The organism is Microbacterium sp., from assembly GCF_031178445.1.
Classification (GTDB): Bacteria; Actinomycetota; Actinomycetes; order Actinomycetales; family Microbacteriaceae; genus Microbacterium.
In genome coordinates this window covers 227,297-282,160 of record NZ_JAPSIY010000004.1, presented here as the reverse complement: position 1 = coordinate 282,160, position 54,864 = coordinate 227,297, and the positions used below count along the sequence as shown (strand labels likewise).

General features: G+C 69.4%; 57 protein-coding genes (2 of these 57 only partly in view). 29 read left to right on the top strand and 28 right to left on the bottom strand.

Annotation, left to right across the window (positions count from 1 at the left end):
* A protein-coding gene (locus RIN43_RS08035; RefSeq protein ID WP_309128382.1) for an MFS transporter crosses the window boundary here: on the bottom strand, window positions 1-641 show its 5' portion. It extends 880 nt beyond the left edge of the window; 641 of the gene's 1,521 nt are visible here — the first part of the coding sequence; it begins with the start codon at window positions 639-641; its stop codon lies beyond the left edge, outside the window.
* A gap of 65 nt (window positions 642-706) precedes the next feature.
* Here RIN43_RS08035 and RIN43_RS08030 point away from each other — a divergent pair, with 65 nt between their 5' ends.
* Window positions 707-1,774 carry a low specificity L-threonine aldolase gene (locus RIN43_RS08030; protein WP_309128381.1) on the top strand — a complete coding sequence of 356 codons (1,068 nt, stop codon included), beginning with the start codon at window positions 707-709 and terminating at the stop codon, window positions 1,772-1,774.
* 46 nt (window positions 1,775-1,820) lie between these two features.
* On the opposite strand, the gene RIN43_RS08025 is transcribed toward RIN43_RS08030, so the two are convergent.
* Together RIN43_RS08025 and RIN43_RS08020 are read right to left on the bottom strand one after the other, a co-directional pair.
* On the bottom strand, window positions 1,821-3,734 hold the full coding sequence (locus RIN43_RS08025; RefSeq protein WP_309128380.1) for a M3 family metallopeptidase: 1,914 nt from the start codon (window positions 3,732-3,734) through the stop codon (window positions 1,821-1,823).
* Window positions 3,735-3,777: 43 nt separating this feature from the next.
* Window positions 3,778-4,365 carry an NUDIX hydrolase family protein gene (locus RIN43_RS08020; RefSeq protein ID WP_309128379.1) on the bottom strand — a complete coding sequence of 196 codons (588 nt, stop codon included), beginning with the start codon at window positions 4,363-4,365 and terminating at the stop codon, window positions 3,778-3,780.
* 81 nt (window positions 4,366-4,446) lie between these two features.
* Here RIN43_RS08020 and RIN43_RS08015 point away from each other — a divergent pair, with 81 nt between their 5' ends.
* On the top strand, window positions 4,447-5,091 hold the full coding sequence (locus RIN43_RS08015; RefSeq protein WP_309128378.1) for an alpha/beta fold hydrolase: 645 nt from the start codon (window positions 4,447-4,449) through the stop codon (window positions 5,089-5,091).
* Window positions 5,092-5,104: 13 nt separating this feature from the next.
* Here RIN43_RS08015 and RIN43_RS08010 read toward each other — a convergent pair whose 3' ends face one another.
* On the bottom strand, window positions 5,105-5,398 hold the full coding sequence (locus RIN43_RS08010; RefSeq protein WP_309128377.1) for a hypothetical protein: 294 nt from the start codon (window positions 5,396-5,398) through the stop codon (window positions 5,105-5,107).
* A 269-nt stretch (window positions 5,399-5,667) separates the two neighbouring features.
* Here RIN43_RS08010 and RIN43_RS08005 point away from each other — a divergent pair, with 269 nt between their 5' ends.
* Both RIN43_RS08005 and RIN43_RS08000 read left to right on the top strand, forming a co-directional pair.
* Window positions 5,668-7,350: an ABC-F family ATP-binding cassette domain-containing protein gene (locus RIN43_RS08005; protein WP_309128376.1), complete on the top strand. Its 1,683-nt coding sequence runs from the start codon at window positions 5,668-5,670 to the stop codon at window positions 7,348-7,350.
* A gap of 38 nt (window positions 7,351-7,388) precedes the next feature.
* A complete protein-coding gene (locus RIN43_RS08000) occupies window positions 7,389-7,571 on the top strand; it encodes a PspC domain-containing protein (protein WP_309128375.1) in 183 nt (60 codons plus the stop codon).
* Between the two features lie 8 nt (window positions 7,572-7,579).
* On the opposite strand, the gene RIN43_RS07995 is transcribed toward RIN43_RS08000, so the two are convergent.
* Genes RIN43_RS07995 through RIN43_RS07985 form a run of 3 tightly spaced genes read right to left on the bottom strand, consistent with a single transcriptional unit; the run spans window position 7,580 to window position 9,375 of the window.
* Window positions 7,580-8,332 carry a hypothetical protein gene (locus RIN43_RS07995; protein WP_309128374.1) on the bottom strand — a complete coding sequence of 251 codons (753 nt, stop codon included), beginning with the start codon at window positions 8,330-8,332 and terminating at the stop codon, window positions 7,580-7,582.
* Window positions 8,329-8,922 carry an RNA polymerase sigma factor gene (locus RIN43_RS07990; protein WP_309128373.1) on the bottom strand — a complete coding sequence of 198 codons (594 nt, stop codon included), beginning with the start codon at window positions 8,920-8,922 and terminating at the stop codon, window positions 8,329-8,331. Before RIN43_RS07990 ends, RIN43_RS07995 begins: the two co-directional genes overlap by 4 nt.
* Before the next feature lie 39 nt (window positions 8,923-8,961).
* Window positions 8,962-9,375 (bottom strand): DUF6157 family protein, encoded by a 414-nt coding sequence (locus tag RIN43_RS07985; RefSeq protein ID WP_309128372.1) that lies wholly within the window; start codon window positions 9,373-9,375, stop codon window positions 8,962-8,964.
* A 76-nt stretch (window positions 9,376-9,451) separates the two neighbouring features.
* On the opposite strand from RIN43_RS07985, the gene RIN43_RS07980 reads away from it, so the two are divergent.
* The 6 genes from RIN43_RS07980 (at window position 9,452) to RIN43_RS07955 (ending at window position 18,111) form a co-directional block, all read left to right on the top strand.
* Window positions 9,452-14,032, top strand: coding sequence for an ATP-dependent helicase (locus RIN43_RS07980; protein WP_309128371.1), 4,581 nt, complete (start codon window positions 9,452-9,454; stop codon window positions 14,030-14,032).
* A gap of 26 nt (window positions 14,033-14,058) precedes the next feature.
* Complete coding sequence (locus tag RIN43_RS07975) at window positions 14,059-14,814, top strand: EI24 domain-containing protein (RefSeq protein ID WP_309128370.1); 756 nt, start codon at window positions 14,059-14,061, stop codon at window positions 14,812-14,814.
* Window positions 14,807-15,580: a DNA-formamidopyrimidine glycosylase family protein gene (locus tag RIN43_RS07970; protein ID WP_309128369.1), complete on the top strand. Its 774-nt coding sequence runs from the start codon at window positions 14,807-14,809 to the stop codon at window positions 15,578-15,580. The genes RIN43_RS07975 and RIN43_RS07970 overlap by 8 nt, the downstream gene beginning before the upstream one ends.
* A 94-nt stretch (window positions 15,581-15,674) precedes the next feature.
* Complete coding sequence (locus RIN43_RS07965; protein ID WP_309128368.1) at window positions 15,675-16,082, top strand: transferase; 408 nt, start codon at window positions 15,675-15,677, stop codon at window positions 16,080-16,082.
* 124 nt (window positions 16,083-16,206) lie between these two features.
* Window positions 16,207-16,887, top strand: a complete 681-nt coding sequence (locus RIN43_RS07960; RefSeq protein WP_309128367.1) for a helix-turn-helix domain-containing protein — start codon at window positions 16,207-16,209, stop codon at window positions 16,885-16,887.
* Between the two features lie 498 nt (window positions 16,888-17,385).
* Window positions 17,386-18,111, top strand: coding sequence for a LysR substrate-binding domain-containing protein (locus tag RIN43_RS07955; RefSeq protein WP_309128366.1), 726 nt, complete (start codon window positions 17,386-17,388; stop codon window positions 18,109-18,111).
* A 45-nt stretch (window positions 18,112-18,156) separates the two neighbouring features.
* Here the strand turns inward: RIN43_RS07955 and RIN43_RS07950 are convergent, their stop codons facing one another.
* The gene (locus RIN43_RS07950) at window positions 18,157-20,709 is read right to left on the bottom strand and encodes an ATP-dependent Clp protease ATP-binding subunit (RefSeq protein ID WP_309128365.1); all 2,553 of its coding nucleotides are present in this window, start codon (window positions 20,707-20,709) and stop codon (window positions 18,157-18,159) included.
* Between the two features lie 100 nt (window positions 20,710-20,809).
* Between RIN43_RS07950 and RIN43_RS07945 the strand changes: the two genes are divergently transcribed.
* Window positions 20,810-21,526: a GMP synthase gene (locus tag RIN43_RS07945; RefSeq protein WP_309128364.1), complete on the top strand. Its 717-nt coding sequence runs from the start codon at window positions 20,810-20,812 to the stop codon at window positions 21,524-21,526.
* Window position 21,527: 1 nt separating this feature from the next.
* Here the strand turns inward: RIN43_RS07945 and RIN43_RS07940 are convergent, their stop codons facing one another.
* Window positions 21,528-21,986: a glutaminase gene (locus RIN43_RS07940; protein ID WP_309128363.1), complete on the bottom strand. Its 459-nt coding sequence runs from the start codon at window positions 21,984-21,986 to the stop codon at window positions 21,528-21,530.
* 73 nt (window positions 21,987-22,059) lie between these two features.
* On the opposite strand from RIN43_RS07940, the gene purU reads away from it, so the two are divergent.
* A complete protein-coding gene (gene purU, locus RIN43_RS07935; protein WP_309128362.1) occupies window positions 22,060-22,923 on the top strand; it encodes a formyltetrahydrofolate deformylase in 864 nt (287 codons plus the stop codon).
* Between the two features lie 7 nt (window positions 22,924-22,930).
* Here the strand turns inward: purU and RIN43_RS07930 are convergent, their stop codons facing one another.
* The 3 genes from RIN43_RS07930 to RIN43_RS07920 all read right to left on the bottom strand — a co-directional run bounded on the left by RIN43_RS07930 (window position 22,931) and on the right by RIN43_RS07920 (window position 25,282).
* On the bottom strand, window positions 22,931-23,971 hold the full coding sequence (locus tag RIN43_RS07930) for a nitronate monooxygenase (protein WP_309128361.1): 1,041 nt from the start codon (window positions 23,969-23,971) through the stop codon (window positions 22,931-22,933).
* A gap of 118 nt (window positions 23,972-24,089) precedes the next feature.
* Window positions 24,090-24,401, bottom strand: coding sequence for a hypothetical protein (locus RIN43_RS07925; protein ID WP_309128360.1), 312 nt, complete (start codon window positions 24,399-24,401; stop codon window positions 24,090-24,092).
* Window positions 24,398-25,282, bottom strand: a complete 885-nt coding sequence (locus tag RIN43_RS07920) for an SDR family oxidoreductase (RefSeq protein WP_309128359.1) — start codon at window positions 25,280-25,282, stop codon at window positions 24,398-24,400. The genes RIN43_RS07925 and RIN43_RS07920 overlap by 4 nt, the downstream gene beginning before the upstream one ends.
* Window positions 25,283-25,512: 230 nt before the next feature.
* On the opposite strand from RIN43_RS07920, the gene RIN43_RS07915 reads away from it, so the two are divergent.
* Together RIN43_RS07915 and RIN43_RS07910 are read left to right on the top strand one after the other, a co-directional pair.
* Entirely contained in the window at window positions 25,513-25,752 is a 240-nt protein-coding gene (locus tag RIN43_RS07915) for a hypothetical protein (protein ID WP_309128358.1), read from the top strand.
* On the top strand, window positions 25,749-26,048 hold the full coding sequence (locus RIN43_RS07910) for a hypothetical protein (protein WP_309128357.1): 300 nt from the start codon (window positions 25,749-25,751) through the stop codon (window positions 26,046-26,048). Before RIN43_RS07915 ends, RIN43_RS07910 begins: the two co-directional genes overlap by 4 nt.
* On the opposite strand, the gene RIN43_RS07905 is transcribed toward RIN43_RS07910, so the two are convergent.
* From RIN43_RS07905 to RIN43_RS07890, 4 genes are all read right to left on the bottom strand, one after another.
* Window positions 26,006-27,643 carry an alpha-amylase family protein gene (locus tag RIN43_RS07905; RefSeq protein ID WP_309128356.1) on the bottom strand — a complete coding sequence of 546 codons (1,638 nt, stop codon included), beginning with the start codon at window positions 27,641-27,643 and terminating at the stop codon, window positions 26,006-26,008. The genes RIN43_RS07910 and RIN43_RS07905 overlap by 43 nt on opposite strands.
* Entirely contained in the window at window positions 27,640-28,599 is a 960-nt protein-coding gene (locus RIN43_RS07900) for a TIGR03885 family FMN-dependent LLM class oxidoreductase (RefSeq protein ID WP_309128355.1), read from the bottom strand. The genes RIN43_RS07905 and RIN43_RS07900 overlap by 4 nt, the downstream gene beginning before the upstream one ends.
* Before the next feature lie 23 nt (window positions 28,600-28,622).
* On the bottom strand, window positions 28,623-29,078 hold the full coding sequence (locus RIN43_RS07895) for an SRPBCC family protein (protein WP_309128354.1): 456 nt from the start codon (window positions 29,076-29,078) through the stop codon (window positions 28,623-28,625).
* Between the two features lie 135 nt (window positions 29,079-29,213).
* Window positions 29,214-29,555, bottom strand: coding sequence for an ATP-dependent DNA ligase (locus RIN43_RS07890; RefSeq protein ID WP_309128353.1), 342 nt, complete (start codon window positions 29,553-29,555; stop codon window positions 29,214-29,216).
* Window positions 29,556-29,639: 84 nt separating this feature from the next.
* On the opposite strand from RIN43_RS07890, the gene RIN43_RS07885 reads away from it, so the two are divergent.
* Window positions 29,640-29,951, top strand: coding sequence for a hypothetical protein (locus RIN43_RS07885; protein ID WP_309128352.1), 312 nt, complete (start codon window positions 29,640-29,642; stop codon window positions 29,949-29,951).
* 19 nt (window positions 29,952-29,970) lie between these two features.
* Here RIN43_RS07885 and RIN43_RS07880 read toward each other — a convergent pair whose 3' ends face one another.
* On the bottom strand, window positions 29,971-30,663 hold the full coding sequence (locus RIN43_RS07880; RefSeq protein WP_309128351.1) for a DUF6766 family protein: 693 nt from the start codon (window positions 30,661-30,663) through the stop codon (window positions 29,971-29,973).
* A 279-nt stretch (window positions 30,664-30,942) separates the two neighbouring features.
* On the opposite strand from RIN43_RS07880, the gene RIN43_RS07875 reads away from it, so the two are divergent.
* The 4 genes from RIN43_RS07875 (at window position 30,943) to RIN43_RS07860 (ending at window position 33,008) form a co-directional block, all read left to right on the top strand.
* On the top strand, window positions 30,943-31,356 hold the full coding sequence (locus RIN43_RS07875; RefSeq protein ID WP_309128350.1) for a CBS domain-containing protein: 414 nt from the start codon (window positions 30,943-30,945) through the stop codon (window positions 31,354-31,356).
* 26 nt (window positions 31,357-31,382) lie between these two features.
* On the top strand, window positions 31,383-31,880 hold the full coding sequence (locus RIN43_RS07870; RefSeq protein ID WP_309128349.1) for an FHA domain-containing protein: 498 nt from the start codon (window positions 31,383-31,385) through the stop codon (window positions 31,878-31,880).
* 54 nt (window positions 31,881-31,934) lie between these two features.
* Window positions 31,935-32,204: a DUF6412 domain-containing protein gene (locus tag RIN43_RS07865; protein ID WP_309128348.1), complete on the top strand. Its 270-nt coding sequence runs from the start codon at window positions 31,935-31,937 to the stop codon at window positions 32,202-32,204.
* Window positions 32,205-32,270: 66 nt separating this feature from the next.
* Window positions 32,271-33,008: a membrane protein insertase YidC gene (locus RIN43_RS07860; protein ID WP_309128347.1), complete on the top strand. Its 738-nt coding sequence runs from the start codon at window positions 32,271-32,273 to the stop codon at window positions 33,006-33,008.
* A 48-nt stretch (window positions 33,009-33,056) separates the two neighbouring features.
* Here the strand turns inward: RIN43_RS07860 and RIN43_RS07855 are convergent, their stop codons facing one another.
* Genes RIN43_RS07855 through RIN43_RS07830 form a run of 6 tightly spaced genes read right to left on the bottom strand, consistent with a single transcriptional unit; the run spans window position 33,057 to window position 39,519 of the window.
* Window positions 33,057-34,172, bottom strand: coding sequence for an alcohol dehydrogenase catalytic domain-containing protein (locus RIN43_RS07855; RefSeq protein ID WP_309128346.1), 1,116 nt, complete (start codon window positions 34,170-34,172; stop codon window positions 33,057-33,059).
* A 1-nt stretch (window position 34,173) separates the two neighbouring features.
* Entirely contained in the window at window positions 34,174-34,878 is a 705-nt protein-coding gene (locus RIN43_RS07850; RefSeq protein WP_309128345.1) for a phosphonatase-like hydrolase, read from the bottom strand.
* Window positions 34,875-36,002 (bottom strand): TIGR03364 family FAD-dependent oxidoreductase, encoded by a 1,128-nt coding sequence (locus RIN43_RS07845; protein ID WP_309128344.1) that lies wholly within the window; start codon window positions 36,000-36,002, stop codon window positions 34,875-34,877. The genes RIN43_RS07850 and RIN43_RS07845 overlap by 4 nt, the downstream gene beginning before the upstream one ends.
* Window positions 35,999-37,726, bottom strand: coding sequence for an ABC transporter permease subunit (locus RIN43_RS07840; RefSeq protein WP_309128343.1), 1,728 nt, complete (start codon window positions 37,724-37,726; stop codon window positions 35,999-36,001). The genes RIN43_RS07845 and RIN43_RS07840 overlap by 4 nt, the downstream gene beginning before the upstream one ends.
* The gene (gene phnC, locus RIN43_RS07835) at window positions 37,723-38,565 is read right to left on the bottom strand and encodes a phosphonate ABC transporter ATP-binding protein (RefSeq protein ID WP_309128342.1); all 843 of its coding nucleotides are present in this window, start codon (window positions 38,563-38,565) and stop codon (window positions 37,723-37,725) included. Before phnC ends, RIN43_RS07840 begins: the two co-directional genes overlap by 4 nt.
* A gap of 30 nt (window positions 38,566-38,595) precedes the next feature.
* A complete protein-coding gene (locus RIN43_RS07830) occupies window positions 38,596-39,519 on the bottom strand; it encodes a phosphate/phosphite/phosphonate ABC transporter substrate-binding protein (protein WP_309128341.1) in 924 nt (307 codons plus the stop codon).
* Window positions 39,520-39,690: 171 nt separating this feature from the next.
* On the opposite strand from RIN43_RS07830, the gene RIN43_RS07825 reads away from it, so the two are divergent.
* The gene (locus RIN43_RS07825) at window positions 39,691-40,437 is read left to right on the top strand and encodes a GntR family transcriptional regulator (protein WP_309128340.1); all 747 of its coding nucleotides are present in this window, start codon (window positions 39,691-39,693) and stop codon (window positions 40,435-40,437) included.
* Window positions 40,438-40,526: 89 nt separating this feature from the next.
* On the opposite strand, the gene RIN43_RS07820 is transcribed toward RIN43_RS07825, so the two are convergent.
* Together RIN43_RS07820 and RIN43_RS07815 are read right to left on the bottom strand one after the other, a co-directional pair.
* The gene (locus tag RIN43_RS07820) at window positions 40,527-41,876 is read right to left on the bottom strand and encodes a DUF222 domain-containing protein (RefSeq protein WP_309128339.1); all 1,350 of its coding nucleotides are present in this window, start codon (window positions 41,874-41,876) and stop codon (window positions 40,527-40,529) included.
* Window positions 41,877-42,004: 128 nt separating this feature from the next.
* Window positions 42,005-42,868 (bottom strand): EamA family transporter, encoded by an 864-nt coding sequence (locus tag RIN43_RS07815; RefSeq protein ID WP_309128338.1) that lies wholly within the window; start codon window positions 42,866-42,868, stop codon window positions 42,005-42,007.
* Window positions 42,869-43,097: 229 nt separating this feature from the next.
* On the opposite strand from RIN43_RS07815, the gene RIN43_RS07810 reads away from it, so the two are divergent.
* The 4 genes from RIN43_RS07810 (at window position 43,098) to RIN43_RS07795 (ending at window position 46,957) form a co-directional block, all read left to right on the top strand.
* Entirely contained in the window at window positions 43,098-44,381 is a 1,284-nt protein-coding gene (locus tag RIN43_RS07810) for a M18 family aminopeptidase (protein WP_309128337.1), read from the top strand.
* Between the two features lie 198 nt (window positions 44,382-44,579).
* On the top strand, window positions 44,580-44,912 hold the full coding sequence (locus tag RIN43_RS07805) for a metalloregulator ArsR/SmtB family transcription factor (protein WP_309128426.1): 333 nt from the start codon (window positions 44,580-44,582) through the stop codon (window positions 44,910-44,912).
* Between the two features lie 39 nt (window positions 44,913-44,951).
* Window positions 44,952-46,403, top strand: coding sequence for a cytosine permease (locus tag RIN43_RS07800; protein ID WP_309128336.1), 1,452 nt, complete (start codon window positions 44,952-44,954; stop codon window positions 46,401-46,403).
* The gene (locus RIN43_RS07795) at window positions 46,400-46,957 is read left to right on the top strand and encodes an isochorismatase family protein (protein WP_309128335.1); all 558 of its coding nucleotides are present in this window, start codon (window positions 46,400-46,402) and stop codon (window positions 46,955-46,957) included. Before RIN43_RS07800 ends, RIN43_RS07795 begins: the two co-directional genes overlap by 4 nt.
* 21 nt (window positions 46,958-46,978) lie before the next feature.
* Here RIN43_RS07795 and RIN43_RS07790 read toward each other — a convergent pair whose 3' ends face one another.
* On the bottom strand, window positions 46,979-48,472 hold the full coding sequence (locus RIN43_RS07790; RefSeq protein ID WP_309128334.1) for a glutamate-cysteine ligase family protein: 1,494 nt from the start codon (window positions 48,470-48,472) through the stop codon (window positions 46,979-46,981).
* A 94-nt stretch (window positions 48,473-48,566) separates the two neighbouring features.
* Here RIN43_RS07790 and kynA point away from each other — a divergent pair, with 94 nt between their 5' ends.
* Genes kynA through RIN43_RS07770 form a run of 4 tightly spaced genes read left to right on the top strand, consistent with a single transcriptional unit; the run spans window position 48,567 to window position 52,512 of the window.
* Complete coding sequence (kynA, locus tag RIN43_RS07785; protein ID WP_309128333.1) at window positions 48,567-49,424, top strand: tryptophan 2,3-dioxygenase; 858 nt, start codon at window positions 48,567-48,569, stop codon at window positions 49,422-49,424.
* Window positions 49,421-50,413 (top strand): hydrolase, encoded by a 993-nt coding sequence (locus RIN43_RS07780; RefSeq protein ID WP_309128332.1) that lies wholly within the window; start codon window positions 49,421-49,423, stop codon window positions 50,411-50,413. The genes kynA and RIN43_RS07780 overlap by 4 nt, the downstream gene beginning before the upstream one ends.
* A 3-nt stretch (window positions 50,414-50,416) precedes the next feature.
* Window positions 50,417-51,676: an aminotransferase class V-fold PLP-dependent enzyme gene (locus RIN43_RS07775; RefSeq protein ID WP_309128331.1), complete on the top strand. Its 1,260-nt coding sequence runs from the start codon at window positions 50,417-50,419 to the stop codon at window positions 51,674-51,676.
* Window positions 51,673-52,512: a PaaX family transcriptional regulator C-terminal domain-containing protein gene (locus tag RIN43_RS07770; protein ID WP_309128330.1), complete on the top strand. Its 840-nt coding sequence runs from the start codon at window positions 51,673-51,675 to the stop codon at window positions 52,510-52,512. Before RIN43_RS07775 ends, RIN43_RS07770 begins: the two co-directional genes overlap by 4 nt.
* Before the next feature lie 27 nt (window positions 52,513-52,539).
* Here RIN43_RS07770 and RIN43_RS07765 read toward each other — a convergent pair whose 3' ends face one another.
* Window positions 52,540-53,022, bottom strand: coding sequence for an FBP domain-containing protein (locus tag RIN43_RS07765; RefSeq protein ID WP_309128329.1), 483 nt, complete (start codon window positions 53,020-53,022; stop codon window positions 52,540-52,542).
* Between the two features lie 295 nt (window positions 53,023-53,317).
* On the opposite strand from RIN43_RS07765, the gene RIN43_RS07760 reads away from it, so the two are divergent.
* Window positions 53,318-54,715 (top strand): MFS transporter, encoded by a 1,398-nt coding sequence (locus RIN43_RS07760; RefSeq protein ID WP_309128328.1) that lies wholly within the window; start codon window positions 53,318-53,320, stop codon window positions 54,713-54,715.
* Here the strand turns inward: RIN43_RS07760 and RIN43_RS07755 are convergent.
* Window positions 54,712-54,864: the 3' end of a hypothetical protein gene (locus RIN43_RS07755; RefSeq protein ID WP_309128327.1), read on the bottom strand. 369 nt of this gene lie beyond the right edge of the window; only the last 153 of its 522 coding nucleotides appear in the window; its start codon lies beyond the right edge, outside the window — the gene reads right to left on this strand; the stop codon is at window positions 54,712-54,714. The genes RIN43_RS07760 and RIN43_RS07755 overlap by 4 nt on opposite strands.

The following is a 54,864-nucleotide window of genomic DNA, read 5'->3' as shown; positions in this document are numbered from 1 at the left end:
ACCGGCTGCTCTTCCGGGATGCGCACGAAGAGCAGGTGGACGAAGGTGAGGATCATCGCGGCGATCGCGATGACGAGCGTCCACCCCATGCCGAGGAAGCCGATCGACAGGCCGGAGAACACACTGGTCACCAGGAACGCGATGCCCTGCACCGTGCCGACCAGCCCGTTGGCGTTGGCGTGGCGCTCCTCGGGGATCAACAGCGTGACGGTGGTCGAGAGCGCGATGTTGCGCAGCTGCTCGATGACGCCGCCGAAGAGGATGATCCCGGAGAACAGCCAGAACCACGGCCCGCCGAGATCGAGCAGGGCGCTCTCCGGGTGCCAGAGGTAGAGGATGCCGGCGATCGCGAAGGCGACCGCGGACACGACGCTGGACAGCACCATCACGGTGTGCTTGCGGTGCCGGTCGACGATGGTGCCGAACACCATCGAGAAGAACGCGATGAACAGCATGTAGGCGCCGCCGATGACACCGGTGGCGAGCACCGACTGCGTCTCGATGTACACCCAGAAGGTCAGCGCGAACCACAGGAAGCTCGTCGTCACGTTGGCGATGAGCGTGTTCACCAGGACGTTCGCGAAGGCCCTGGTCTCTACGGTGCGTTCCACGAGGTCGAGCGTAATCAGGGTCGCCGACATCCGACAGTGCACTTCGTCACTCCGAGGCGATGCTGCACCACCTGCGCAGACAATAGGCTGGTTCGGTGAGCGTTCTGCATGACACCGCCGTTCGCGGCTTCGCGTCCGACAACTATTCCGGCATCCACCCCGAGGTCCTCGCCGCCATCGCGGCTGCCAACGACGGGCACCAGATCGCCTACGGCGAGGACGAGTACACCGAACGCCTGCAGCAGGTGTTCGCGCAGCACTTCGGCGAGGGCGTGCAGGCGTTCCCCGTGTTCAACGGCACCGGCGCCAACGTCACCGGCCTGCAGTCGATGCTGCCGCGCTGGGGCGCCGTCATCTCGGCATCCACCGCCCACATCAACGTCGACGAAGGCGGGGCCCCCGAGCGCATCGGCGGGTTCAAGCTCCTGACGGTCCCCGCCGACGACGGCAAGCTCACCCCCGAGCTGGTCGACCGCGAGGCCTGGGGCTGGGGAGACGAACATCGCGCGCAGCCGCTGGTCGTCTCGATCACACAGTCCACCGAGCTGGGCACCCTGTACACGGTCGAGGAGATCAAGGCGCTCGCCGATCACGCGCACGAGCGCGGTATGAAGCTGCATCTGGACGGCGCACGGATCTCCAACGCCGCCGCAGCCCTCGACCTGCCCCTGCGCGCCTTCACGCGCGACGCCGGCGTCGACGTGCTGAGCTTCGGGGGCACGAAGAACGGCGCCATGCTCGGCGAGGCGATCGTCGTCCTGAACCCCGAGGCGTCGGACGGGCTGATCTACGGCCGCAAGTACAACATGCAGCTCTCGTCGAAGATGCGGTTCGTGTCGGCGCAGCTGATCGCCCTGCTCGAGGGTGACCTGTGGCTGCGCAACGCACGCCACTCCAACTCGATGGCGCAGCGCCTGCGGTCCGAGGTCGAGCAGGGGCTCGCCGACGGCAGCATCCGCGGTGTGGAGTTCACCCAGCCCACCCAGTCGAACGGCGTCTTCGCGACCCTGCCCGACGGGGTCGCCGATCGCCTGCGCGAGACGTTCCGCTTCTACGACTGGGACGCATCGCGCAACGAAGTGCGCTGGATGTGCAGCTTCGACACCCACGAGTCCGACGTCGACGCCTTCGTCGCAGAGCTGGGCCGCCTCACCACGGCCTGACGACCGGCCGGATCAGCCGGCGCGCCCGTCGGCGGGCGAGCGCACGTCAGGCGGCAGGAGCGCCCAGGAACTCCCGGTACGCGTCCACCGTGAACGGCCGGCCCAGGAAGGACTGCACCAGCTCAGCCGCATCGCGGCTACCGCCCGGCTCGAGGATCTCGCGGCGGTAACGGGTGGCTGATGCGGCATCCATGAGGCCGCTGAAGCCGGTGAGCAGGTCGCGCGCGATCACCAGGCTCCACTGGTACGTGTAATAGCAGGAGCCGTACTCGGTGAGGTGCCCGAACGACGCGTACGTGTGCGTTCCAGGCAGCGTGCGCACCCTGTTCGACACCTCGTACCAGTGATCAGTCGCCGCGGCGAGATCGGCCGGCCGGTCCATGTGCAGGTGGTACGAGACCCTCGCGTGGCCCAGCTGCATCCGCACGTGAGTGGCACGACCGAACGCGTCGGCCGCCCGCATCCGCTCCACCAGGGCTGCGGAGATCGGAGTGCCCGTCTCGTCAGTCGCGAAGGCGCCCAGCACCTCGGCGTCCCACACCCACTCCTCGAGCATCTGGCTCGGCGCCTCGACGAAGTCCCACTCCGTCGCCACACCCGAGAACGCCGCCCACCGCTGGTCCCCGCCGAGGATGTCGTGCACCAGGTGACCGAACTCGTGGAAGAACGTCTGCACCTCCCGGTGCTCCATCAGGCCGCGAGGGAAGTTGCACGCCAGCACGGCCTCCGCGAGCACCCGATCGCGCACGCCCGGCGCGAGGGGGAAGCAAGCGGCATGGTTGAACTTTCCCTCTCGCGGATGCAGATCGAGGTGGATGCGCCCGAGCCTGTCACCCGCGCGGACCACATCGTAGGAGTGCACGTCCTCGTGCCACGCGGCATCCGCCGTCGGCACGTACTCGATGTCGAAGAGCCTCCCGGTGATGTCGAGCAGGCCTGCGAGCACGCGGTCGAAGTGCAGGTGGCGGCGCACCTCCTGCGCGTCGACGGCGAAGCGCTCCTCATGCAGTCGTGTGAGCAGGTACTGGTGGTCGGCGCCGGTGACCTCCGAGGCGTCGGGAACGTCCTGCCTCAATCGGGCGAGCAGCAGCTCGTACTCCTCGTCGGCGACCGACCGGGAGGCGTCGTCGACCTCGTCGAGGAACGAGGCGATCCGTGCGGCGGAGCCGGCCATGCGCGTCTCGGTCTCGTAGTCGGCCCAGCTCGCATAGCCCAGCAGCTCGGCACGATGCCGGCGTACCTCGAGCAGTTCGGCGAGCACGGCGTCGTTCTCCGGCCAGGCGAGGTCGGCCCGCGCCCTTCGCAGCGCGATGCGGGTCTCTCGGTCGTGGGCGTAGTTGATCACCGCCATGACATCGAGATTGTCGGTGGAGAGCGCGACCAGCCCGTCATCGCCGGTCGGATGCCGTTCGATGAAGTCCTTCGGAAGGCCGGCGAGCGACTCCGGGGCCACCCGGATCTCCCGGCGCCCTTCGCGGATGTTTCGCGCGAACGCGAGACTGAGCTCGCTGTCGCGGGCGGCCAGCTGCCGCACCCTCTCGCGGGTGGCATCGTCCCGATCCGCGCCGCCGCGACGGAAGTCCCGCAGCAGATGCTCCCACACGCGCGCCGCGTCTGCTTCGAGACCAGCCGGGTCGGCCGCCGCGAAGACGGCCGCGAGCTCGGCATCCGCCATCAGCGCCGCCTCTGCGGCCTGCGCGGCGGCGACGCCCTTCTCCGCGGCCGCCCGCACGTCGGGGTCCGGGTGCACCTCGCACAGCACGTCCGACTCGCTGCGAGCCCGCCGGAGCGAGATCTGCAGGTCGTTCCAGAGTTCGAGGGTCTCGAGTGCGGTGCGGGAGGCGCCGTCCTTGAGGCGGCCCGCCAGGTCGGCGACCTCGGCGAGCCGGTCCTCGGTGCGGTTGGACACGAACGCGAGCCAGTCGCCGGATGCGGTGGGGAAGACGATGTGTGCGGTCACCCGCCCGAGCCTATCCGTGCGCGTCCCGCGGTGCGAGAAGCGCTCAGCGCAGCAGGCCGAGGTGGGCCAGCGCCTGGCGGATCAGCGTGCCGCGACCGCCTTCCATCTCGGCCGACAGCGCATCGGAAGCCGCCTCTTCCGGCGAGAACCAGGTGACCTCGAGCGCGTCCTGCCGGGGTTCGCACGTGCCGGTGACCGGCACGACGAAGGCCAGCGAGACAGCGTGCTGCCGATCGTCGTGGAAGGCGCTGACACCGGGGATCGGGAAGTACTCGGCCACCGCGAAGGGAGCGGGCGAGGCAGGCAGCAGCGGGAAGGCCATGGGACCGAGGTCGTTCTCGACATGCCGGAAAAGCGCATCGCGTATCGTCTCGCCGTAGCGCACGCGGCCGGAGACGATCGAGCGGGTCATCTCACCCAACGGGGTGGAACGCAGCAACACGCCGACGGACGTCACCTGACCGGACCCGTCGCTTCGCACCGGGATCGCCTCGACGTAGAGCATCGGCAGCCGGCGCCTGGCCCGTTCGAGCTCGATGTCGCTCAGCCAGGCCGGGTTCGCACCGGCCGACGGCACGTCGTCGAACCCGAAGCCGTCATCGGGGTCTGGATCAGGGGTGCGCACCGCCATGTCTCCTTTCTACCAGCCGGTCCCGCCGGGTGGTCCGGCGTCTGCCTGCGGCATGTCGGCGCAGGCGGGCATGATTGATGCGTGAGCCTCTCGATCGACCCCGCCGCCACGCTCTGGGCGCCAGGTGAGCGCGCCGGGAAAGCGCTGCTCGTGATGCTGCACGGGTACGGCGCCGATGAGCACGATCTGTTCGGCCTGGTGCCCTTCCTCCCCGACGGGCTGGCGGTCGCGTCGGTCGCCGCTCCCCTGTCTCCGCCGTGGCCCATGCCCGGACGCTCGTGGTTCCCCGTCGACTCGCTGGACACCAGGGATTCCGCAGGCATCACCCTGGCTGCCGAATCGCTGCTGCGCTGGCTCGACGCCGAAGCGGCCGATGCCGCCTCCGTGGCTCTGCTCGGCTTCTCGCAGGGGGCCGCCGTGTCGCTGCAGGCGCTGCGCCTCGCGCCCGACCGCATCGACGCGGTGGCGGTGCTGAGCGGGTACGCGGCTCCAGGCGACCTGCCGGGTGACCTCAGGCTGCGAGAGCAACGGCCGCCGGTATTCTGGGGCCGCGGCACGCACGACGACGTCATCCCCGCCCAGCTGATCGACCACACCGCCCAGTGGCTGCCGGATCACGGCGAGCTCTCCGGCCGCGTCTATCAGGGCCTGACGCACTCGATCTCGGAGCAGGAGCTCTCGGATGTGCGCGTGTTCCTCTCGCAGTGGAAGGATGCCGTCGCCTGACGGCGTCTGTCGCCTATCGGTGCTCGTCGTCCCGATCGTCAGGCGCCTCTGGCGCATCGTCCTGCTCTGCATCGGCATCCGGCTCGTCCGAAGCCGGCTGCCGCTGCGATGTCCGCCCTGATCTCGCCCCAGCGACCAGGAAGGCGCTCATCACGGCGATGCCGATCGTCAGGCCGATGGCAAGGCCGACTCCCATGTTGTCGAGAGCCGATCCGAGTGCGACACCGACCCCCATGCCGATCGCGATGCCCGCGCCCCAGCCCAGGCGCGTGAAGGTCTCGTGAGAGCTCGGCGGTCTGTCGTCCATGATTCAAGGCTACGGACGCCGGGCACGCGCGGCATCCACCCCTCGACGGATACGACACGCCCGGGTTGCGTGAACGCCCGACCGCCGGTATAGTCGTCAGGTCCTGTCCGCCGTGTCTGGAAGTCCATTGATCTGAATCGTCGCCTCCGCGTACACATCCACGCGTTGATCCGACGATCCTTCCTGCCACCGGCATCGAGTCTTTCCACGTCTTCCACGACGTGATGTGACCGTCGGCATCCGCGCACCCGCACACCCGGGAGTCGCCCATGTCATCACCAACCACCTCACCTTCCACCGCCGCCGTCACGCTCGACCGGCTCACGTTCACCTGGCCCGACGGAACGGTCGCCCTCGACTCCGTATCGGGGTCGTTCGGATCCGGACGCACCGGCCTGGTCGGCCGCAACGGCACGGGCAAATCGACGCTGCTTCGCCTGATCGCAGGCTCGCTGACACCCACCAGCGGGCAGGTCGTCGGCAACGACGAGGTCGCGTATCTTCCGCAGCGCCTGACGCTCGACACCACCAGGCGGGTCGCAGAGCTGCTCGGCATCGCCGCCCCGCTCGATGCCGTGCGTGCCATCGCCTCGGGCGATGTCGATCCCGCGCACTTCGACTCGGTCGGCGACGACTGGGACATCGAGGCGCGTGCCGAGGCGTCCCTCGCCGAGGCCGGTCTCGACCCGTCGTTCCTCGATCGAACGGTCGGCGAGCTGTCGGGCGGCGAGGCCGTGCTGGTCGCGATCGCCGGCATCCGACTTCGTCGCGCGCCGATCACGCTGCTCGACGAGCCGACGAACAACCTCGACCGCGAGGCGCGGGCACGATTGGCCGAGATGGTGCGCTCCTGGAAGGGCACCCTCATCGTCGTCAGTCACGATGTCGCGCTGCTCGAGTTGATGGACGACACGGCCGAGCTGTACTCCCGCCGGTTGAGCGTCTTCGGCGGCCCCTACTCGGAGTGGCGATCGTGGCTGGACGCCGAGCAGGATGCCGCCCGGCAGGCCGAACGCGATGCGGCGCAGAACCTCAAGAAGGAGAAGCGCCAGCGCATCGAGGCGGAGACGAAGCTGGCGCACCGCGCGCGCACCGCACGGAAAGCCGAGATCGAGAAGCGCGTGCCGAAGATCGTGGCGCACGGCCGCAAGATGGCCGCGCAGGTGTCGGCAGGCAGGCTGCGCGTCGAGGTCGGTGCGAAGGAGGATGCCGCGAGACAGGCGCTCGACCAGGCGGGCCGGCGCGTGCGCGATGAGGACAGCATGAGCATCGAGCTACCCGATCCTGGTGTATCGACGTCACGTCGCATCGCGAGCGTCGGCGACGAGGACCGCTCCTGGGTCATCCAGGGGCCGGAGCGCGTCGCACTGATCGGTCGCAACGGCGTCGGCAAGACGACCCTGCTGCGACGCCTCCTCGCCTCCGCATCCGACACTTCCGCCGTCGACTCCGAAGGAGGCTCGCAGGAGTTCAGGACGGACGCAGCGGATGCGTCCTTCGAAGTCGCATCCCTGCTGCGGATCGAAGCGCACACCGACCGGATCGGGTATCTGTCCCAGCGTGTGGACGGACTCGATGAGACGGCATCGGTCGTCGAGAACATCGCGGCCGCTGCACCGCACGTACCCGACAAGGAGCTGCGCAACCGACTGGCCAGGTTCCTGATCCGCGGCGGAGCGATGGACCGCCCGGTGGGCGCCCTCTCCGGAGGCGAGCGCTTCCGCGTCGCACTCGCGAAGCTGCTGCTCGCCGAGCCCGCCCCGCACCTCGTGGTGCTCGACGAGCCGACGAACAACCTCGACCTCGATACGGTCGATCAGCTCGTCGAGGCGCTGCGCGCCTACCGCGGAGCGGTGCTCGTCGTCAGTCACGACGATGTGTTCCTCGGCCGGCTGGGGCTTGACCTCACCCTCGAGCTCGGGGCGGACGGGCGGCTGACGCAGATCGGCTGAGGGTTCCGCATCGCGGTCCCGGCGGGCAGGATGAAGGTATGAACCCCCTCGTCCGGCCCCGCCGGGATCGCGTGATCGCAGGAGTGTGCTCGGCCGTCGCGCGGCGTTTCGACGTCAGTCCCACGATCGTGCGCGTCATCACCGTGCTCGCCGTGCTGTTCGCGGGCCTCTCGCTCTGGGCGTACGTGCTGCTGTGGATCGTGATCCCGAAGGAGGAATGAGGGTCGGGTCACTCCCCCAGTGCGGGCGGGTCGCCCAGTTGAGCCGGGTCCCCGATCGGGAACCATCCGATGACGGTCTCTCCGTCCGCCTCGTAGACCCTGATGTACCCCTCGCCCTCGAAGGCTCTCTGCTCCGACTCGCGGGTGTAGCCGATCTCGCCGTTGGTCGCCTGTGCTGAGACCAGGTCGGGGATGCCGTTGTCGTTGGGCACCCCGTAGCTCTCGCCGCGGGCGTTCACGCCCCAGGGCGTCGTCCTCGAGGTGCCGTACCGGGCGACGACCGACCAGCGCGTCCCGGGATCGGCCGTGATCGTGATCGTGCCATCCGCGCGCAGGAGCCCGTCGTCGATATGAGTGGTGTCCCTCACCCGGATGGGGTCGGAGCAGTCCCAGGTGACGGAGCCGCCTGCGGCTCCGGGCCCTGGATTCGTCGGGACCTCGATGCGGCCGCCATCGGCGCAGGTGACATCGAGGATGACTCGGTCGGCATCAGCGGGAGCAGGCCCGAGCGCGATCGAGGCGGTGCCCGTGTACGCGCCGCTCACCTTTTCTGCGAAGGGAGTCACCGTGACGGCCCCCGGCAGGCCACTGAAGACGGCGGCCGCTCCGGTGAGGGCGCCGACGACCGCGAGCGACCCGCCCAGGAGGGATGCCGTCCGCACCCTACGCTGATGGCGCTGCAGACGGCTGCGGCTCGTGCCGATCGCCATCAGCTCGCGTTCGACACCAGCGGCGAAGACAGGATCGAGTGTGGGGTTCATGCGCGTTCTCCTTCGGTGAGGAACCAGGTGACAGGCAGCGGATCCGTCCGCAGCTGATGTTGCAGACGACGGCGCGCCCGCATCAACCGCGTCCGCGCCGCTCCGGGCTTGAGTCCGACCACCGCTGCCGCATCGACGATGGTGAGGCCGTCGAGTGCCGTGAGCGTCAGGAGCGCAGCATCCTTCGGATCAAGCTCGGCAAGCGCGTCGCGCAGCCGGACGCCGAGGATGTCGGCCTCGGCCGCGGCCAACGCCTCCTGCTCGGCGTCCCTGTGATCCGCGTGAGGCAACGCTGCAAGCAGCCGTCGGTAGCGGACGCCGCCGCGACGCTGGTTCCTCGCAGTGTTGGCGACGGTCACCAGCAGCCAGGGCAGGACCGTGCCGTCGACGAGGGTGACCGATCTCCTCTTCCGCCAGAGTTCGAAGAACGCAACCGCCGTGGCGTCCTCCGCGTCCTGGGTGCGTTCGACCAGCGCGGCAGCGCGTCGGAACACGGCATGCCGGTGTCCGCGGAACAGTTCGGCGAAGGCCTCACCGCTGCCCGCGAGGGCCCGCTCCCAGATCGCGGTCTCGTCCGTATTGTCGCTCATACCTTGTCATGTCCGGCAGGAGCGCGAGCGTCACAGAGGTCAGGCACGCTTCGAGCGCATCGCCCTCGTGTGCGCCAGCGCAGGGTCGGCGGCGAGGCGGGCGTACTCCTCTGATTCACGAGCGACGAGCGAGACTCTTCCCTCGGCGTCGTGCAGGATGCCCCAGCCGTAGCGCTTGCCGAGCGGGGACGACCGAAGGCACGGCTGGCCCTTGCTGAAGAACGCCTCGCGGGCGGCGACCCGATCGGCGTCGTCGATGCCCCGCCGGACGGCATGGGTCTCGAAGATCACGTCGTCGGATGTGTGCGCGAAGGGCTGCTCGGCGATCAGCCGATAGTGCAGCGCTGCGATCGTCGGCTTCTCGCCGATGGGCGGTTCCTGCGCATGGTCCGTGGGGCAGTCCTCGGCCACTTCGATGAAGGTGGCGGTGTAGTTCGTGGTGTGCGCGGCCATTCCGCAAGACTGCCCCGCCCCACCGACGTCGGCAACCCCGGAGCCCGATGTCGGCGGCCTCCCGCATGATGGAGGGGTGAGCGACGTGCTCGACCGATTCACCCCCGCGACGCAGGACTGGTTCCGTGGGGCGTTCGACGCGCCTACGGACGCTCAGGCCGGAGCGTGGGAGGCGATCTCTGCCGGCCGCAACGCGCTCGTCGTCGCTCCGACAGGATCGGGCAAGACGCTCTCGGCCTTCCTCTGGGCGATCGACAGCGTGTTCCGCGAGCGGTCGGAGGCTGCGTCGACCGACGACGGCGCACGCACGCGCATCCTCTACATCTCACCGTTGAAGGCTCTCGGCGTCGACGTCGAGCGCAACCTGCGCTCGCCACTGATCGGCATCGGCCAGTCCGCCCGCCGCCTGGACGTGCCCGTGCCGCAGGTCACGGTGGGCGTGCGCTCGGGCGACACGACGTCGAGTGATCGACGCAAACTGGTCAGCGACCCGCCCGACATCCTCATCACGACACCCGAATCGCTGTACCTCATGCTCACCAGCCGTGCGGGTGAGACACTGCGCGGGGTGCACACCGTCATCATCGACGAGGTGCACGCCGTGGCCGCGACGAAGCGCGGCGCCCACCTCGCCGTGAGCCTGGAGCGCCTCGACGCACTCCGCAGAGCGCGGGGGGCGGATGCTCCCGCACAACGCATCGGCCTGTCGGCCACCGTGCGCCCGATCGACGAGGTCGCCCGGTTCCTCGGCGGCTCGGCGCCGGTCGACATCGTCGCACCACGGGCGGTCAAGACCTTCGAGCTCGGCGTCGTCGTGCCCATCGAGGACATGCGCAACCCTCCCCCTCCACCCGGCGCCGCCGCTTCGACCGATGAGCCGGCCGAATACACCGAGGTGACCGGGTCGGTGTGGCCGCACGTCGAAGAGGCGATCGTCGACAAGGTGCTCGAGAACCGTTCGACGATCGTCTTCGCCAACTCGCGCCGTCTCGCCGAACGGCTCACCGGGCGGCTGAACGAGATCTATTCGGAGCGCATCGGGGTCGCAGTGCCCGAGCAGGCCGCACCACCGGCCGCCATGATGGCGCAGGCGGGCGCCACCGCCGGAGCGGACCCCGTGCTGGCGAAGGCGCACCACGGCTCGGTGTCGAAGGAGCAGCGCGCGATCGTCGAGGAAGAGCTGAAGTCGGGCGCCCTCCGCTGCGTCGTCGCGACCAGCAGCCTCGAGCTCGGCATCGACATGGGCGCGGTCGACATGGTCATCCAGGTCGAGGCGCCGCCTTCGGCGGCGTCGGGACTGCAGCGCGTCGGGCGTGCAGGGCACCAGGTCGGCGAGGTGAGCCGCGCCTCTCTGTTCCCCAAGCATCGCGGCGACGTGCTGCACACCGCGATCGTCACGGAGCGGATGCTGGCCGGGCAGATCGAGGCGATCGCCGTGCCGCGGAACCCGCTCGACATCCTCGCCCAGCAGACGGTCGCCGCATGCGCGCTGGACGCGATCTCGGTCGAGGAATGGTACGAGACGGTCAGGCGCAGCGCCCCGTTCCAGACGCTGCCCCGCTCGGCCTACGAAGCGACACTCGACCTCCTCGCGGGCAAGTACCCCTCCGACGAGTTCGCCGAGCTTCGCCCGCGAGTGGTGTGGGATCGGGATGCCGGCACGCTCACAGGACGTCCAGGTGCCCAGCGCATCGCCGTGACCAGCGGCGGCACGATCCCGGACCGCGGGCTGTTCGGGGTCTTCGTCGCCGGCGAGTCGACCGGAGCTCGCGTCGGCGAGCTCGACGAGGAGATGGTCTACGAGTCGCGGGTGGGAGACGTGTTCACCCTCGGCACGACCAGCTGGCGGATCGCCGAGATCACCCATGATCGAGTGAATGTGCTCCCCGCGTACGGACAGCCGGGCAAAGTCCCCTTCTGGCACGGCGATGGCATCGGGCGCCCCTTCGAGCTCGGCGAGGCGCTGGGACGCTTTTCGCGGGAGGTGTCGGCCGCGACACCGGCGAAGGCGCAGCAGCGGCTGATCGACGCCGGGCTCGACGAGATGGCCCGTGAGAACCTGCTCGGCTACCTCGCCGAGCAGCGCGAGGCCACAGGCACGCTTCCGACCGATCGCACCCTGACCGTGGAGCGCGGGCACGACGAGGTCGGCGACTGGCGACTCATCCTGCATTCCCCTTACGGCATGAAGGTGCACGCACCATGGGCGCTGGCGATCAACGCCCGCGTGCGCGAGCGCCTCGGGGTGGAGGGATCGGCGGTCGCGAGCGACGACGGCATCATCGTGCGCATCCCGGATGCCGACGCAGAGCCGCCGGGGGCCGAACTGTTCGTGTTCGATGCCGACGAGCTCGAGCAGATCGTCACGGCAGAGGTGGGCGGGTCAGCGTTGTTCGCTTCTCGCTTCCGCGAATGCGCGGCCAGAGCGCTGCTCATGCCCCGGATGAACCCGAACAAGCGCACCCCCCTGTGGCAGCAGCGTCAGCGCTCGGCTCAGCTGCTCGAGGTGGCCAGGCGGCATCCGACCTTCCCCGTGATCCTCGAGACGCTGCGCGAAGTCCTGCAGGACGTCTACGATCTGCCCTCCCTGCGTCGCCTCATCATCGACGTCTCCGAGCGCCGCATCCGTCTCGTCGAGACCGAGCCTTCGCAACCCTCGCCGTATGCGCGCGACCTGCTCTTCGGCTACGTGGGCGCGTTCATGTACGAGGGCGACTCGCCGCTCGCCGAGCGCAGAGCCGCGGCACTCTCGGTCGATCCCGCGCTGCTGGGCGAGCTGCTCGGCACGGTCGAGATGCGCGAGCTCCTCGACCCCGACGTGATCGCGCAGTTCGAACGCGAGGTGCAGCGGCTCGACGCCCAGCGCAGGGCGCACGGCGTCGAGGGCGTCGCCGACCTGCTGCGCATGCTCGGCCCGATGGACGCAGCGGAGATCGCCGAACGACTCGAAGAGGGCGAGGCCCTCAGCGCATCCTCGCTTCTCGACGAGCTGGTCACCGCTCGCCGCGCCATCCCGGTCACCGTCGCCGGCCACCCCCGCTTCGCCGCGATCGAGGACGCCGGGCGGCTGCGGGACGCGCTGGGCGCCGCCCTTCCGACGGGTATCCCGGTCGCCTTCCTCGAGCCTGTCGCCGACCCGCTCGGTGATCTGCTCTCGCGTCACGCCCGCACCCACGGTCCGTTCACCACCGAATCCGTCGCCGCGCGGTACGGCATCGGCGCGGCCGTGGCGCGGCACACCCTCCAACGGCTCGAGTCGGCGGGACGACTCGCCAGCGGCTACTTCCTGCCCGCGGCCGACGCCGACCCGAACGGAAGCAAGGAGTGGTGCGATTCCGAGGTGCTGCGGCGGCTGCGGATGCGCTCCCTCGCGGCGATCCGCGGCAGCGTCGAGCCGGTCAGCCCGCAGGCGTACGCGCGGTTCCTGCCCGACTGGCAGCATCTGACCCGTCCGCTCGAAGGCGTCGACGGCGTGCTGAGCGTGATCGAGCAGTTCGCAGGCGTCCCCATCCCCGCGAGCGCCTGGGAGTCGCTCGTGCTCCCCGGCCGCGTGCGCGACTACGCCCCCGCACTGCTCGACGAGCTCACCGCTGCGGGAGAGGTGCTCTGGGCCGGGCACGGCGCGCTGCCCGGACGCGACGGGTGGGTTTCGCTGCATCCCGCCGACCTGGCCCCGTTCACGCTTCCCGTTCCCGAGGAGGCGCCGGCGGCCGGCTCGCTCGAGGAGAGGATCCTCGACGTGCTCCGTCTGAGCGGCGCCTCGTTCACCGGCGCCCTGCGTGCGATGACAGAGGCCGAGAACGAGCAATCCGTGCTCGACGCCCTGTGGACGCTCACCTGGCAGGGCCATGTCACCAACGACACGTTCTCGCCCGTGAGGGCGCTGATCGCCGGCGGTTCGCAGGCGCACAAGACCACGCGCAGGGCTCCGCGCACCCGCACCTACCGCGGCATCTCGCTGGCGCGCCCGACGGCGCGGCCGTCGTCGACAGGCTTCGGGGGGCGCTGGGCCGTGCTGCCCGAGACCGATCCGGATGCCGCCCGCCGCGCCACCGTGACAGCGGGCCTCCTGCTCGACAGATACGGCGTGGTCACCAGAGGTGCCGTGCAGGCGGAGGGCGTACCCGGCGGCTTCGCGCAGGCCTACCGCGTGCTGGCCGGATTCGAGGAGGCCGGCCACTGCCGCCGGGGCTACGTGATCGAGAAGCTGGGCGCCGCGCAGTTCGCCGCTTCCACGACGGTCGATCGGCTGCGGACGTTCGCCGGCCTCGCCGATCCGCCCCCGCGCAACACCGTCACCCTCGCCGCGACCGACCCGGCCAACCCGTACGGTGCGGCCCTCCCCTGGCCGCGTCTCGACGAGGTGTCGCACCGGCCAGGACGCAAGGCCGGGGGTCTTGTCGTGCTCGTCGACGGCTCCCTCGTGCTCTACCTCGAACGCGGCGGCCGCACGGTACTCGCCTTCGATGACGACGCCGGCGTGCTGCGCGCTGCCGCATCCGACCTGGTCGCCACCTCCCGAGCTCGTCGCCTCGAGACCCTCACAGTCGAGAAGATCAACGGCGCCGGCGTCTACGGCACACCGTTCGCCCTCGCGCTGCAGGACGCCGGCTTCGTGGCGACGCCCCGCGGCTACACACTGCGCAAAGCAGTCTGAGCGACGGCTGAAATAGTCTGGCGATCATGATCAGCGAGTTCCTCACCGGCATCCGCTTCCTCGGCCGAGGCTTCGGCTACTGGCGCCGGCGCCCAGGGCTCATGACTCTCGGCCTGCTTCCGGGGCTGATCGCGCTGGTGCTGCTCGCCGCCGCGATCATCCCCTTGCTGCTCTCGCTCGGCACGATCACCACGTGGATCACCCCGTTCGCCGATGGCTGGGAACCCTTCTGGGCTACCGCGCTGCGATCAGCCCTGGGAGTCGTGATCGCGATCGGGGCGCTGGTGCTCGCGAGCGTGTTGTTCACCGCGCTGACCCTGCTGATCGGCGACCCGTTCTATCAGCGCATCTGGCGCTCGGTCGAGAACGACCTCGGCGGCGAAGTGCCAGAAGGCGACGGAGGGCTGAGAGTCGCTGTCGCCGAGAGCATCAGGCTCGTGGCACTCGGCGCACTCGTCGCCCTGCTCGCCCTGGTGATCGGGTTCATCCCCCTCGTCGGCGCCGTGCTCGCGACGGTCACGAGCATCCTGCTCACCGGGCGCCTGCTCGCGCGGGAGCTCACCGGCCGGGCGCTCAACGCGCGTGACATCGCGAGCCACGACCGCACGCGACTGTTCGCCGGGCGCCGCTCGCGCCTGCTCGGCTTCGGCGTCGCCACGCAGCTCTGCTTCATGGTGCCCCTCGGTGCTGTGTTCATCATGCCGACGGCGGTCGCGGGCGCGACGCTGCTCGCACGCGACCTGCTGACCGGATCGACGACGCAGGTGCCCCGCCGTGCCTGAGGGAGACACCGTCTTCCAGACCACGCGACGTCTTCACGAGGCGCTCGCCGGTCACGAGGTGACGCGCTTCGACCTGCGGGTGCCCCGCGCCGCCACCGTCGATCTCACCGGACAGGCCGTGCACGAGGTTGTGCCACGCGGCAAGCATGTGCTGATGCGGATCGGCGCGCACACGCTTCATTCCCATCTACGCATGGAAGGCGCGTGGCGTGTGTACCGACCCGGGGAGAGGTGGCGGCATCCGGCGTTCAAGGTTCGTGCCATCGTCGGCACCGCGAGCCGTGAGGCGGTGGGCATCGATCTGGCCGAGGTGAAGGTCGTCGCCACTCGCGACGAGCACGAACTGGTCGGTCACCTCGGCCCTGACCCGCTGGCTGAGGACTGGGATGCGGCGGAGGCCGTGCGGCGGCTGAGCGACGACAGCCGCAGCATCCATGTAGCTCTCCTCGACCAGCGCAACGTCGCAGGGTTCGGCAACGAGTACGCCGCCGAGTTGCTGTTCCTGCGCGGGATCCTGCCCGAGACGCCCACGCCTCAGGTCGATGTCGCCGCCCTGCTCGAGCTCGGCGTGCGCACCATCCGCGCCAATCGCGACCGGGTTCACCGTACCTTCACCGGCGACGCCAGACGCGGATTCACCGACTGGGTGTACGGCCGTGCCGGCCGGCCGTGCCGCCGCTGCGGCACGCTTATACGGAGGGGCGCGCTCGGCGCCGATCCGACGCGCGAGCGCGTCACATTCTGGTGCCCGAACTGCCAGCGCTGACCACCCCTCATCGCACAGCATCCCTGATGGGGAATGAAATCCCCGCTGCCGTGGTTGTAGCTATATCCGGAACACCCCGGACACGGGAGGAAACGTGGGCAAGAACTACATCGACATCGAGGACGACCAGGGCGCGACGCTGCGGTACCGCAAGCACGCGAACGGTCGAGGCCTCGTCGCGCACGGCGCGAAGGTGCACCCGAGAGCACTCATCGAGGCCGGGGCCTATGTCGAACCGGGAGCGCGCGTCGGAGCCGGCGCGCGCATCGCCCGAGGCGCGTGGGTGGAGCCGGATGCCGTGATCGGCGAGAACGCCCGAGTGGAAGCGCACGCGCACATCGGACAGGGCGCCGCCGTCGGAGAAGGCGCGCAGATCGGCGTGCGGACCGAGATCGGTGCGGGTGCCAGGATCGCACGCGGAGCGCGCATCGGCGATGACGAGACCGTCGCGGCCGGGCTGCGGATCGCCACCGACCGGAAGGGTCTCTGGCTCGCCGCCTGATCCGGCATCTCCACCGGCGGGGCGTGCCCGCGTGCCGCGGCTCGACATGCACGCGCCGCTCGCTCTAAAAGAAGTTAGACTCTGCGATAGAAGCCCCGAGTCGAGGCTCACACTTCCAGAGGTCATGATGGACATCGCCGCACGCGCATCGAGCATCGGCAGTCTCGCCGACGAGACGCGCCGAGCGCTCTACGAGTACGTCGTCGCACAGCCGGATGCCGTGGGGCGCGAGGCAGCGGCCGACGCCGTAGGCGTGCCCGTCCACATGGCGCGCTTTCATCTCGACAAGCTCGTCGAAGCGGGATTGCTCGCGACCGAGTTCCGCCGCCTCACCGGCCGCTCGGGACCGGGGGCAGGTCGCCCGTCGAAGCTCTATCGGCGCACCGAAGCCACGGTCTCCGTATCTCTGCCCGAGCGCCGCTACGACCTCGTCGGCCATCTGCTCGCCCTCGCGATCGAGCGCGCAGGCGAGGGCGTCGCGCCCGAGGCCGCCCTGCAGAAGGTGGCACACGACGAAGGGCTGCGCACGGCCGCATCCGTCGACGTCGCGCCCGGCCTCGACGAACTGTCGCGTGCCGCCGACGCCCTCGCCGGCCACGGATTCGAACCCCGCTCCGAGGATGCCGCACTCGTCTTGGCGAACTGCCCGTTCGACAGCCTGGCCCGCGAGCACACGGCCGTGGTCTGCGCGGCCAACCACGCCTTCGTCGGCGGTCTGCTCGACGGGCTCGGGTGCGAGCATCTGACCGCACACGCCGAGCCGCACGACGGCCGCTGCTGCGTCACCGTCCGCCAGGCGGACTGACCGCCCCACTGCACCCCCGCTTCGCCGCGTCCGGCGCATCCGCCGCATCCGTCGCACCCGAGAACAGGCCCTTCGCCCAGAACAGGACGGATGCAGCGAAACCGTCCTGTTGCCGGCAACGATCCTGTTCCGGGTGAAGACTCACGGCGACGGCCCGCCACACCCACAGTGTTGCGGTGAGCCGAGGCCGGCACGCCCGCCGGACATCCGTCGCACCCGAGAACAGGCCCTTCGCCCAGAACAGGACGGATGCAGCGAAACCGTCCTGTTCCCGGCGACGACCCTGTCCCGGGTGAAGACTCACGGCGACGGCCCGCCACACCCACAGTGTTGCGGTGAGCCGAGGCCGGCACGCCCGCCGGACATCCGTCGCACCCGAGAACAGGCCCTTCGCCCAGAACAGGACGGATACAGCGAAACCGTCCTGTTGCCGGCAACGACCCTGTCCCGGGCGAGACCAACGGCATCCGCGCACACCGCCCGGGCTACGCTGTTGCGGTGAGCAGAGACCGGCGCCGCCCCGCACGACCCCGCCCCGGCAAGCCCGCAGCCAAGAAGCCGGCGCCGAAGCGAGCTCCGAGCAAGTCGGCGCCGCAGCCTCTGCAGAAGAGCGCGCAGCCGCCATCTTCCGAGGGGCCGCGCAGGTTCCGCCTCGGCGTGATCCCCGGTGCGACGCCGGGCAAGTGGGTGGATGCGTGGAAGGAGCGGATGCCTCGTGTCGAGATCGAGCTCGTTCCCATCTCCGTCGCCGAGCAGCGCGACGTGTTCGGCGATCTCGACGCCGCACTGGTGCGCCTGCCCATCGATCGTCCCGACGACCTTCACCTGATCCGGCTTTACGACGAGGTGCCCGTGGTGGTGGCCTCGGCCGAATCACACCTGATGGCCGCCGACCGGCTCACCGCCGACGACCTCACGGGCGAGGTGCTCATCACCCCTCTCGACGACGTGCTCGGTCCGCTCGCACTGCCGACGGTCGCACCGCGCTTCCCCGCCATCCAGACGACAGAGGAGGCCGTGGCTACCGTCGCCTCGGGCGTGGGCATCCTCGTGGTGCCGATGTCACTCGCGCGCCTGCACCGCCGCAAGGACGTCGACCACCGGCCGCTCGAGAGCGGGCCGGTCTCCACTGTCGCACTCGCCTGGGATCGCGAGCGCACGACCGCCGACGTCGAGGCCTTCGTCGGCATCGTCCGGGGTCGCACCGCGAACTCCTCCCGCTGAGACGCGAGAGGGCGGGAGCAACCGCTCCCGCCCCCTCGCGTCAGCTCACGCCGCGGCGACGACGCCGATCGCGGCGGTGACGCGCAGCTCGCCGTCCGAGGCGTCGAGCACGACTCGCCCTCCATCGCCCAGCTCGCCGGAGACGAACAGGTCCGCGATGCGATCGTCGACCTCGCGCTGGATGAGCCTGCGCAGGGGACGCGCGCCGTACTCGGGCTCGTAGCCGTGCTCGCCGAGCCAGGCCACGGCGGCATCCGTCACCTCGAACGAGATGTCGCGGTCTCCGAGGCGGCGAGATGTGGCCTGCAGCATGAGCCTCACGATGCGACCCAGCTCATCGCGGCTGAGCTTCTGGAACAGCACGATCTCGTCGATGCGGTTGAGGAACTCAGGCCGCATGGCCTCTCGCAGCTTGCCCATGACGCGAGCGCGCAGATCATCGGCAGACGCGAACCCGTTCGCCGATGCGTCCTGAGATGCGACGAACCCGAGCGCTCCCGACCGCGAGGCCAGGAATTCAGATCCGATGTTCGATGTCATCACGATCACCGTGTTGCGGAAATCGACCGTGCGCCCCTGCCCATCGGTGAGGCGCCCGTCATCGAGCACCTGCAGCAGCAGGTTGAACACGTCGGGGTGCGCTTTCTCGATCTCGTCGAAGAGCACGATCGAGTACGGGTTGCGCCGCACTCGCTCGGTGAGCTGACCGGCCTCGTCGTAGCCGACGTATCCGGGAGGGGCACCGACCAGACGCGACACGGTGTGCCGCTCGCCGAACTCGCTCATGTCGAAGCGGATCACGGCGTTCTCGTCGTCGAACAGGCGGTCCGCCAGGGCCCTGGCCAGCTCGGTCTTTCCGACACCGGTCGGCCCGAGGAACAGGAACGAGCCGACCGGCCTGCGGGCATCGCCCATTCCTGTGCGGCTGCGCCGCACGGCTCGGGCCACCGCCGCGACCGCGTCCTCCTGGCCGATGACCCTGGCGTGCAGGTCGGCCTCGAGGTCGTGCAGGCGCTCGCGTTCGGTCTCGGTCAGGCGGCTCACCGGGATGCCGGTCGCACGCGAGATCACGGCGGCGATCTCCGCCTCATCGACGACGGCGTCGCCGGGCGCGGCGCCGGCCGCGAGACCGGACCCGGCCTCGTCGATCCGGCGCTGCACCTGGCCGATCTCGTCGCGGATGCGCGAAGCCTCCTCGTAGAGCTCGGCGCTCACGGCGGCGTTCTTCTCGGCCTCCAGTTCTGCGAGCCTCGCCATCAGAGCCGAGACGTCCGTTACGGCGCCGAGCCGCAGGCGCAGTCGAGCTCCCGCCTGATCGATCAGATCGATGGCCTTGTCGGGCAGCACGCGGTCAGGCAGGTAGCGCGCACTCAGCTCGACGGCGGCGCGGATCGCCTCGTCGGTGTAGGTCACGGCGTGGTGCTCCTGATAGGCCGGCTTGAGCCCCTCGAGGATGCGCACGGCGTCTTCGATCGAGGGCTCACCGACCTTCACCGGCTGGAATCGGCGCTCGAGCGCCGGGTCCTTCTCGATGCGGCGGTACTCGCTGAGAGTGGTCGCGCCGACGAGGTGCAATTCGCCGCGGGCCAGACGCGGCTTGAGGATGTTGCCCGCATCCATGCCGCCCTCGCCCGAGCCGCCCGCACCGACGACGGTGTGCAGCTCATCGAGGAACACGATGACCTCGCCCTTGTGCTGGGCGATCTCGTCCATGGTCTTGGTGAGCCGCTCTTCGAAGTCGCCGCGGTAGCGCGTGCCGGAGAGCATCCCAGGCAGGTCGAGTGCCACGACTCGGCGGTCCTTCAGCTGAGCCGGCACGGCGCCCTCGACGATCGCCGTGGCCAGGCCCTCGGCGATCGCGGTCTTGCCGACGCCCGCCTCACCGATCAGCACCGGGTTGTTCTTGGTCCGACGGCTCAGAATCTCGATGGTCTGCTCGATCTCCGTCGCCCGGCCGATGACCGGGTCGAGTTCACCGGCGCGGGCGCGGGCGGTGAGGTCGAGCCCGTACTGATCGAGCATGGGCGTCTCGGAGGCGCCCGCCGCGGTATCCGCCTCGGCGTCGACTCCGGCGGGCACCGGCTCCCGAAGGCTCTGCGTGAGCGCTTCTGCCGTGACGCCCGCACGGGCGAGGATCTGCCCGGCCGGCACGTCCTGTCCGAGCACGAGTGCGAAGAACAGGTGCTCCGGCTCGATGTAGGTCGCCCCGGACGAGCGCGCCACCTGGTACGAGTGGAACAGCGCGCGGCTCGCGCTCGGGGTGATGGTGGCTGCGCCCTGACGCGCCGCTGTCCCCGGCATCGGCAGGCGCGCGTCAACGGCGTCGATGATGGTCTGCGGCTTCACGCCGAGGTGCTCGATCGCCTCGGCTACGGCGTCGTCCTCGACGATCAGGCGCAGTACGTGCAGTGCGTCGAGCTCGGTCTGACCGCGCTCCAGCGCGAAACGACCGGCACGCTGCAGGATCTGCTGGGTGCGCGTGGTGAGGAACCTGCTGAGGTCGATGGATCGCGCCTGCCGGGCCTGCTCACCTGCGAGGTAACGGGCCAGGAACTCGTCGAACGAGCCCGCTCCCGCCTCGTTGAAGTCGTTGGGCATTTCGTTTCCTCTCAAACTTGAGCGTACTTCTATCAAGTTCAACGTCACATGATGACTCGTATTCCCGGCCCAGGTCAAGCCGGCCGAATAGACTCCCCTCATGTCCTCGGTGCTGTACGTGTGCGCTCGCCCCGAGCGGAGCGCGGCCGATGCCGAGCACCGCTCGTTCCGGCGCGATCTCGGGCTCGAGAGTCTCGATCGCATCGATCTGCTGCACGCCTCACTCGAGACGGTCGAGTGGCAGCGGTACGACGGCTTCGTGATCGGCGGTTCCCCGTTCAACGTGACCGAGACCGTCAAGAGCGAGGCGCAGCTCGTCGTCGAGCACGACCTGGAGCGGATCGCGGCGCGCGCTCTGGCCGGCGAGGCGACGGCGCTGTTCACCTGCTACGGAATCGGCATCGTCACTCGGATGCTGGGTGGCGCGGTGACCATGGATCATCCCGAACGGGTGCAGGCCGCGACGATCGCGATCACCGCCGAGGGACGGAGCGACCCCCTCTTCGGCCCGAATGCGCCTGCCATGTCGGTGTTCACCGCACACAAGGAGTCTGCGGCCGAGACCCCTCCGGGCGCCGTGCTGCTCGCCACGAACGACACCTGCCCCGTGCAGGCGTACCGGGTGGGCGATCACCTCTACGCCACCCAGTTCCATCCCGAGGCGTCGCCGCAGGATTTCGCCGACCGCATGGCCGTGTACCGTGCATCCGGCTACTTCGACCCGAGCGAGTACGCCGCCACCGAGTCGATGGTGCTGTCGGCGTCCGTCGACGGGGCCGACCTGCTCGGGCGCTTTCCTGCGCTGCTTTCCCCGTGACTCACGCCCCCAGCAGGGCGATCCGCTCCTCGAGGTAGCCGGCGAGCGGCACCAGCGCGCCGCCGACTGCCCAGCGGATGCGCGGCACGTCGTCGACGAGCGCGAGCGGACCGGATGCTCCGCCGGCATCCACCGCCTCGACGTCGATCTCCTGCCAGCCGACGTGCACGACCTCACCCTCGTCGAATCCACCACGGCGCGCGAGGGCGCGACGCGCGGCACGCTCTCGCGAGGACTCCGCCGCGTAACCGCGGCGCACCTCCTCTGCCGCCCGCAGGATCTCACCCGTCGCCAGCGCACCGTCGTCGGTCAGCAGCAGCACTCCCAGGTGCCAGGCCTCCCCCGCCCTGGTGATGCGGTCGGCGCGCCACCGCGACGTGCGCAGCACGCCGAGCGCTACCCGCGGCGTGCCTGCGAGGCGGCGCCGTGCGCCGTCGAGCAGGGCTGCGGTCGTGGTCACCCTCCCAGGGTAACGATTCGTCCGCACCGGCCGGATGCGGGCAGAATCGATGCACACCGTTCAAGGAGCACCCATGTCTCAGACCGACACCGCACGCCTTCTCGTCGCCTGCGATGACCAGCCGGGAATCGTGGCGGCGGTCGCGGGAGCACTGGCTGCGCATGGCGCGAACATCATCTCGCTCGACCAGCACTCCACGGATTCGGAGGGCGGCCGCTTCTTCCAGCGCACAGTCATCCATCTCGACGGGCTCGCCGCGCGTCGCCCTGCACTAGAAGCGTCGATCGCCGAGGTCGCCGAGCGGTTCGAGATGGAGTGGTCGCTGCACGACGCATCGCGCCGCAAGCGCGTGGCGATCTTCGTCTCGAAGTACGACCACTGCCTGCTGGAGCTGCTCTGGCGCACCCAGCGCGGCGAGCTCGACATCGACGTCACGATGGTCGTCTCTAACCACCCCGACCTCGCGGAATCGGTCCGCTCGTTCGGCGTGCCGTTCGTGCACACGCCGCGCGGCACGGGCGACGACGCCAAGGCCGAGATGGAGCGGCGACAGCTGGAGCTGCTGCAGGGGAACGTCGACCTCGTCGTGCTCGCCCGCTACATGCAGATCCTCACCGACGGGTTCATCACCGGGCTCGGCGCGCCGGTCATCAACATCCACCACTCGTTCCTGCCCGCGTTCATCGGAGCCAATCCGTACGCGCGCGCGAAGGACCGCGGTGTGAAGCTGATCGGCGCGACGGCGCACTACGCGACCGCCGATCTCGACGAGGGGCCGATCATCGAGCAGGATGTCACCCGCGTCACGCACGCCGAATCGGCGGCTGAGCTGCAGCGGCGCGGCGCCGACGTCGAGCGCTACGTGCTCGCCCGCGCCGTGAAATGGCACGCCGAGGACCGAGTCATCGTGCACGGTCGCTCGACCGTCATCCTGTAGGGCTCTGTCACGCGGGAACGCCGGCGAGCAGTTCCTCGAAGACGTCGGCGGCGGCATCCCATCGAGCGAGCGGAGCGGACTGCCCCAGCCAGAGCGACTGCAGATCCCCCAGGCCGCGCTGCCCCGCTTCAGCGCGGAAGCGCCCGGTGAGCCAGTTCTGCGCGGGGAACGGAGCTATCGCGCCCGATTCCTCGATGGCGGTCACTGCCCTGTTGCGAGCCCCGCGCGCCAGCCTTCCGCTCATCGCCCGGGTGAGCACACTCTCATCCGCTGCGGTCTCACGGATCGCGGCGCGATGCACGTCGTTCGCGGCGGACTCGGCGGTCGCCAGGAACGACGTGCCCACCTGCACCCCGGCGGCTCCCAGCGCGAACGCGGCGGCGACGCCGCGACGGTCGGCGATGCCGCCGGCCGCGATGACGGGGATGTCAACCGCATCCGCCACTTGCGGCAGCAGCGAGAACAGCCCGACCAGTGAATCGGATGTCGGCTTCAGGAACGACACGCGGTGCCCGGCCGCCTCAGCGCCCGTGGCGACGATCGCGTCCACTCCTCCCGCCTCGAGCGCGACGGCTTCGGCTACTGTCGTCGCCGTTCCGACGACCCTGATATCGCGACGATGCGCCTCCTCGACGATCGATCGCGACGGCACGCCGAAGACGACGCTGAGCACCGCGGGTGCGGCCTGCCAGATCGCCCCGAGCTGCTCGTCGAGCGACGGCAGGTAGCGATCGGGACGCGCCGGCGGTTGGATCCCGACCTCGCTGAAGAACGGGGCGAGCGCCGTGGCGTAGTCGTCGTGCTCGGGCCCGGGTCGAACCTCGTCGCCCGAGGGCAGCCAGATGTTCAGGGCGAACGGGGCGGAAGTCGCCTGCCGCAGCTCGGCGACGGTCGACCGGATCCGCTCGGCGTCGTAGCCGTAGAGGCCGAAGGAGCCCAGTCCTCCGGCTTCGCTCACCGAGGCGGTGAGCGCGATGGAGGAGAGTCCGCCGAACGGCCCGAGGACGATCGGATGCCGGATGCCGAGTACGTCGCGGAGATCGTTCATGTTTCGAGACTATGCCCGCTTCTTCCGCCCGTCGCGACATGGGTCACCCCCGCCGCCGGTCGTCGACGGGGGAGGGTGCCGACGATGGCGACGGGGGTGGAGTACGCCCCGCCGAGGATCAGAGTGGGGGCAGGTGGCGGATCGCCACGGGAGGACGCGAGCGGTCGGACGCAGCGGCAACGGCTTCGTCGAGGGCATCCAGCAGCTGCGCCATGTCACGGAAGCGAGAGCGGCGAGGGCACGGCGTGCGCAGCCAGAGAACATCGAGCGTTCCTGTGCTGTTGCGCTCGACGTACGCGATCAGGCAGTCGGCGTCGCCCTGCTTGCGGGCGCGATCGCACACCCGCCAATTGTCGCGCCCGAGCGGAGTGATCTCCCAGTCCCCGTGCGGGGCGGGCGATCTCGGTACGTCGGAAAGTGCGGTGCTCATAGTGCCTTGCCTCCTGTCACAGCGATGACGCTGCCCGATGTGTAAGACGATTCCTCGGCGGCCAGGTACACGTAGGCGCCGGCGAGTTCTGCTGGCTGCCCCGCCCTGCCCAGCGGAGTATCCGCGCCGAAGCTCTCGAGCTTGCTGGCGTCCCAGCCGGTGGCGGGGATGAGCGGCGTCCAGATCGGCCCGGGTGCGACGGCGTTCACGCGGATGCCGCGTTCGCCCGCCTCGGTGGCCAGCGCCTTGACGAAGGCGACCTGGGCGGCCTTGGTCATCGCATAGTCGATGAGCCCCGGCGACGGGTTGTACGCCTGGATGGAGGCGGTGACGATGATGCTGGCGCCCGGCGGGAGGTCGGGGTACGCCGCACGGGCGGTGAAGATGGTGCCTGCGAGGTTGGTGTCGAACACGCGTCGCATGTCCTCGGTGGCGAGTGAGCCGAAGCCGTCGATGTCGTGCTGGTAGGCGGCGTTCAGCACGAGGACGTCCAGCCCGCCGAGCTCTTCTCGCGCTCTGCGAACGGCGTCCGTCGCGAAGCTCTCCTCGCGCAGGTCGCCGGGGATGCTCACGCCGGTGCGCCCTGCCTCCCGGATGGCCCGCACGGTGGAGTCGCCGTCCTCCTGCTCCTCGGGCATGTGCACGATCGCGACGTCGGCCCCTTCGCGTGCGAAGGCGATCGCGACCGCTCGTCCGATACCGGAGTCGCCACCCGTGATCAGCGCCTTCCTGCCGCGGAGGCGATCGTGGCCGGTATACGTCTCCTCACCGTGATCCGGTGTGGGCCGCGTCTCGTCGGTATGACCGGGCTGCTCCTGCTGCTGGGGAGGGAAGGCATCGTCGTGGTGCTCGTGGCGGGGATCGGACGTGGTCTCAGTCATCGTGCGCCTCTCTTCAGATGTCGAGTCAGTATCGAACAGGAACCGGTCAACACAGCATCCGCTCGGCGCCCGTCAGGAACCAGGGGGTTGACAGTCAGAGCGCCGGACGGCATGTGCGCACCGGATGACGACGACCGACCGGTTATCCCGTGGCGCGAACGCTGTCAACGGGTGTGCCGACGAGACGCTCCGCGCGCATGCTGGTCGCACGCCCATGAGAGGAGCGCACGATGAGCGATGCCGCAGGTGTCCCCGACGACGCCGAGGACATGCCGAAGCAGGATTCAGCGATCGTCGGCCGACCCGACCTTCAGCCGGACACCCAGGACGACGTCCCGCTCGAAGCCGAGCTGGGGGACGACGGCCAGGGCGATCTCGCGGAGGGCGATGCGCGACAGCATTCCGGCGACGCTCCGGAGGACCTGCGCACCGAGGCGCCGTCCGGCGAGGTCCACGAGGACCGGTCATGAGCGGCATCGGCGACCAGGGCATGATGCCCCGGCACGTGCAGCCGCAGGAGTCCGATGACGACACGATGGACGAGCGCGTCACGTCTCCCCCGGATGCCGAGGATCCCGCCGCCGCGACCGGCAGAGCGGACGACGTACCGCACCGCGACGGTGCGGGCTCGCGCGAGCAGGACGAGGTCGACGAGGTGCTCGCCGGCATCTCGGACGATGAGAGGGCCGACGCCGAGCGGCTCGCGCGCAACGACCGCCGCGGTCAGGCCGCCGACGACGACAGCCGCAGCCAGCGGAACCCGTAGCCGTCCAGACGCTGCTCCGAGTGCTCGCCCTGCGGGGCGCTGCCCCTCGACTCGATCAGCACCGTGGCGGACTGCCCGTCGCTCAGATCGGGCAGGATCACCGTCAGCGGCTCGGGCGAGAAGTTGTGCAGTCCGATGAAGCTGGAGCCTTCGGATGCCGCCTCGTGCACGAGCACTCGCGAGTCGCCGCCGTCCAGCACGCGCAACCTGCCCCACGAGATCTCCGGGGTGGATCGATAGCGCGAGGCGAGCGTGGAGATGAACGACCAGAGCGATTCGGGGTCACGGCGCTGGTCGTGCACGTTCACGTGCTCGGGGCCGTACCCCTCGACGGGACCGGGGCGGTTCAGGCGACTGCGCTGAGCGGTCGTGAAACCGCCATGGCGCCCCGCATCCCACTGCATGGGCCCTCGGACGGCACCGCGGCCGATATCGCCGTCGAGTTCGCCCATGCCGATCTCCTCACCGTAGAAGAGCATCGGGGAGCCCGGCAGCGAGAACAGCAGGCTGTACGCCAGGCGCAGCCGGCGGGGATCGTCGCCGAGCATGGGTGCGAGCCTGCGCACGATGCCGCGACCGTAGACGCGCTGGTGCTCCTCGGGAGCGAAGGCCTCGAACACCTCCTCGCGCTCCTCGTCGGCGAGCAGCGCCAGCGACAGCTCGTCGTGGTTGCGCAGGAACATGGCCCACCCCTGCCTGACGTCGACCTCGGGCCGTGCTGAGAGCGCCCGGGCGAGCGGCTCGGCGTCTCGCCTGGCGAGAGCCAGGAACACCGTCTCGGCCGTCACGAAGTCGAACTGCAGGTCGAGCTGCGTGGCGTCTCCGCCGAAGTATTCGACCTGCTGTTCGTGTGCCAGGCCGACCTCGCCCAGGAGCAGCGCCGAACCTTCGCGCCGTCCGACGAACCGTCGCAGTTCGCGCAGGAAGGAGTGCGGATCCTGGGCATCGGGAGTGCCCTCGCCCGAGATCAGGAACGGCACAGCGTCGACGCGGAAGCCATCCACGCCGAGCTTCAGCCAGAACCCGACGATGCGGGCGATCTCGGCTCGCACCTGCGGGTTCGCGAGATTCAGATCGGGCTGATGGCGATAGAAGCTGTGCTGGAAGTACTGGCCGGTGCGTTCGTCCAGTTCCCAGACGCTGGTCTCCTCACCGGGGAAGACGAGCTTCTGCTTCTTGCGCGGCGGCCGGTCGCGCCACACGTAGTAGTCACGGAACGGCGAGTCGCGGGAGCGACGCGCGGCCCGGAACCACGGATGTCGGTCGGAGGTGTGGTTCACAACCAGATCCATCACCACCCGGATGCCGCGGTCTTGGGCGATGCGGATCGTCTCGGCGACCCGGCCGAGATCGCCGAGGCGGGGGTCGACGCTGTAGAAGTCGGAGATGTCGTATCCGTCATCGCGGTCGGGCGTGGACTGGAACGGCATCAGCCAGATGCAGGTGACGCCGAGTGCGTCGAGGTCGTCGATGCGCCTGGCGAGACCGGCGAAGTCGCCGTAGCCGTCTCCGTCCGAGTCCTGGAAGGTCTCGACGTCGAGGCAGTAGATGACCGCGGTGCGCCACCACAGATCGCTAGTGTCCGCCGGGTTCACAGCAGCCTCCGCAGTGCCGGGAGCAGTTCAGACTCGCACCGTTCCAGGAAAGCCGGCTGATCGAGCCCGACCTGGTGCAGGAACACGGCGTCGAAACCCGACGCGACCGTCGCGATCCGCTCGGCGACCTCATCCGTCTCGGATCCGACGATCACCGCAGCGCGCAGCTTCTCGTCGGTGGGATCGGCATGGGATTCGAAGGCCTCGGGACTGTCGAGATCCCACATCAGCTCGGGCGGCACCGTGGCCTGCGCCCACTGAGTGCGTGCCGCGTCCAGCGCCTGCTCCTCGGTCGGTTCGAGGCTGATGTGAAGCTGAAGCAGTGTGCGGCCGCGGCCACCGGCGTCGACGTAGGCGTCGCGGCTCTCGCGCACGCTCGCAGCGTCGGCGCCGACGGTGATCAGGCCATCTGCCCACGGTGCGACCATGGCCGCCGTGTGCGGGCTGATCGCAGCCGCGAGCAGTGGTGGCGGGGACGAGGGCAGGCTCCACAGGCGTGCCCGATGCATGCGTACGGGCGGGTCCGAGTCGACCTCCTCGCCCTCCAGCAGTCTCCGCATCGCGGTGGCCGATGCGAGCAGACGGGCGTCGCGGTCGTCCTTGGGCGGCCATGTGTCACCGGTCACGTGCTCGTTCAGCGCCTCGCCGCTGCCCAGGGCCGCCCACGCACGACCGGGGAACATCTCCTCGAGAGTCGCGAGCGCCTGGGCTAGGACCGCCGGGTGATAGCGCTGTCCCGGCGCCGTGACCAGACCGATCGGCAGATCGGTGCGCGCGAGGGCGGCACCGAGCCACGACCATGCGTAACCGGACTCTCCCTGCGCCGTGAGCCACGGGGCCAAGTGATCCGAGCACATGGCCTCGTCGAACCCGACCTGTTCGGCACGGATGACGTCACGCAGCAGCTTGCTCGGCGCGTGCTGCTCGTGGGAGGCGTGGAATCCGATCCGGGTCACCGTGGACCACCTCGTCGGCCGACTCAGGGACGCAGACCGGGATCGCCGCCCGCGACCGTGCCGCGGCCTTCGCCCTCGATGTTCTCCTTGAAGCGGCGCAGATCCTCCTCCACCGCTCCCTGATCGAGGTGCAGCACGGCACCCGCCTTCTCGATGAACGACTTCGGCGCCCAGCCGAGCTCGACCGAGACGCGGGTGCGCTGCGCGTCGAGCGCGACGAAGCGCACCGTACCCGAATGCATCTCCTCAGCGACGCTCACCCATGAGATCCGCTCGTCGGGGACCAGCTCCGTGGTTCTGGCGTCGAACTCGCGTCGCACGCCTGCCACCCGCACCGTCCAGTGAGTCAGGTCGTCACCGGTACGGCGAACCTCTTCGACCATCGACATGAACGAGGGGAGCTCCTCCAGACGCGCCCACTGTTCGTACACGCGACGCACGGGAGCGTCGACTTCGATCTCGGCCGTGACCTTCTCCATGTCATCATTCCTCTCGTCGACTTCGACGCTACGAGTCCGTCGCCGGTCGCGCGCGGGGGTTGACGCCGCGCGGCAGGGTGACGTAGCGGCTGCACGCCTCCGAGAGTGCGGGAGAGATTCTGACGACGGGCGCGATCAGGCGACGGTCGGGGCTGCGTTGACGTCGTCGGCCTGCGGCTCCTCGGCCGGTTCCGGAACGAGGTGCAGCCCGGCGGGCGAGTTCGCGGTGAAGGCGAGCGCCTCGATCCACGCCCGATTGATCGCCGGCTTCCGGCTGCCGTAGTACTTGAACACGAGCGAACTGGCCGAGTGCAGCCACACCGTGGTGCGACCGCCGCCCACGCTCGGGTCCTCACGCCAGCTGAACGGGAACGGCTCTCCACGGCGCAGCTTCGCGGTGATGACGAGCTGCAGATGCGTCAGGGCACGGTCCTCGACCTCGGTCTTGACCGTGCCGTCGTAGATGAACTTGCCCATGGATGCCCAACCTCTGCTCGTCGTTCGCCACCGCAGTCGGCGAGTTTCTTGGATTACCGACCCCCGCCCGGCTAGCTTATCGGCATGGGCTTGCTTTACTACGGCGGGAGCCGCGATCCGATAATGGTCGAGGATCGTGCACTCGCTCACCTCAAGGTGGTGGTGGCCACGAAGCTGCGACGCAACGAGAGCTTCACCCTCTCCTGGCAGCACCCCGATGGCGCCGAACCGGGGCGCACCACGATCTGGCTGCACCCGTCCATCCCCCTCCGCTTCGTCTTCGACGAGCCGGAGCCGCCCGAACTCAGCGCCGAATGGATCACCGCGATGGCGCACTCCGCGAACACCAGCGGCGGAATCATGCTCCTACCGGAGCAGGTCGAGAACGAGGAGTGAATCGGCGCCGCTGAAGACGTCACTGAGACTCTTCTGCCGACTCGGTGTGAGGGGCGCCGACCGGCTTCGCTTCGGCCGACGACCGCTGTCGCAGGAAGATCGAGAAGGCGACCATCGTGCCGACGGCCAGGAACTCACTCTGCCAGTTCTGCAGGGTGCGATCCCAGAACTCGGGCGAGACGACGTACTCGCCCCAGGTCACCGGCGCTGTGCCGTGCTCGGCGTTCTCCTGATTCATCACCACGGTGCCACTGAGTGATTGCATCAGCCATGACAGCGCGAAGATGGCGCCCATCACGATGACCAGCGAGTTCTCGTACACGACACGGCGCCAGCCGCTGACGCGGGCCCACTTCGGAGCATCCGCAGGGGCGTGACGACCGACCTTCTGATCCTCGTCGGTGCCGACCCCCTCGTCGCCGGGTTTCTTCGACTCGGGGGAGCCGCGCTGAACGAGCCACACGGTCGCCGCGATGAACAGCAGGAACTGCAGGAACTCCGATTGCCAGTTCTCTGCGACGTCCACGATGAAGTCGCTGGAGAATACGAACGACAGATAACCCTGCTCCGGCATGCCGTGCTGAGCGAGTTCCTCGTTGTTACGCAGGAATCCGGCGATCGATTGGCCGATCAGCGCGAGCACGAAGATGACGAAGAAGAACAGACTGAGCGCGTTGTCGCGCAACGATCGCGGAAAGCGCACGATGCTCATCGCCCTGCCATGAGCACGATCGCCATCGCGACGAAACCGGCCAGCAACGTGCCCATCCACATCCAGAAGATCGTCCTGGCTCCGATCGGCTCCTGTTCAGACATGTCGTGCTCCCTCCCCGTGTCGTACCCGGATCCTGACGTCGCCGCACGCCGGCAGATAGAGCCTTGACGGACCGGGTGCGAACTGTCAACCCCATTAGCCGGCCGCGGTGCACTCTCTAGCGTCGATTGCACCAACACATGCACGGCACGAAACACGTACGAAGGGAATGTGGCGATGACGCTGACGCGAGACGTCATGACAGCGGGTGCCAAATGCATCGGAGAGAACGATGCGCTCACGATCGCCGCCGAGATGATGCGGGAACTGGACGTGGGGGCGCTGCCGATCTGCGGAGAGGACGGCCGCCTGAAGGGGATGCTGACCGACCGCGACATCGTGGTGAAGGCCGTGGCCGAGGGGCAGGATCCCGACACGACGAATGCTGGACGCCTGGCGAACGGCACGCCGATCACGGTGAGTGCGGATGATGACATCGAGGCGGCCGTCGAGGTCATGCGCCGCCACCAGGTGCGGCGCGTGCCTGTGATCGCGGACCACCACCTGGTCGGCATCATCAGCCAGGCCGACATCGCGCGGCACCTCGGAGCAGAGACCACCGGCGAGACCGTCGAGCGCATCTCGCGTTGACGGCCGGCCGTCCCGGAGGAGGAGATATGAGCGAAATGCCGGAGAAGCACGGCGACATGACCACGCACGCATCCTGGGGGGCTGGTGAGCCGCGTCTGCTCGTCTCCCGCGACGACGCGGATCGATCGGTGTTCGAGATCACCGGCGACAGGGTGAGTCTGGGCTCGGCGGCGGGCAGTGATCTGCTGCTGGCAGGCGCGGATCCCGTGCATGCCACGATCGTCCATGACGACCGGGACGAGTACGTGCTCACTCTGCACGGCGAGGGGGAGATGAACGCGAACAGCGCGGAAGGACTGGCCGGTGAGCGGTCCGAGATCCTGCGAACGGGTGCGCGATTCACCATCGGAGAGTGGACGCTCGTGTTCCAGCGCGACGAGTTCGCCGATCACGGACGGCCGTTCGGTGGCCGGGAGGGTGGCGAACTGTCCGACCAGCCTCCGCAGCCGCGACGCCCCGACTACTCCGCTGAGCGGGCGGGCCAGGAGTCCGAGCGCGAGGGCCAGGAGGTCAAGGACGGCTGACGTTCGCGGCGGGCCGGCAGGCTGGCGGTGTACCCTCTTCGCGAGGGAGGCCACATGGGCGAGAAGATCGGCACGCTGCTGCAGCTGCTGCTGACAGCCCTCGGCGCCGTGCCCCTGACCGACGGGGTCCTGGGCGTCGCGGCAGTGCTCGTCGCGGTGACCGTGCTGGCGCTGGTCGTCGCACTCGCCGCCCCCCATTCGGGGCTCCGGCTCTCCGTGCACCCCGGTGGCGCTGTCGACGCCACAGTGCTGCTCGCCCAGAGCGATCCGGATGCCGACGGGCATCCACGCCCACGAGCTCCCGGGTTCGCGCTCGCCGCGTGATCCCTTCGTCCTTCGCGATCGGGATCGCGGCGCTCCGCCGACCCTTCCCGCTCGTGAACGGACCCCATGGACATCTTCGCCTTTCCGCCCCTGACCCTTCTTCTCGACGGCGCCTACCGAGCGCTGCTCGCCCTGTCGCACCTTCTCGAACCCGTCGCCGGCGGCGCCTCCGCCGCGATCGCGGTCATGCTCGTGACCGTCATCGTGCGCGCCGCCCTGATACCCGTCGGGGTCTCCCAGGCCAAGTCGGAGCAGATGCGCGCCCGACTCGCCCCTCGCCTGCGCGAACTGCAGAAACGGCACGGCAAGAACGCCGAGCGCCTGCAGCGGGAGATGCTCGAGCTCTACCGCTCGGAGAACGCCTCGCCGCTCGCAGGATGCCTGCCCTTGCTGGTACAGGCCGCTGTCGTCGGCGTGCTCTACACCCTGTTCCTACGCCCCGAGATCGCGAGGCATCCGAATGAGCTTCTCGCACACGACCTGCTCGGGGCCCCGCTCGGCACGTCGCTGCTCTCGGCGATCGGCGGCGGTCTGGACATGGCGACGGCGCTCGTCTGGGCCGTCGTACTCGTCGTGATCCTGGTGGTGGCCGACATCACCAGGCGCCGGTTCCGCCCGCAGGTGCCAGCGGAAGGGCCGTTGGCAACGCCAGGAATGCTCGGCATGATGAACGCACTGCACTACCTGACGGCGGCGTTCGCCGTGTTCGTGCCGCTGGCCGCCGCCCTGTACCTCGTGGTCACGGTGACCTGGACGCTTGTGCAGCGCATCCTGCTGCGCAGGCGCTACCCGATGCCGGTCTGATCCCCGTGTTCCGGCGCCGGCATCGCCGCCGTATCGCCCCGCCGGCGCTCAGCGCGCCACGACGCCGACCCGCAGCGGCGCTGCCGGTGCGGCGGCCTCGGCGAGGGCCGCGTCCAGCTCGGAGAGGGGACGCACCACCCCAACGGCATCGGCGAAGGGGTAGGCGCGCCCTCGCCCGGCGAGGAAGCCCACCGCATCCGCCAGCTCCGACCCCGTGTAGTTGTGAACGCCTGCGACGGTCACCACCCGGCGGACGATCGACTCGGCGTCCAGCGGCACCGGATCCGCCGGGAACACGCTGCCGACGAGCACCACCACTCCTCCGGTGGCGACCTCGGAGAGCGCTGCCGGCACGGCGTGGCCGGACGCCTCGATTACGACGTCAGGCCCTTCGGGCCGCACTGCGTCGGGCTCCTCTCGCGCACCGAAGCGGGCGGCGAGAGCCCTGCGCAAAGGGTTGGGGTCGGAGATCTCCACTCTGGCGCCCTGCTCCGCCGCGATGGCCGCGGCGGTGAGGCCGACCAGGCCTGCGCCGTGGATCCGCACCCTGGCGTCTTCGAGGTCGCGCACCTGCGCCGCCCTCGCCACGGCAGCCCAGGCGGTGGCCGTGGCGCACGACGCCGGGGCCAGCGCGGCGGCGGGCAGCGCCTCCGGCACCCGCACGATCGTCGTTCCACGGCGCAGCTGCACGTGGCTGGCGAACCCACCGGTGAGCTCACGATGCGCACCGATCCGCTCGTGCCCGTACTTGCCGAGGTCACGGCACTTCTGCGTGAGGCCCCGCTCGCATCGGTCGCACGATCCGCACGACACGGTCACCGACCACACCACGCGGTCGCCGAGCCGCAGCGGTGCGCCGTCGACGGCGTGCGCACCGGCCGACCCGATCGCGACCACGCGCCCGACACTCTCGTGCCCCAGCACCAGCGGCACCGGCGCCGGTCGGCGCCCGTGCACGGTGTGCACGTCAGAGCCGCAGATCGTCGACAGTTCGACGGCGATCAGCACATCGTTCTCGGCGAGGGCGACGCCGGGGACGGCGATCGTCTCGAGCGGATGCCCCTCGCCGAGGAACGCCTTGGCGACCGCGGCCGGGCGCAGCACGACGTCAGTGAACCCGCGCCCGGACGGCGGCGTCGTCGCCGGCTCCAGGGTGGCGCGCACGTCAGGGAGCCTGCACGAGGGAGAGCAGTTCGCGCTCTGCGAGCGCTGCGCGCAGGTCGACGACGCTCCGCAGCACCGCATCCGCACCCGCGCTCTCCAGCGATTCGTGACCGTGCGCGCCGGTGAGCACCCCCGCCACGAACCCGGCCCCCGCGCGCCGCCCGGACAGCACGTCGCTGGCCGTGTCGCCTGCGACGGCGACCGCCTGCACCGACGAGACGCGGGCGCGCAGCAGCGCGGTGAGCACCAGGTCGGGCGCAGGCCGGCCGCGGCCCGCGTCAGCAGGCGAAAGGGCGACGTCGATGACGTCGCGCCACCCCAGAGCATCGATCAGCGCGTCACGGGTCACCGGCGCGAAACCGGTCGTGAGCGCGACCTTGACGCCACTGGCGCGCAGCGATTCGATCGCCTCTCGCGCGCCGGGGATCTCTTCGGCGCCCTGCTCGGCGATCAGTTCGTCGTACGCGGCCTCGAAGGCGGAGGTCGCACGCTCCGCGAGGGCGCGGTCGCCGTCGGCGAGATGCAGGAACACATCGATCTTCGACCGGCCCATGGTGTCGCGCACGTACTGCAGAGCGTCTTCCCACGGCATCCGATCGGCGACACCGGTGCGCTCGGCCGCACGGTGGAACGCCTTCTCCACCACCCCGTCATCGCGGACGGTGGTGCCGGCCATGTCGAGCACGACGAGTTCGATGGGTGTCATGTGAACGCCTCCTGGAGGTGTGCGGAAAGGGCGGTCTCGGCGAGTCCGAGTCCGCAGGTCATGCCGATGCCGGTGGTCGCCGCCAGCGCGAGGATGCCTTCGGCGGGGCGCTCGTCGAGGAACTCCCCCGGCCCGGACGCGTACACGCCCTGCCAGCGCTCCAGCACGTGAAAGCGATCGACGGCGAAAAGGGCGCGCGCCTCGTCGAGGAACGCCTCGAAGGCCGCCTCGGGCTGGAACGGTCCCGGCTGCACGGCCTTGGCATGCGAGTCGCCGAGGATGAGCGACCCGTCGGGCAACTGGGTGTACATCTGATTCAGATCGAGCGCGGCGAGATCGGGGCGTTCGGCGTACAGGCGCCCGCGCAGAGCGCTCGTCTCGGGCAGGCCGGCGAAGCGCCCGTAGCGCACCAGCGACCAGCCGGTCAGCAGCGGCGCATCGAGCGGAACAGGGAGATCGGCTGCGGCGACGCGCATCATGTCGAGAGCGCAGCGCACGATCCCGCTGCGCTCAGCGATGTCAGGCAGCAGCTGGTCGATGTCATGGTTGACGGCGACGACGACCATGCCGGCGTGGATGGTCCCGCGGGTGGTCTCAACGCGACCGGTGCTCACGCCGGTGACAGCGGTGCGCGTGCGGAAGTCCACACCGAGGGAGGCGAGGTGGCGCACGATCGCGCCTGCGGCCTCGCGCGGGTTCACCTGGAGGTCGGGTTCGATGAGCGCCCCGCCGACGATGTCTCCGCGGCGCAGCGGTGCGCGGCGCAGAAGCTCGGCGGCGTCCAGCATCCGCACGTCCGTCTGCGCATCGTCGGCGGCCGTCTCGAGCACAGCCAGCTCGTCGTCGTGGCGTGCGGCGACGAGCGTGCCGGACTCGCGAAGCCAGAACCCGGCGTCGGCGGCCAGGCGCAGCCACAGTTCGCGGCTGATATCGCCGTAGCGGCGGGCGACCCCGGTCTGGGCGCCGATGCAGAGATGCCCGAAGTTGCGCACGGTCGATCCGACCGGGGTCTCGGTGCGGTCGACGACGATGACGCTCATGCCTCGCCGCGCCGCCGCATACGCGGCGCCGAGACCCACGATCCCCGAGCCGACGACGACGAGGTCGGCGCGTGCCGCACTCATCGGAACACCTGCCGCATCCACATCGCGATCCCCTCGACCACGAGCACTGTCACGAGGATCATCAGCACGATGCTCGTCACCAGCGGGTAGTTGGAGCCCTGGCCGGCGTTCAGCAGGTAGTAGCCGACACCCCCGCCGCCGACGATGCCCAGCAGCGTCGCTGCGCGCACGTTGGTGTCGAGCATGTAGAACGTGTGGCCGATCAGCGCGCGCGAGCCCTGCGGCAGGGTCGCCGCCGCATACATCTGCAGCCTGCTCGCCCCGGTCGCCAGCAGCGCTCGCTCGGGGCCGCGGGGAACCTCTTCGAAGGAGTCGGCGATGAGCTTGCCGAGCAGGCCGATACCGCCGATGGCCAGTGCGATCGTGCCGGCCTGCGGCCCGAGGCCCGTGATGATGATGAGCACGATCGCGAGGATCAGCTCGGGGATGCCGCGGATGATCACCAGCAACAGCCGGAACCCGCCCTGCACGCCGGCGTTCGGGGCCACGTTGCGAGCGGCGAGCGAGCCGATGACGAGGGAGATCACGAAGGTGATGAGCGTCGCGGCCAGCGCGATGCGGATGGTGTCGAGCATGGCGGCGCCGATCACCGCGAACCCGTAGCTGCCGAAGTCGGGCGGCCAGAAGGATGCCGCGACCTCCGGCACCCGACCCCAGAAGGCCAGGAAGTCGGCCCAGATGATGTCGCTCACCACGACGGATCCGATCACGGCGGCGACGGCGATCCAACCGGCTGCGGTGTTGCGCACGCGCGACGCGGTCCAGGGCCGGCGGAGCGCCTGCTCGGCGGAGGCGAAGCGTCGCGCCGACGGGGACGGGCGCCCGGCGGAGGTCTTCCTGCGGGTGAACAGTCTCACGAACACGCCCCTGCCTGCATTCGTCTCGCCGAGCATCGCGACACGCACGGCGCTGGAGACGATCTCCATGCCGACGCACAGCAGGAAGATGACGAGGGCGATGCCGAGCCCGAGGCCGTAGTCGAGCGACTTGAAGGCGTGCGACATCTCGAGGCCGAGGCCGGCGACTCCGACGTAGCCGAGCACCACCGAGCCGCGCAGGTTGATGTCGTTGCGGTGCAGAACCGTCGCCACCCAGCTGGGGAGCACCTGCGGGAGCACGCCAGAGACGAACTCCTGCAGCTTCGTGCCACCCGCAGCGCGAATCGCGAGGCGCGGACCCTCATCGATCTGCTCGATCGCATCGGCGAACAGCTTCGAGATCATCCCGATCGAATGGATGCCGATCGCGAGGATGCCGGGAAGCGTGCCGAGCGAGAACATCAGCACGAAGACCATGGCGAGCACGACGTCGGGCAGTGCACGGGTGAAGACGCCGATGAAGCGCGCGACGGCGCGGGCTGTGGAGTGAGGCGTGGTGTTGGACGCGGCCAGATACGCCACCGGCACCGAGAGCGCAGCCGCGAGCAGCGTCCCGGTGGCCACGAGCCCCACGGTCAGGACCGTGAGGCGAAGCAGTTCAGCCGGCTCGGGGAAGCGCAGACCGCCGACGCGGCCGAAGAAGTTCTCGGCGCTGTCGATGCTGCCTGCGACCCCGGCGAACGTGATGTCGAGGTCGATGAGCGCGGCGACGGCGAGGCCTGCGATGACGAGCAGGGTGAGCGTGGCGCAGATGCGCTCGGGGCTGATGCGGCGCCGCGGCGCGCGGGCGTCGAGGTCGGAGGCCGGGTGCGTCGGGGAGCCGGGCCGCAAAGCGGTGAGCGTCATGCCATCGTCTCCGCCACCATGAGCTCGGATTCCAGTGCCTGCAGCTCGGCGGTGCTGGTGGCGACGCGGCCATAGATCTCCATGACCTGCGCCTTGTCGAGCGAGTCGGTGGTGGTGTCGAGCACGACCTCGCCGTGGCGGAGGCCGACGATGCGGTCGGCCCAGTCGATGGCGAGGTCGACCTGGTGCAGGCTGCACAGCACCGTGAGTCCGTCGTCGGCGGCGATCTCGCGGATCAGCGCCATCACCTGCGAGCTTGACTCGGGGTCGAGGGAGGCCACCGGCTCGTCGGCAAGGAGTACCTCGGGATTCTGCATGAGGGCGCGCGCGATCGCTACCCGCTGCTGCTGACCGCCCGAGAGCGTGTCGGCGCGCTGGTAGGCGCGATCGAGCAGGCCCACCCTGTCGAGGTGGCCGAGGGCGCGCAGCTTGTCGGCGCGGGAGTAGGAGAAGAGTCCCAGCCGCGGGCCGCGCAGGCCTGCGAGGGATCCTGTCAGCACGTTCTCGAGCACCGTGAGAGAGCCGACCAGCTCGAACTGCTGGAAGATGAAGCCGACGCGACTGCGCAGCCGGCGCAGTGCCCGACCACGCAGTGCCGGTACCTTCTCGCCGAGCACACTCACCGATCCGGAGGTGGGAAGCTCGAGCGCGTCGATGTGTCGCAGCAGAGTGGACTTGCCGGACCCCGAGAGGCCGAGCAGCACGACGATCTCTCCGCGGCCGACCGTGAGATCCACGCCCGACAGCGCGGTGGTCTGGTCGAAGCGCTTGGTGAGCGAGTCGATGCGGACGACCGGCTCGGCAAGGGCGGCCGAGGCCGTGGTGTTGATCGCGTTCATGTTCGTCTCCCGGGGTCCGTCGTCAGGCGGTCAGCCCTGGCACTGCGTCGCGTGCGTCTGCTTGCAGATGTCGCGGATCAGGTCGTAGTACTCGTCATCGACCGGCTTGGTGGCGTGGAACACCGAGCGGAACGCGTCGGAGTCCGCACTGTCGACGCCGGCTGCGATGATGTCGTCGATGGTGACCTCGGAGAGAGCATCCGTGAGCGTCTGCTTGATGTCCTTCGGCAGCGTGTCGGAGTACACCAGCGGGGCGCCGGGAACCATCGTCTCGGCGATGACCTTTACCTTGTCGGACTTCTCGACCTCGCTGTCCTCGGCGAATCCGACCTCGCACTCCTTGCCTTCGCCGACCTTGGTGACGCTGACGTCGTGCTTGCCTGCGAAGACCGGGGTGATGTCGTTCTCGGGGTCGATGCCGGCCTCGAGCAGGTTGTAGCTCGGGAACAGGTAGCCGGAGGTGGACGACGGGTCGACGAAGCAGACCTTCTTGCCCTTGAAGTCCTCGATCGAGGAGATGTCGCTGCCCTTCGGGGCGATCGCCTGCGAGTAGTAACCGGGCTCCTGGCCTTCGGCGGTGACGATGGACGAGATGGGCGTGAGCTCAGCGCCGTTGTTCGTGGCCGTCACGTAGGTGAAACCCGAGAACGAGGCCACGTCGACCTTGCCCGCGATGGCGGCCTCGATCAGCGCCGCGTAGTCGGTGGACTCGTGGTATTCGACGCTCTTGCCGGTCTTCTCGGCGATGTAGTCCATCAGGGGCTGATAGTTGGTCTCCGTGTCGACCGCGTCGGGTACGACGCCGAAGACCAGCGTGTTCTCGTCGACGGCGTAGCCGCCGGCAGCCGACGACCCCTCGGAGCCACCGCTGGCACCGGCAGACCCGGAACAGGCGGCGAGGCCGAGCGCGAGCACAGCGGCGCCGGCGAGAACGGGGAGAGCGCGAAGCTTCATGAGGACCTTTCGGAGGTGTGGGACGGGTATCCGCCAGCAACTCTGGCAGCGTAGAGCCTCAGAAATGTACCTATCTCGCCACTGTTCAGCGCTCGTTCACCAAGGCTTTTCCGGAATGAACTCTGCAATAACGCATACGCAGGACGATGAATGGCCAACTAGTATGCCTATGTGGCTGAAGCTGTCTACACCCAGATCGCAGACGACCTGCGCGGGCGGATCGCCGCGGGCGAGCTGCGCCCCGGCGACGACGTGCCCACCGAGGCCGAGCTTGCCGAGAGGTGGAGCACGTCCCGGGGCCCCATCCGTAATGCCCTGGCATCCCTGCGCGCCGAAGGCCTGATCCAGACGCATCGGGGGCGGCCTGCGCGCGTGGTTTCGAAGAAGGCGAACCAGGCCGTCGACATGTCGGTGCCGTTCACGCGCTGGGCGCGGGACCTCGGCGTCATTCCCGGCGCGATCACGCAGGAACTCAGCATCCGCAAGGCGGGGCCCGAGAAGGCCTCGGCGCTGGGAGTCGCCCCCGACGACACGATCGTGAGCGTCGTGCGGCTTCGTCTGCTCGACGGGCGTCCGACGATGCTGGAGCGGCTGTACTACCGCGAGGACGTCGGCCGACTGCTGCTTCAGGTGGATCCCGACGAGATCTCGATCACCGAATACCTGGCGTCGCAAGGGCACCCCATCGTCGGGTTGCAGCACGAGATCGACGCCGTCGCGGCCGACGACCAGGACGCCGCGCTGCTGAGCGTGCCCGCGGGCTCGCCCATCCTCAGGCTGAGCCGCATCTCCCGTGATGCGGAGGGCCGCGTCTTCGAGGCCTCGGAGGATCGCTATCTCAGCGAGGTGGTGCGCTTCACCGTCGCCGCATCAGGCATCTCAGCAGACGGCCAGTACCTCCGCGCCGTAGGCGGCTAGGGACGATCGTGGGATGCGGCGGCGTACGCTTCCGCTCCCCGACCCCCGCTTCCGCTCCCCTCCCCCCGGGCCGGAGGCGTGCTTCTTCCTCAGGCCGCGACGTCGAATCTCGCCCTGCCGCCGAGTCGCGGTGCGCGCAGCGGGTCGACGTACGGCGGCGGGATGAACCACACGCGCGCAGCGACGCCGACTCCCTCGATCCGGATGTCCCAGCCGTTGTCGTGGATGCGATGGTGACAGGTCTCGCACAGAAGCACTCCGTTGTCGAGGTCAGTCGGCCCGGCATCCCTGGTCCACCAGCGGATGTGATGGGCCTTGGCCATGCCGGGCGGCAGCCCGCACATGGCGCATCCTCCGTCACGCTCGGCGAGTGCGAGACGCTGAGCACGGGTGAACAGACGCTTCTCACGACCCCAGTCCAGAACCTCACCCCTGCTTCCCAGTACGCACGGGATGACGCCGCCCGAAGCAGCCATGCGGCGGACCGCAGCGATGCTGACGGGCTCGTCGGTGCCGTCGATCGTGCCGTGGCCGACGCCCGCGGTGAGGTGCTCCAGACTCACGCGGACGATGACGCTCGCCCCGTTCAGCGGAACCGATCCGGCCTCCCCACATCCGAGCGCATGCTCACAGATCGCGGCGAGCGCGTCGGCCTGGATCATCGCAACCGAGCGCTGATCAGCATCGGGGGCGTCGGCGGCGAGCGCGCCATGGCGGGCAGCGAACACAGCCGAGACATGTCCTTGCACGGCGGTCCGGATCGGAGCGCCCTGCGCAGCAGTGGTGACGAGGTTCAGGTGGAACATGCCGTCGCGTTCGAACATGGTCGCCGAGCGGCGAGGGCGCCGCTGGTCTTCGCGCTGCTCGATGCCGTCGGGATCGAGCCACGCCTCGGCGCGGGCCAGCAGCCTGCGCACGTCGTCGACCGAGAACCCTGCTGACTTCGTGACGAGGATCTCCTCGGCTTCGGCGATCCTCTCGGCTCCGGCCGCCAAGCGACACCGCTCGAGCACGCCGATGATCTGCCCCGCGACCTGGGCGCTCACCACGCCGGCGTGAACGGCGCGCTGCACGGCCGGATATCTCGCCGGCAGGGGCTCACCCACCAGGTTCGTGCGCGGCGCGATCGCCTCTCCGACCTTCACCAGACGCGCTGAGTCGCCCACCGACGTTCCGGAGGTGGCGGCGATCAGCTGCGCCGTGTTGCGGTACCCCTGCTGCCTTGCCAGCGAATCCGGCCCCAGCTCGGGTCGCGACTCGTGGGCGATCTCGGTGGCGACCTCGACCCGCAGCGCGTCCAGCCGACGCTGCATCAGCCCGATCGCCTCGTTCGTCGCGACCAGACGCGGTCGAGTCAGACTCGATGCACCCTCCGCATCCGCCCACGCCTCTTCGAGGCGGGCCATCGCCTCGTACAGGGGTGCCAGGTGCTCCGCCATGGTCTCGCTCTCTGGATCGCAGAAGGGGAAAGCCGGGTTCGGGCGTTCGTGCTGCAGAGAGCGTGGTCGGGTTCTGTCCGGTGATCCCAGAGTACGACGGGCCTCTGACATTGCATGCCGGCCCACCCTCAGAGCGCGATCAGCACCACTCCGGCCACCACGATGATGGACGCCGCGATGCGCCAGGCCGGGCGCGATTCGCGAAGCAGGATGGCGCCGAACAGGCTCACGAGCACCACGCTCACCTCGCGCAGGGGCGCGATGAGGGCGACCGGGGCTATCGTGATCGCCTGCAGCACGAGGATGTACGACAGCGGCGACAGGATCCCGAAGGCCAGGATGCGGCGCCATTGGCGACGGCCCAGCTCGCCCACCGCCCGCCACCGTCCGCGTACGGCGAAGCTGTAGAACGGCAGCTGCGCCAGAGTCGTGCCGACCATGAACGCCACCGGCGACAGACTCCATTCACGCACGGCGTGCGCATCCCAGATCGTATAGGTGGCGATCATCACGCCGGTGAGCAGGCCGAACAGCAGTGCGGGATCGAGCCGGCGTCCACCCGCTGCAGAGCCGCGGTCGACGAAGCCGACGGCCACGACGCCGACGATGACCAGTCCCACACCGGCCAGGGCGAGGGCGGAGGGTCGCTCACCGAGCAGCAGCACGGCGACGATCACCGACAGAAAAGGACCGCTGCCCCGCGCGGTGGCGTATACGGTCGACAGGTTGCCCGACTGGTAGCCCCGCTGCAGCACTGACATGTACAGCACATGCAGCACCGCCGACACGGCGACGCCCAGCGCGAAGCCGGCGACGTCATCGGTTCCGAGCCCCCCGGTGAACGGGACGACCCCGATCCAGACGACCGTGCTCGCCAACGCACCCCACCAGAGGAAGGGCGCACCTGCGCGGCTGACGTTGTGGGCGATGATGTTCCACGCGGCGTGCGCGACGGCGGCGCTCAACGCGAGGGCGATGGCGGTGACCGGCATGCGAAGACCCTTCTGCCCGTCGCGGGGCGCGACGAACGGGTCCTCCAGGCTTTTGTCCGTTCAGATGACGCGGGCCGACGGCCGTGCGTGGCGCCGCTCGGACCAGCCGGACTCCGCACTCTGACGAGCAGCGGGGTCCCGGAACCCTAGGCGCTGTCGCCTCCACCCTAGCCCCAGGATGCTCGAGCGCCGGACAGGCCGCGCACGCCGCCCGACTAGCATCGAAGACATGCCCGTGAGTCCCGCCGCCCTCGCCCATGCCACCGATCTCGCCGATTTCGTCGCGGAGTCGCCTTCGAGCTACCACGCGACCGAGCAGGTCGCCCTCCGGCTCGAGGATGCCGGATTCTCACGGCTCGACGAGACCGCCGCGTGGCCAGCGCAGCCCGGGGGGCGTTACGTGGTGGTGCGCGACGGCGCCGTGATCGCGTGGACCGTGCCCTCCGGCGCCACTCCGACCACTCCCGTGCACGTTCTCGGGGCACACACCGACTCTCCCGGATTCAAGCTCAAGCCCAAGCCCACCGTCGGCGCGAAGGGCTGGCTGCAGGCGGCCGTCGAGGTCTACGGCGGCCCGCTGCTGAACTCCTGGCTCGACAGAGAGCTGCGCCTGGCCGGCCGCCTCGCGCTGGCCGATGGACGCGTCGTGCTCGCGGCGACCGGACCCCTGCTGCGCCTGCCGCAGCTGGCGATCCACCTCGACCGCGGTGTGAACGACGGTCTCGCGCTGGACAAGCAGACCGGCACGCAGCCGGTGTGGGGGCTCGGTGAAGCGGAGTCGGCCGATCTGCTGGCCGAGCTGGCGGCGACCGCCGGTGTCGACGCCGCCGACATCCGAGGGTTCGACGCCGTGGTGGCCGATGCGGCACGCGGCGCCGTGTTCGGCAAGGACGATGCGTTCTTCGCATCCGGTCGCCTCGATGATCTGGCGTCGGTGCACGCCGGGGTCGTCGCTCTGATCGAGGCCGCCGGCGCGGCGGCGGACGTCATCCCGGTGCTCGCGGCTTTCGACCACGAGGAGCTCGGATCGGAGTCGCGCTCGGGCGCGGCGGGTCCCTTCCTGGAGGACGTGCTCGCCCGCGTTTATGAGGCGCTCGGGGCCGATGCCTCCGAGCAGCGCCGCGCGATCGCGAGCTCCTGGCACCTGTCGAGCGACGTCGGTCACTCCGTGCACCCCAACCATGCGCACAAGCACGACCCCGTCGTGCAGCCCGTGCTCGGCTCCGGCCCCATCCTGAAGATCAACGCGAACCAGCGCTATGCGACGGATGCCGTCGGTGCCGCCGCCTGGGCGGGATGGTGCGAGCAGGCAGGCGTGTCGTCGCAGGAGTTCGTGTCGAACAACAGCGTGCCCTGCGGATCGACGATCGGCCCGATCACGGCCACCCGCCTCGGCATCCGCACGGTGGACGTCGGCATCCCGATCCTGTCGATGCACTCCGCTCGCGAACTCGCCGGGGTGAGCGATCTGCACGACCTGTCGCGCGCGGTGCGCGCGTTCTTCGCCGGCTGATCACCGCCGACGAGCCTTTCGGCACCGCGGGGCCGGTGTACTCGGCGACCCCGCGGCGCGGCGCGTCAGCAGCAGCCGATCTCGCAGCAGTCGTCCATGTCGCGCCTCCTTTCATCGATGGTCATCGATATCTTTGGTGGCGATCGTGGCGCATATATTGACGACTGTCAATGTTTTGCGCAGAATCGAACCGTGACCATGATCGAGCTGCGCGACCTGCGCTCGTGCTGCGCGCCCCTCACCCGCGCGCCGCTCAGTACCGGCAACGCCGAGTCGCTCGCCGCATCGCTCAAGGCGCTGGCCGATCCCGCTCGGCTGCGCATCCTGTCGATGATCGCGGCACACGCCGACGGGGAGTCCTGCGTGTGCGATCTCACCGGGCCCCTCGACCTCAGCCAGCCGACGGTCTCGCATCACCTGCGGGTGCTCACAGAGGCGGGGTTCCTCGAGCGCGAGAAGCGCGGCACCTGGGCCTATTACCGCATCGTCGACGAGGCCATCGAGTCGGTCGCGCATCTGCTCGGGCGCTGACCCTCGCCTACGCCCTCCACGCAGTGCCAGGATGAGGTCATGACCATCGCAGCTCCCGCAACCCCTGCTCTCATCGAGCGCACGGGTATCGAGATCGTCCCCGAGTCCGACCGGACGGCCAGGCCGCGCGACCTCTTCTGGCCGTGGTTCGCCGCGAACGTGTCGGTGTTCGGCATGAGCTACGGCGCATTCGTGCTGGGCTTCGGCATCTCCTTCTGGCAGGCGACACTCGTGTCGGTCATCGGAATCGTGGTGTCGTTCTTCCTCTGCGGGCTGATCGCCATCGCGGGCAAACGAGGCTCAGCCCCGACCATGGTGCTCTCGAGGGCCGCCTTCGGCGTGCACGGGCAGAAGGTACCCGGCGTCGTGTCGTGGCTGACGTCGATCGGCTGGGAGACCTTCCTCGCGATCATGGCCGTGCTCGCCACGGCGACCGTCATCACCCGACTCGGCGGCGACGGAGACAGCATCGCATTGAAGGTCATCGCCACCGTTATCGTGGCCGCGCTCATCGTGACCGCCTCGGTGCTGGGGTACCACACCATCATGAAGCTGCAGTCGGTGCTCACCTGGATCACCGGCATCGTCACGATCGTCTACGTGATCCTCGCCGCGCCCAGTATCGATCTCGCCGCGGTGATGGCCAAGCCCGACGGTGGGTTCGGGCAGGTCATCGGCGCCCTGGTCATGGTGATGACCGGTTTCGGACTGGGCTGGATCAACATCGCCGCGGACTGGTCGCGCTATCAGAAGCGCACCACCTCGGACGGATCGATCATCTTCTGGAACACCTTCGGCGGCTCGATCGCTCCCGTGCTGCTGGTCGTCTTCGGCCTGCTGCTGGCGGGCTCGGATGACGACCTGTTCACCGCCGTGCAGAACGACCCGATCGGCGCTCTCGCCTCGCTCCTGCCGATCTGGGTGCTCGTCCCGTTCCTGCTCACGGCGGTGCTCGCGCTCGTCTCGGGCGCGGTGCTCGGCATCTACTCGTCGGGGCTCACCCTGATCAGCCTCGGGATCCGCATCCCCCGGCCATCGGCCGCCGCCATCGACGGCGTCATCCTCACGCTCGGCACGATCTGGGTGGTGTTCTTCGCCGCCGACTTCCTCGGCCCGTTCCAGTCCTTCCTGATCACCCTGGGTGTGCCGCTCGCCTCCTGGGCCGGCATCCTCATCGCCGACATCCTGCGCCGGCGCAGGGATTACGACGAGGCGGCGCTGTTCGACCCGGCCGGGCGCTACGGCTCCTGGGACTGGACCTCGATCGTCACGATGCTGGTCGCTTCCGTCATCGGCTGGGGCTTCGTCATCAACTCGTTCGCGGATGCCGCGCCGTGGAACAACTGGCAGGGGTACTTCCTCGGCCTGATCGGGGGCAAGGAAGGCGAGTGGGCTTACGCGAACCTCGGTGTCTTCTTCGCCCTCGTGCTCTCGTTCGTGGTGACCTGGTTCGCGCGGGCGGGTCGGATCCGGCGGCAGGAGCAGGCATGACGGATGCGGTCGGCGACGACACCTGGCTGATCGTCGTCGACCCGCAGAACATCTTCGCCTCGCCCGATTCGGCGTGGGGCTCACCGTTCTTTCCGCAGGCGTTTGCGAACGTCCGCCTGCTCGCCGGACACTTCGACGAGCGCGTACTGGTGACGAGGTGGATGCCGACGGCCGATCGATCGACCTCGTGGGGCGACTACTTCGCCGCCTGGCCGTTCGCCGACAGGCCGGCATCCGACCCCCTGTTCGACCTGATCGACGAGGCACGCGACCTGTCGCCGCATCCCACCCTGGATCTGCCCACGTTCGGCAAGTGGGGCGACGCCATCGAGGCGATCCTGGGTCGTGGTGCGCGCATCGTGCTCACCGGGGTCTCTACAGACTGCTGCGTGCTCTCGACGGCGCTCGCCGCGGCGGATGCCGGCGCGCACGTCACCGTCGTCTCTGACGCCTGCGCGGGCTCGACGGAGGAGAACCATGCGGCAGCCCTGCATGTGATGGGTCTGTACCCGCCGCAGCTGACGCTGGCGACGACGGCGCAGGTTCTGGGTTAGCGGCCTGAGGCGCGGCGCAGCTCAGTCCCACCAGGTGTGCACGGGCTCGCCGCCGTGCATCCGCTCCAGGTAGTCGCCGAGCATGCCGTGCAGTGCGGCGCTGCGCGTCTCACCTGCGGCCTCCCTCGCGGCGACCTGCTCGCGCTGCCACACCGCCCCGTTCCTGCCTGTCACGCATCGCTGCTCGATGATGCCGAGGAAGCGGTCGCGGACGTCGGCATCCACACCGTACGCGTCCAGTCCTTCCGATGCGGCGGGCAGCAACCGGCTCAGGACCAGTTCGCGCGCGTCGATCATGCCTGCCTCCGGCCAGTGCAGCCGCGCCCCGATGCCGTCGCGCGCCCCGGCGTGCAGGTTCTCCTGCGCCGACTCGAAGGCCACATGCGTCCACAGCGGGCGCTCGGCGGTCGCGAGGCTGTGCACGAGTCCGTAGTAGAACGCGGTGTCGGCGAGCACGTCGGTCATGCTCGGCCCGCCCGGCAGCACCCGGTTCTCGAGCCGGATGTGATGCCCGTCCTCGGTCACGTCGTAGATCGGCCTGTTCCACCGGTACACCGTGCCGTTGTGCATCCGCATCTCCGAGAGCGCGGGGCTCCCGCCGCGTTCCAGCACCTCGAACGGGTCCTCGTCGCTGCATTCCGGAAGCAGCGCTGGGAAGTAACGCGAGTTCTCCTCGAAGAGATCGAAGATGGACGAGATCCAGCGCTCGCCGAACCAGACCCGCGGGCGCACGCCCTGGTTCTTGAGCTCCTGCGGACGTGTGTCCGTCGCCTGCTCGAACATCGGGATCCGCGTCTCGTGCCACAGCGCGCGGCCCGCGAAGAACGGAGAGTTGGCGGCGAGGGCCACTTGCACCCCTGCGATCGCCTGCGCCGAGTTCCAGTACGCGGCGAACTCCTCCGGCGGCGTCTGCAGGTGCAGCTGCACAGATGTGCAGGCCGCTTCGGGAAGGATCGTGTCGCAGACGACGTCGAGGTCCTCTGCCCGCCCGGGTTGCAGCGGTCGGCCGTCGAGGCGCAGCTCGATGTCCTCACCACGTGCGGCGAGGATCTGCTGCCCCAGCAGACCGTAGCGCGGGTCGGCGGAAAGCCAGCGCTCGGTGAAGTGGTGCTCGTCGAGGGTCGGCAGCATGCCGATCATCGCCAGTCGAGAGCCTGTTCCGCGTGCGCGATCGTCGGCGGCGCGGAACGCCAGTTGCAGCGCGTTCTCCAGCTTCGACAGATTGTCGCCGCCGAGCGGCCGGGGCGCGACGTTGATCTCGATGTTGAATCGGCCCAGCTCGGTCTGGAAAGCAGGATTGGCGATGGCCTCCAGCACGGCCTCGTTGGACATCGCGGGAGCGCAGTGCTCGTCGACCAGGTTGAGCTCGATCTCGAGCCCGAGCTGCGGCTCCCCCGTCTCGAACCGGCCCTCGTCGAGCATGACCGCCAGCGCGTCCAGGCAGCGCTCGACCCGGCCGCGGAACCTGGTGCGGTCCTGCCTGGTGAAGCTCCTGGCGGTGACGTCATCTCCCATGAGGTGACGCTATCGGTCGAACCCGACAGCGGCTCCAAGTCAGACTGACATTTCAGCATTGTGACGGTCGTCATGATGATGATATCGTCGCGCCATGAGCACCGAAGCCAATGAACGCGCGCTCGAAGACGGCATCGTCACCGATCTCGACGACCGGATGACGTATGGGGCGTACCTCGACCTCGACCGGTTGCTCAGCGCGCAGCATCCGGTCTCGCAGCCGCAGCACCACGACGAGATGCTGTTCATCATCCAGCACCAGACGACGGAGCTGTGGCTCAAGCTCGTGCTGCACGAGCTCGGCACCGCGCGCGATCGGCTCGCCGGCGACGACCTGCGCTCGGCCCTCAAGCACATCGCCAGGGTCAAGCACATCCAGGAGGTGCTCACCCAGCAGTGGTCCGTCCTCGCCACACTCACTCCGACCGAGTACGCACAGTTCCGCGGCGATCTGGGCAACTCCTCCGGCTTCCAGTCCGTGCAGTACCGGTGCGTGGAATTCGCGCTCGGCAACAAGAACGAGCGGATGCTGAGCGTCTTCAAGAACCACCCGGAGAACCTGGCTCAGCTCACTGCCGAATGGGAGCGCCCGACGCTCTACGACGAGTTCCTGCGCTACGTGGCACGCCGCGGGCTCGCCGTGCCACACGACGTCCTCGAGCGCGATGTGCGCCAGCCCTACCGGGAGCACCCGGAGCTGGTCGACGCGATCAGGGAGATCTACGAGAACCCGCACGAGTACTGGGATCTGTACGAGGCATGCGAGGAGCTCGTGGACGTGGAGGACAACTTCCAGTTCTGGCGCTTCCGCCACCTCCGCACGGTCACCCGCACGATCGGCATGAAGGTCGGCACCGGAGGGTCGAGCGGCGTCGGCTTCCTGCAGCGCGCACTGGATCTCACCTTCTTCCCCGAGCTGTACAGCGTGCGCACCGAGATCGGCGCTGGATGAGGGCCGTCACGTTCTTCGACGACGGGATGCTGCACGAGGGGGCCATCGTGCAGCACGACGGTGCCGTGCGCCTGCTCGAGGAGCCTGCTCCGAACGGCGCTCCCCGACTGCAGGGCATCGTCACCGGGCGGTTCAGCGACCATCACGTGCACCTGCAGCTGGTCGACCACACCCTGCTGGCAGGCTCGCGGCTCGGACGGGTGGTCGATCTCGGAGCGGATCTCGGTTGGATCGCCGGGATCGCACCTGGCCCGCGGATCGATTCGGCGGATCCCGGTGCCGCCCGACCGGCAGCATCCATCGGCCCCGTCGCGGTCGAGTACGCCGGCCCCTTCCTCACTGCCGTGGGCGGCTATCCGTCGGATCGCACATGGGCGCCCCCTGGTGCGGTGCGCGAGATCCCGGATGCGGCGAGCGCGGACGTCGCCGTCCACGAGCTCGCCGCGGCGGGAGCATCCGTCGTCAAGGTCGTCGCGCACAGCGTCGCAGGACCGGTGCTGGACGACAAGACCTTCGCCGCGATCGTGCGCGCGGCAAGGGCGCACGATCTTCCCGTGGTCGCGCACGCCGAGGGCGCGGGTCAAGCCCAACGCGCCGTCCGGCTGGGCGCCACCCGACTCGCACACGCCCCGTTCAGCGAGCGGCTCACCGACGACGAGATCGCCGAGCAGGCGGCATCGGTCTCGTGGGTCTCGACGCTGGCGGTCCATGCGGATGCAGCGCGAGCGGTGGCGATCGACAACGTACGACGCTTCCGCGCCGCCGGCGGCACGGTGCTCTACGGCAGCGACATGGGCAATGGCGACACCCCGGTCGATCTGCGCGACAGCGAGATCGCCGCGCTCCGCGACGCCGGTGTCGACGGCATCCCGCTGCTCACCGCACTCGCGCTCGTCTCGCCGCTGGCGCCGGGCGCCGCCCCGCTGGTGCTGCCGGCCGGCGACCCCACCCTCGCACGTCCGCTGACACTCGCCGATCTGGAGGACTGACACATGACCGAATCGCTCGAAGACGAGCACCGCCGCCTCGCTCAGGTGCTCTCGCCCGACCTGCTCGCCGAAGCGCGCCGGCTCGACGAAGCCGATCCGCTCGCGCAGCAGCTCGACGTGTTCGTCGACGCTCCCGGCGTCGCCGCCTATCTGGACGGCAACTCGCTCGGCCGGCCGCTCAAGGACATGCCCGAGACGGCCGCGCGGTTCATCCGCGAGGACTGGGGCACCCGGCTGATCCGGTCGTGGGACGAGCAGTGGATGGAGCTGCCGATGCGACTCGGCGATCGCATCGCCGACGTGGCCCTCGGAGCCGCGGCGGGTCAGACGATCGTCGCCGACTCGACCAGCGTCCTGCTGTACAAGCTGATGCGTGCGGCCATCGCGGCACGACCCGGCCGCGACGAGATCGTCATCGAGGGCGGCAACTTCCCCACCGACCGGTTCATCGCGGCCGGTGTCGCCGAGGAGACGGGTACGACGCTGCGCTGGATCGAGCCGGACGCCGTGACCGGCGTGACCGCAGAAGAGGTCGCAACGGTCGTCTCCGACCGCACCGCGCTCGTAGTGCTCAGCCACGTCGACTACCGCTCGGGTGCGCTCGCCGACATGCCGTCTATCACGCGTGCGGTGAAGGACTCCGGCGCCGTCATGCTGTGGGACCTCTGTCACTCCGTCGGCGTGGTGCCGATGCAGCTGGACGACTGGGGCGTCGACATGGCAGTGGGATGCACGTACAAGTATCTGAACGGCGGCCCCGGTTCACCGGCCTTCGCGTACCTGCGCAGCGAGCATCAGGGCCGATTCTCCCAGCCCATCCACGGCTGGTGGGGAGCGGCGGACATCTTCGCGATGGGACCGGAGTACGCGCCTGTCGCCGGCATCCGCCAGCTCCTGAGCGGCACGCCACCGGTGCTTTCGATGCTGGCGATGCAGGGCATGCTCGACCTCATCGCGGATGCGGGGATGGCGGCCGTGCGCGCGAAGTCGATCTCGCTGACGGACTTCGCCGTGCGCGCGTACGACGAGCTGCTCGCGCCCCTCGGCGTGCGCCTGCAGTCGCCGAGGAACGCCTCGCTGCGCGGCGGTCACGTGACCATCGGCCACGACTCGTTCCAGGAGGTCACGCAGAAGCTCTGGAAGGACGGGGTGATCCCCGACTTCCGCTTCCCCGACGGCATCCGGTTGGGTCTCTCGCCGCTGAGCACCTCGCATGAGGAGACGCTGCGTGGCGTCGTCGCCGTGCGCGACGCCTTGGCATGACCACGACCATGGACCCGTCGGCGGTCGCGGCGGATGCCGTCGTTCTCGACGACATCGACGCCAGGCCCGGCAGCACGACCTCGCTGCTGCGCACCCTCATCGGGCTGTACCTGCGCACGCTCGGAGGCACGATCTCCTCGGCAGCCCTGGTGCGGCTGGCGGCCGATCTGAGCATCCCCACCGCACGCGCTCGTACCGCGATCACCCGGCTCAAGCAGCGCGGGCTGCTGATCGCGGCGCCGAACGCGAGCTACGACCTCAACCCCGCCGCTGTGCCCATGCTCGAGCGCGGCGACCGCCGCATCTTCGAGGTGCGGACCATGCGTGCCGGAGACGACTGGACACTGGTGTCCGCGACCATCCCGGAGACGCGCCGCGATCTGCGCCATCAGCTGCGCAGCCGGCTGCAGTTCCTCGGCGCCGGCGCTGTCGCCCCTGGACTGTGGATCGTGCCTGGGCACCTCGACGGCGAGCTCGAGATGCTCCTCGATGAGATCGGCGCCCGCTCCTTCGCCACGCTGTTCCGCACCGCAGACCCCAGACCGGCCCGCCCGCTGGCTGAGGCCGTCAGCGCGTGGTGGGACCTGACGGCGCTGCGCGCCGAGCACGAACGCTTCCTCACCTCTGTCGCAGCGCTCGACACGTCAGCGCCGTTCGCCGCGTACGTGCGCCTGATCGACAGCTGGCGGGTGCTGCCGTACATCGACCCTGGGCTCCCGGCCGAGCTGCTTCCTGCCGACTGGCCTGGCGCACGGAGCGTGGCGACGTTCGAGGGTCTGTCCCGCGAGCTCTCCGGTCGTGCACTGCAGCACGTGCAGCAGTGCACGACCGGGTGAGGATTACCGTCAGGGGCGCGCCGTCGGTCAGCCGAGCTCGCGCACGAATGCCGTCACGTGTTCCTGCAGCTTCAGCATCCGCATGTCGCGGGCGAGTTCGCGGTCGTACCCGTCGTACGCCAGCGGCGGCAGGCGGCGCACATTCGCGGAGCATCCGAAGTTCTCGCAGATGAGGGTGCCGATCGTGCCCCCGTTGCGCCCGGCCGCGCCCACCTTGCGTGCGGCGAAGAACTGCACGTCGTTGCGCAGCGTGACGTCCTCGCACCAGGCGCACTGTGATCGGCGGACGATGCGCTGCTCGGCGCGCTGCAGCAGGACGCCTGCAGGCTCGTCGTCGACCTCCGCGACGATGTAGGCCCGACGGGGCATCTTGGGGTCGAACCAGCCGAGATAGTCGAGGCGCTGGAAGTCCAGCTCGGCGAAGTCGGCGGGCAGGGTCAGGGACGAGACCTCCTTGCGGGAGGCGTTGCGGAAGGATGCGCGGATGGCGCGCTCGTCGATGGGACGCATGAGAGTGCTTTCTATTCGGGCCGTCGGTGAAGACGGATGAGAGGAGGGCATCCTTCAGATCGGATGCCGGGTGCGACGAACCTCCGGTGACGGGAGTTCCGCCGCCGGATCGCTCTCAGCCTCTGCCGTCGGCGCGCGACGCGCCGACGACCGCCTCTCGCGCCACCAGGGCGCCCTCTGCGAACAGCACACGAGAAGTCTACGTCGGGGACGGTGATGATCGGGTTGCACGGCGAGTCCATGGCGACTCAGCCTGATCGACCCCGCCGTCGCCAGGCGGGAGTAAGGTCAGGCTGTGACGCCGTTCACCTCTCTTCAGCGCCTCGTCGTGACGGTGGCGATCCTCGCCTCATTCGTGACCTTTCTCGACGGCACCGTCGTCACGGTGGCCCTGCCGGCGATCAGCCGCGAACTCGGCGGCGGGATTCTCACCCAGCAGTGGGTCGTCGACGCGTACCTGATCACTCTGAGCGCACTGATCCTGCTCGCCGGCTCGGTATCGGATGCGTACGGACGGGTGACGGTGATGCGCATCGGCCTGATCTCGTTCGGCATCGCCTCGGTCGCCGTCGCGCTGGCGCCCGACCCGCTGGTGCTGATCATCGCGAGGGCGGCGCAGGGTGCGGCCGGCGCACTTCTCGTGCCGAGCTCGCTCGCCCTCATCACCGCGACCATGCGCGGCGAGGTGCAGTCCAGAGCGATCGGGGTGTGGACGGCCTTCACGACCGCGGCGCAGCTGGTCGGCCCGCTCATGGGCGGCATCTTCGTCGACTTCCTCTCGTGGCGATTCGTCTTTCTCATCAACGTGCTGCCGATCGCCGTGAACCTCATCCTTCTGCAGCGTCTGCGGCTGCCGGAGCACCCCCGCGGCATCCGGGTGGACTGGTGGAGCGGTGCACTGTGCGCCCTCGGCCTCGGCGCCCTCGTCTTCGCGCTCATCGAGCAGGAGCGTTTCGGATGGGGATCCCCCGCGATCTGGATCCCGGGGGCCGCGGGTGTCGCGCTCACCGCGCTCTTCCTCGTACGGCAGATGCGATCGGAGGCTCCGCTGATGCCGCTGTCGCTGTTCCGTGTGCGCAATTTCGGATGGGGCAACCTGGCCACGCTGTTCGTCTACGCCGCGCTCTCGCTGAACGGATTCGTGATCGGGGTCTACCTGCAGCAGGGCGCGGGCCTCAGTGCGACGGCGGCGGGACTCGCGAGTCTGCCCATCACGGTGCTGATGATCCTGCTCAGCTCGCGCGCAGGCGCATGGGCGGGCAGGTTGGGCCCGCGGCTGTTCATGACGGCGGGGCCCCTGCTGATGGCGGGCGGCGCGCTGCTCCTTCTCACGGTCGGCAGCGACTTCGACTACTGGTGGCAGGTGCTGCCCTCGGTGATCGTGCTGGGCCTCGGACTGTCGTTGACCGTCGCACCGCTGACTTCCGCGATCCTCGGCGCGATCGATGAGAGCCGCAGCGGCATCGCGTCGGCGGTGAACAATGCGGTCTCGCGCGTCGCGGGGCTGCTCGTCGTCGCGCTGCTGTCGACCATCGTGGGAGGTGCACTCGACCTCGACGGGTTCCACAACGCGGCCTGGGTCACGGCAGCGCTGTTCGCACTGGGCGGGGTGGTGTCGTGGATCGGCATCCGGCGCAATCCCGTCGAGGCGGCCACGGCGGATGCGGACGCGTCAGGTTCGCGCGCCGACTAGGTCAGGCGCTGCAGCTCGACGCACACGGACACGCCCTTCCTCCTGCCCGGCTCGAGCGCGAGCCCGGCACGTTCGAGCGAACGGCGCACGTGCCGCGGCAGCGGCGGGAGCGCCGCGGCCGCCCCCTTCTCGGTACGGGCGATGCCCGC

Excerpts from the sequence above, each read along its gene's own strand:
- RIN43_RS07930 (WP_309128361.1), bottom strand. The coding sequence starts at position 23,971 with ATGAACGATCTCCGCGACGTACTCGGCATCCGGCATCCGATCGTCCTC.
- RIN43_RS07985 (WP_309128372.1), bottom strand. The coding sequence starts at position 9,375 with ATGGCCGCGCACACCACGAACTACACCGCCACCTTCATCGAAGTGGCC.
- kynA (WP_309128333.1), top strand. The coding sequence starts at position 48,567 with ATGAGCACCGAAGCCAATGAACGCGCGCTCGAAGACGGCATCGTCACC.
- RIN43_RS07820 (WP_309128339.1), bottom strand. The coding sequence starts at position 41,876 with ATGGCGGAGCACCTGGCACCCCTGTACGAGGCGATGGCCCGCCTCGAA.
- RIN43_RS07880 (WP_309128351.1), bottom strand. The coding sequence starts at position 30,663 with ATGAGCATCGTGCGCTTTCCGCGATCGTTGCGCGACAACGCGCTCAGT.
- RIN43_RS07875 (WP_309128350.1), top strand. The coding sequence starts at position 30,943 with ATGACGCTGACGCGAGACGTCATGACAGCGGGTGCCAAATGCATCGGA.
- RIN43_RS07995 (WP_309128374.1), bottom strand. The coding sequence starts at position 8,332 with ATGAACCCCACACTCGATCCTGTCTTCGCCGCTGGTGTCGAACGCGAG.
- RIN43_RS08020 (WP_309128379.1), bottom strand. The coding sequence starts at position 4,365 with ATGGCGGTGCGCACCCCTGATCCAGACCCCGATGACGGCTTCGGGTTC.
- RIN43_RS07885 (WP_309128352.1), top strand. The coding sequence starts at position 29,640 with ATGGGCTTGCTTTACTACGGCGGGAGCCGCGATCCGATAATGGTCGAG.
- RIN43_RS07975 (WP_309128370.1), top strand. The coding sequence starts at position 14,059 with ATGATCAGCGAGTTCCTCACCGGCATCCGCTTCCTCGGCCGAGGCTTC.
- RIN43_RS07845 (WP_309128344.1), bottom strand. The coding sequence starts at position 36,002 with ATGAGTGCGGCACGCGCCGACCTCGTCGTCGTCGGCTCGGGGATCGTG.
- RIN43_RS07850 (WP_309128345.1), bottom strand. The coding sequence starts at position 34,878 with ATGACACCCATCGAACTCGTCGTGCTCGACATGGCCGGCACCACCGTC.
- RIN43_RS07780 (WP_309128332.1), top strand. The coding sequence starts at position 49,421 with ATGAGGGCCGTCACGTTCTTCGACGACGGGATGCTGCACGAGGGGGCC.
- RIN43_RS07920 (WP_309128359.1), bottom strand. The coding sequence starts at position 25,282 with ATGACTGAGACCACGTCCGATCCCCGCCACGAGCACCACGACGATGCC.
- RIN43_RS07795 (WP_309128335.1), top strand. The coding sequence starts at position 46,400 with ATGACGGATGCGGTCGGCGACGACACCTGGCTGATCGTCGTCGACCCG.
- RIN43_RS08000 (WP_309128375.1), top strand. The coding sequence starts at position 7,389 with ATGAACCCCCTCGTCCGGCCCCGCCGGGATCGCGTGATCGCAGGAGTG.
- RIN43_RS07960 (WP_309128367.1), top strand. The coding sequence starts at position 16,207 with ATGATGGACATCGCCGCACGCGCATCGAGCATCGGCAGTCTCGCCGAC.
- RIN43_RS07775 (WP_309128331.1), top strand. The coding sequence starts at position 50,417 with ATGACCGAATCGCTCGAAGACGAGCACCGCCGCCTCGCTCAGGTGCTC.
- RIN43_RS07865 (WP_309128348.1), top strand. The coding sequence starts at position 31,935 with ATGGGCGAGAAGATCGGCACGCTGCTGCAGCTGCTGCTGACAGCCCTC.
- RIN43_RS07895 (WP_309128354.1), bottom strand. The coding sequence starts at position 29,078 with ATGGAGAAGGTCACGGCCGAGATCGAAGTCGACGCTCCCGTGCGTCGC.
- RIN43_RS07915 (WP_309128358.1), top strand. The coding sequence starts at position 25,513 with ATGAGCGATGCCGCAGGTGTCCCCGACGACGCCGAGGACATGCCGAAG.
- RIN43_RS07860 (WP_309128347.1), top strand. The coding sequence starts at position 32,271 with ATGGACATCTTCGCCTTTCCGCCCCTGACCCTTCTTCTCGACGGCGCC.
- RIN43_RS07830 (WP_309128341.1), bottom strand. The coding sequence starts at position 39,519 with ATGAAGCTTCGCGCTCTCCCCGTTCTCGCCGGCGCCGCTGTGCTCGCG.
- RIN43_RS07945 (WP_309128364.1), top strand. The coding sequence starts at position 20,810 with ATGTCCTCGGTGCTGTACGTGTGCGCTCGCCCCGAGCGGAGCGCGGCC.
- RIN43_RS07840 (WP_309128343.1), bottom strand. The coding sequence starts at position 37,726 with ATGACGCTCACCGCTTTGCGGCCCGGCTCCCCGACGCACCCGGCCTCC.
- RIN43_RS08005 (WP_309128376.1), top strand. The coding sequence starts at position 5,668 with ATGTCATCACCAACCACCTCACCTTCCACCGCCGCCGTCACGCTCGAC.
- RIN43_RS07990 (WP_309128373.1), bottom strand. The coding sequence starts at position 8,922 with ATGAGCGACAATACGGACGAGACCGCGATCTGGGAGCGGGCCCTCGCG.
- RIN43_RS07800 (WP_309128336.1), top strand. The coding sequence starts at position 44,952 with ATGACCATCGCAGCTCCCGCAACCCCTGCTCTCATCGAGCGCACGGGT.
- phnC (WP_309128342.1), bottom strand. The coding sequence starts at position 38,565 with ATGAACGCGATCAACACCACGGCCTCGGCCGCCCTTGCCGAGCCGGTC.
- RIN43_RS07810 (WP_309128337.1), top strand. The coding sequence starts at position 43,098 with ATGCCCGTGAGTCCCGCCGCCCTCGCCCATGCCACCGATCTCGCCGAT.
- RIN43_RS07770 (WP_309128330.1), top strand. The coding sequence starts at position 51,673 with ATGACCACGACCATGGACCCGTCGGCGGTCGCGGCGGATGCCGTCGTT.
- RIN43_RS07815 (WP_309128338.1), bottom strand. The coding sequence starts at position 42,868 with ATGCCGGTCACCGCCATCGCCCTCGCGTTGAGCGCCGCCGTCGCGCAC.
- RIN43_RS08010 (WP_309128377.1), bottom strand. The coding sequence starts at position 5,398 with ATGGACGACAGACCGCCGAGCTCTCACGAGACCTTCACGCGCCTGGGC.
- RIN43_RS07910 (WP_309128357.1), top strand. The coding sequence starts at position 25,749 with ATGAGCGGCATCGGCGACCAGGGCATGATGCCCCGGCACGTGCAGCCG.
- RIN43_RS07950 (WP_309128365.1), bottom strand. The coding sequence starts at position 20,709 with ATGCCCAACGACTTCAACGAGGCGGGAGCGGGCTCGTTCGACGAGTTC.
- RIN43_RS07870 (WP_309128349.1), top strand. The coding sequence starts at position 31,383 with ATGAGCGAAATGCCGGAGAAGCACGGCGACATGACCACGCACGCATCC.
- RIN43_RS07790 (WP_309128334.1), bottom strand. The coding sequence starts at position 48,472 with ATGGGAGATGACGTCACCGCCAGGAGCTTCACCAGGCAGGACCGCACC.
- RIN43_RS07890 (WP_309128353.1), bottom strand. The coding sequence starts at position 29,555 with ATGGGCAAGTTCATCTACGACGGCACGGTCAAGACCGAGGTCGAGGAC.
- RIN43_RS07925 (WP_309128360.1), bottom strand. The coding sequence starts at position 24,401 with ATGAGCACCGCACTTTCCGACGTACCGAGATCGCCCGCCCCGCACGGG.
- purU (WP_309128362.1), top strand. The coding sequence starts at position 22,060 with ATGTCTCAGACCGACACCGCACGCCTTCTCGTCGCCTGCGATGACCAG.
- RIN43_RS07805 (WP_309128426.1), top strand. The coding sequence starts at position 44,580 with ATGATCGAGCTGCGCGACCTGCGCTCGTGCTGCGCGCCCCTCACCCGC.
- RIN43_RS07765 (WP_309128329.1), bottom strand. The coding sequence starts at position 53,022 with ATGCGTCCCATCGACGAGCGCGCCATCCGCGCATCCTTCCGCAACGCC.